At 68.7% G+C, this 41,706-nt stretch carries 31 protein-coding genes and 8 pseudogenes; 17 read left to right on the top strand and 22 right to left on the bottom strand.

Features of this window, described 5'->3' with window-relative positions; genetic code table 11:
• The first annotated feature begins 211 nt into the window (after positions 1–211).
• On the top strand, positions 212–748 hold the full coding sequence (locus tag AB0L95_RS38430; protein ID WP_365170721.1) for a hypothetical protein: 537 nt from the start codon (positions 212–214) through the stop codon (positions 746–748).
• On the opposite strand, the gene AB0L95_RS38425 is transcribed toward AB0L95_RS38430, so the two are convergent.
• The 5 genes from AB0L95_RS38425 to AB0L95_RS38405 form a co-directional block, all read right to left on the bottom strand.
• Positions 705–1,496: an IS5 family transposase gene (locus tag AB0L95_RS38425; RefSeq protein ID WP_365170719.1), complete on the bottom strand. Its 792-nt coding sequence runs from the start codon at positions 1,494–1,496 to the stop codon at positions 705–707. The two genes, AB0L95_RS38430 and AB0L95_RS38425, sit on opposite strands and share 44 nt — an antisense overlap.
• A gap of 435 nt (positions 1,497–1,931) precedes the next feature.
• Positions 1,932–2,081: a hypothetical protein gene (locus tag AB0L95_RS38420; protein WP_365170735.1), complete on the bottom strand. Its 150-nt coding sequence runs from the start codon at positions 2,079–2,081 to the stop codon at positions 1,932–1,934.
• Between the two features lie 49 nt (positions 2,082–2,130).
• Positions 2,131–2,337 (bottom strand): hypothetical protein, encoded by a 207-nt coding sequence (locus tag AB0L95_RS38415; protein WP_365170733.1) that lies wholly within the window; start codon positions 2,335–2,337, stop codon positions 2,131–2,133.
• An 82-nt stretch (positions 2,338–2,419) separates the two neighbouring features.
• A complete protein-coding gene (locus AB0L95_RS38410) occupies positions 2,420–2,638 on the bottom strand; it encodes a hypothetical protein (protein ID WP_365170717.1) in 219 nt (72 codons plus the stop codon).
• Between the two features lie 344 nt (positions 2,639–2,982).
• Entirely contained in the window at positions 2,983–3,132 is a 150-nt protein-coding gene (locus tag AB0L95_RS38405; protein WP_365170715.1) for a hypothetical protein, read from the bottom strand.
• 241 nt (positions 3,133–3,373) lie between these two features.
• On the opposite strand from AB0L95_RS38405, the gene AB0L95_RS38400 reads away from it, so the two are divergent.
• The 3 genes and pseudogenes from AB0L95_RS38400 to AB0L95_RS38390 all read left to right on the top strand — a co-directional run bounded on the left by AB0L95_RS38400 (position 3,374) and on the right by AB0L95_RS38390 (position 9,642).
• Entirely contained in the window at positions 3,374–6,880 is a 3,507-nt protein-coding gene (locus AB0L95_RS38400) for a hypothetical protein (RefSeq protein WP_365170713.1), read from the top strand.
• A gap of 245 nt (positions 6,881–7,125) precedes the next feature.
• A pseudogene (locus AB0L95_RS38395) lies at positions 7,126–8,129 on the top strand (IS5 family transposase).
• A 589-nt stretch (positions 8,130–8,718) separates the two neighbouring features.
• Positions 8,719–9,642, top strand: coding sequence for a replication-relaxation family protein (locus AB0L95_RS38390; protein WP_365170711.1), 924 nt, complete (start codon positions 8,719–8,721; stop codon positions 9,640–9,642).
• A 757-nt stretch (positions 9,643–10,399) separates the two neighbouring features.
• Here AB0L95_RS38390 and AB0L95_RS38385 read toward each other — a convergent pair.
• From AB0L95_RS38385 to AB0L95_RS38375, 3 genes and pseudogenes are all read right to left on the bottom strand, one after another.
• Positions 10,400–10,843 (bottom strand): DUF4429 domain-containing protein, encoded by a 444-nt coding sequence (locus AB0L95_RS38385; protein ID WP_365170731.1) that lies wholly within the window; start codon positions 10,841–10,843, stop codon positions 10,400–10,402.
• A 673-nt stretch (positions 10,844–11,516) separates the two neighbouring features.
• Entirely contained in the window at positions 11,517–12,101 is a 585-nt protein-coding gene (locus tag AB0L95_RS38380) for a hypothetical protein (RefSeq protein WP_365170709.1), read from the bottom strand.
• 254 nt (positions 12,102–12,355) lie between these two features.
• Positions 12,356–12,685, bottom strand: a pseudogene (locus AB0L95_RS38375) (hypothetical protein); the annotation flags it as partial.
• 449 nt (positions 12,686–13,134) lie between these two features.
• On the opposite strand from AB0L95_RS38375, the gene AB0L95_RS38370 reads away from it, so the two are divergent.
• Positions 13,135–14,724: a protein kinase gene (locus tag AB0L95_RS38370; RefSeq protein ID WP_365170707.1), complete on the top strand. Its 1,590-nt coding sequence runs from the start codon at positions 13,135–13,137 to the stop codon at positions 14,722–14,724.
• On the opposite strand, the gene AB0L95_RS38365 is transcribed toward AB0L95_RS38370, so the two are convergent.
• Entirely contained in the window at positions 14,683–15,309 is a 627-nt protein-coding gene (locus tag AB0L95_RS38365; RefSeq protein ID WP_365170705.1) for a transposase, read from the bottom strand. The two genes, AB0L95_RS38370 and AB0L95_RS38365, sit on opposite strands and share 42 nt — an antisense overlap.
• A gap of 241 nt (positions 15,310–15,550) precedes the next feature.
• Here AB0L95_RS38365 and AB0L95_RS38360 point away from each other — a divergent pair.
• Positions 15,551–16,189 (top strand): annotated as a pseudogene (locus tag AB0L95_RS38360) (Tn3 family transposase); the annotation flags it as partial.
• A 124-nt stretch (positions 16,190–16,313) separates the two neighbouring features.
• Here the strand turns inward: AB0L95_RS38360 and AB0L95_RS38355 are convergent.
• The 7 genes and pseudogenes from AB0L95_RS38355 to AB0L95_RS38325 all read right to left on the bottom strand — a co-directional run.
• Positions 16,314–17,513: a PP2C family protein-serine/threonine phosphatase gene (locus tag AB0L95_RS38355; protein ID WP_365170703.1), complete on the bottom strand. Its 1,200-nt coding sequence runs from the start codon at positions 17,511–17,513 to the stop codon at positions 16,314–16,316.
• A gap of 361 nt (positions 17,514–17,874) precedes the next feature.
• Complete coding sequence (locus AB0L95_RS38350; RefSeq protein WP_365170701.1) at positions 17,875–19,371, bottom strand: DEAD/DEAH box helicase; 1,497 nt, start codon at positions 19,369–19,371, stop codon at positions 17,875–17,877.
• Between the two features lie 308 nt (positions 19,372–19,679).
• On the bottom strand, positions 19,680–19,883 hold the full coding sequence (locus tag AB0L95_RS38345; protein WP_365170699.1) for a cold-shock protein: 204 nt from the start codon (positions 19,881–19,883) through the stop codon (positions 19,680–19,682).
• A gap of 408 nt (positions 19,884–20,291) precedes the next feature.
• On the bottom strand, positions 20,292–21,092 hold the full coding sequence (locus tag AB0L95_RS38340) for a hemolysin III family protein (protein WP_365170729.1): 801 nt from the start codon (positions 21,090–21,092) through the stop codon (positions 20,292–20,294).
• Positions 21,093–21,152: 60 nt separating this feature from the next.
• A complete protein-coding gene (locus tag AB0L95_RS38335) occupies positions 21,153–21,485 on the bottom strand; it encodes a MerR family transcriptional regulator (RefSeq protein WP_365170697.1) in 333 nt (110 codons plus the stop codon).
• Positions 21,486–22,169: 684 nt separating this feature from the next.
• A pseudogene (locus AB0L95_RS38330) lies at positions 22,170–23,401 on the bottom strand (IS701 family transposase).
• A gap of 478 nt (positions 23,402–23,879) precedes the next feature.
• Positions 23,880–24,059, bottom strand: a pseudogene (locus AB0L95_RS38325) (transposase); the annotation flags it as partial.
• A 73-nt stretch (positions 24,060–24,132) separates the two neighbouring features.
• On the opposite strand from AB0L95_RS38325, the pseudogene AB0L95_RS38320 reads away from it, so the two are divergent.
• Both AB0L95_RS38320 and AB0L95_RS38315 read left to right on the top strand, forming a co-directional pair.
• Positions 24,133–24,357: pseudogene (locus AB0L95_RS38320) on the top strand (transposase); the annotation flags it as partial.
• Between the two features lie 53 nt (positions 24,358–24,410).
• Positions 24,411–24,602, top strand: a pseudogene (locus AB0L95_RS38315) (transposase); the annotation flags it as partial.
• 51 nt (positions 24,603–24,653) lie between these two features.
• Here the strand turns inward: AB0L95_RS38315 and AB0L95_RS38310 are convergent.
• Positions 24,654–25,472, bottom strand: coding sequence for a helix-turn-helix domain-containing protein (locus AB0L95_RS38310; RefSeq protein ID WP_365170695.1), 819 nt, complete (start codon positions 25,470–25,472; stop codon positions 24,654–24,656).
• A 331-nt stretch (positions 25,473–25,803) separates the two neighbouring features.
• On the opposite strand from AB0L95_RS38310, the gene AB0L95_RS38305 reads away from it, so the two are divergent.
• The 4 genes from AB0L95_RS38305 to AB0L95_RS38290 all read left to right on the top strand — a co-directional run bounded on the left by AB0L95_RS38305 (position 25,804) and on the right by AB0L95_RS38290 (position 29,124).
• On the top strand, positions 25,804–27,735 hold the full coding sequence (locus tag AB0L95_RS38305) for a putative Ig domain-containing protein (RefSeq protein ID WP_365170693.1): 1,932 nt from the start codon (positions 25,804–25,806) through the stop codon (positions 27,733–27,735).
• A gap of 108 nt (positions 27,736–27,843) precedes the next feature.
• Positions 27,844–28,284, top strand: a complete 441-nt coding sequence (locus AB0L95_RS38300; protein ID WP_365170691.1) for a hypothetical protein — start codon at positions 27,844–27,846, stop codon at positions 28,282–28,284.
• A 252-nt stretch (positions 28,285–28,536) separates the two neighbouring features.
• The gene (locus tag AB0L95_RS38295; protein WP_365170727.1) at positions 28,537–28,896 is read left to right on the top strand and encodes a transposase; all 360 of its coding nucleotides are present in this window, start codon (positions 28,537–28,539) and stop codon (positions 28,894–28,896) included.
• A gap of 72 nt (positions 28,897–28,968) precedes the next feature.
• Positions 28,969–29,124 (top strand): hypothetical protein, encoded by a 156-nt coding sequence (locus AB0L95_RS38290; RefSeq protein WP_365170689.1) that lies wholly within the window; start codon positions 28,969–28,971, stop codon positions 29,122–29,124.
• 35 nt (positions 29,125–29,159) lie between these two features.
• Here the strand turns inward: AB0L95_RS38290 and AB0L95_RS38285 are convergent, their stop codons facing one another.
• Genes AB0L95_RS38285 through AB0L95_RS38275 form a run of 3 tightly spaced genes read right to left on the bottom strand, consistent with a single transcriptional unit; the run spans position 29,160 to position 31,431 of the window.
• On the bottom strand, positions 29,160–29,732 hold the full coding sequence (locus AB0L95_RS38285; protein WP_365170687.1) for a hypothetical protein: 573 nt from the start codon (positions 29,730–29,732) through the stop codon (positions 29,160–29,162).
• Positions 29,729–31,309, bottom strand: a complete 1,581-nt coding sequence (locus AB0L95_RS38280; RefSeq protein ID WP_365170685.1) for a recombinase family protein — start codon at positions 31,307–31,309, stop codon at positions 29,729–29,731. Before AB0L95_RS38280 ends, AB0L95_RS38285 begins: the two co-directional genes overlap by 4 nt.
• Positions 31,306–31,431, bottom strand: a complete 126-nt coding sequence (locus AB0L95_RS38275; protein WP_365170683.1) for a hypothetical protein — start codon at positions 31,429–31,431, stop codon at positions 31,306–31,308. Before AB0L95_RS38275 ends, AB0L95_RS38280 begins: the two co-directional genes overlap by 4 nt.
• Positions 31,432–31,617: 186 nt before the next feature.
• Here AB0L95_RS38275 and AB0L95_RS38270 point away from each other — a divergent pair, with 186 nt between their 5' ends.
• Positions 31,618–31,872: a hypothetical protein gene (locus AB0L95_RS38270; RefSeq protein WP_365170681.1), complete on the top strand. Its 255-nt coding sequence runs from the start codon at positions 31,618–31,620 to the stop codon at positions 31,870–31,872.
• Positions 31,873–32,055: 183 nt separating this feature from the next.
• Here AB0L95_RS38270 and AB0L95_RS38265 read toward each other — a convergent pair whose 3' ends face one another.
• Positions 32,056–32,442 (bottom strand): hypothetical protein, encoded by a 387-nt coding sequence (locus tag AB0L95_RS38265; protein WP_365170679.1) that lies wholly within the window; start codon positions 32,440–32,442, stop codon positions 32,056–32,058.
• A gap of 148 nt (positions 32,443–32,590) precedes the next feature.
• A pseudogene (locus AB0L95_RS38260) lies at positions 32,591–33,980 on the bottom strand (IS1380 family transposase).
• Between the two features lie 117 nt (positions 33,981–34,097).
• Between AB0L95_RS38260 and AB0L95_RS38255 the strand changes: the two are divergent.
• The 4 genes from AB0L95_RS38255 (at position 34,098) to AB0L95_RS38240 (ending at position 41,488) form a co-directional block, all read left to right on the top strand.
• On the top strand, positions 34,098–34,742 hold the full coding sequence (locus AB0L95_RS38255; RefSeq protein ID WP_365170725.1) for a nucleotidyl transferase AbiEii/AbiGii toxin family protein: 645 nt from the start codon (positions 34,098–34,100) through the stop codon (positions 34,740–34,742).
• Between the two features lie 326 nt (positions 34,743–35,068).
• A complete protein-coding gene (locus AB0L95_RS38250; RefSeq protein ID WP_365170677.1) occupies positions 35,069–37,309 on the top strand; it encodes a plasmid pRiA4b ORF-3 family protein in 2,241 nt (746 codons plus the stop codon).
• Between the two features lie 118 nt (positions 37,310–37,427).
• The gene (locus tag AB0L95_RS38245) at positions 37,428–40,247 is read left to right on the top strand and encodes a DEAD/DEAH box helicase (RefSeq protein WP_365170723.1); all 2,820 of its coding nucleotides are present in this window, start codon (positions 37,428–37,430) and stop codon (positions 40,245–40,247) included.
• Positions 40,244–41,488, top strand: a complete 1,245-nt coding sequence (locus AB0L95_RS38240; protein ID WP_365170675.1) for an SWIM zinc finger family protein — start codon at positions 40,244–40,246, stop codon at positions 41,486–41,488. Before AB0L95_RS38245 ends, AB0L95_RS38240 begins: the two co-directional genes overlap by 4 nt.
• The last annotated feature ends 218 nt before the right edge of the window (positions 41,489–41,706 follow it).

Here is a 41,706-nt window from a genome sequence, read left to right as displayed (position 1 = left end):
AACCATACGAGAGCACCCCGCCACACACCGGGAAAGACCGTCAAACGCGCCGAGACACTCGACCAGCACTATGGCCGCACAGGTTAAAGATCAAGTTTAGAAGCTGTTGTCTTTCCGGGCTTGAGGGATGCGTTTCCGCTGGTCGGGCGTAGGGCCGGGGGTCCCGTGGGAGTAGTGGCCTGTCGTGCTGTCGCTTCCCGGGAGGTCGTGGATGCCGTCGGTGGTTGGGCTGTTGGGACAGCGTGAGCTGGGTGCTCGCCGTCGCGTGGACGAGCTGCGTGAGGAGGCTGATCGCATGCAGGCCGAGTTGGCCGCGGCCGAGCTGGAATGGCAGGAGTGGGTGATCGCTCGCAGGCGGGTCGATACGGCGCTGGCTCCGGACGGCGGCGACACCGCCGGCACGGAGATCACTCCGGATGTGCGGGATGCGGACGCGCCATCGGCGCCCCGAGATGCGGTGAAGCCGAAGTCGCAGGTGCCGGTGTGGCGTGAGGGGCTGTCCTGGGCGGTGCTGTCGGTGGACTACCAGCGCATTCTCAAGGCGCTTGCGGACCGGGCCCGGCTCGGCCAAGGGCCGCTGACCTGCCAGGAGATGGCCGCAGCGTTCGGCATGGACGTGGTGCCGGCGCGGGTGGAAGCACTGCGGTCGAAGGCAAAACGCCTGGTCGCGCGCGGCAGGCTGGCCGAGCCCGCGCCGGGCCGGTTCACGCCGGCTTCGGGCGTGAGCGGGCCAGGCGGCGCGTCATGAGCAGCGTCATCGACCAGTAGATCATCGCTTCGGCGCTGGTGGTGCGGCGTTCGAAGTCGCGCGCCAGGCGGCGGGTGCGCATCAGCCACGCGAAGAGGCGCTCGACGATCCACCGTTTGGGCAGCACCACGAACCCCTTGTTGTCATCGCTGCGTTTGACGATCGTCAGGATCAGCGCGAGCGTGGCCAGGCAGTACTCGACGAGGCTGCCGGTGTAGCCGCCGTCGGCCCAGATGAGGGCGAGCCGGTGATGCGCGTCGGCCACCCGCTCAAGCAGGACCTGGGCGGCGGCGCGGTCGCCGGTGTCCGCGGCGGTGACCATCACCCCCAGCAGCAGACCGAGCGTGTCGACCACGACGTGCCGCTTGCGCCCGTTGACCAGCTTGCCGCCGTCAAAGCCGCGGCTGTCCGCACCGACGACGGCGTCCGCCTTGACCGACTGCGAGTCGATCACCCCGGCCGTCGGGTCCGCATCCCGCCCCAGACTCATCCGGACCCGACCGCGCAGCCGGTCGTGGAACTCCTTGACCAGGCCGTGATCGCGCCAGCGGCGGAAGAAGGCGTAAACGCGGTCCCACGGCGGGAAGTCGGCGGGCATCGCCCGCCACTTGATGCCATTGTCGACCAGGTAGCGGATCGCATCGAGTAGCGCCCGGTGGCAGTACGCCTCCGGCTGCCCTCCCCGGCCGCGCATCCAGCCCGGCACCGGCAGCAGCGGCCGGACGGCTGCCCACTCCTCGTCCGTCATGTCCGTCGGATAACGCGGTTGCCGGGACCAGTTGTCGGCGGCGTTTCCGAACCGGTGAGCCAGACAGTCACACTCCCGCGTGACGGAACTGGACTGCCCGGCCATCGACACGGAACACTGCGGCACCAGGGCCTCCTGATGTTGCTCGGTGATTCGACACCAACGAGCTGTTCAGGAGGCCCTGCTCGTATGCGCCGAGCACCCCGTGACCACCCAATCGGGACTTCCGTTCGATCGACAAACCCCAAGATCGGTACGACAACAGCTACTGACCCGCTGCCGCGTCATCCGCCCCCAGTCCTTGGTATGGCTCGAGGGCTACCAGGCCCTCATCCGGTGGCGCACCGAGAACGAGATCACCGGCCTGCACGCCGTCCCCTATGACGTCGAGACCGAGGTCGGGACGACGAAGGCGTTTGCCGCGGCTTGCCCGGGTCAGGTGCGGAAGCGGGAGAGCCATCCGCCAGCCTTCTGCGCGGCGGCCTGTTCCTCCGCCTCCTGGCGTAGGCACTCCTGCTCCTGACGCTCGCGTTCGTCGGCTTCGGCCTGCTGCTGGGCTGGGCCCGGCCTTGGCAGTCCTCGCACGGGTTCGGGTGCGACTGGCGCTTGCTCCAGTCCCGGGTTCCAAGCGGGATCACCGCAGTAGGGCGGCCACCGCCGCCAGGGCCCCGGTCACCGTCGCCACCACGATCAGCGTCGCCCCGAACGCCGCCCCCGCCCGCAGCGCCGCTGCCGGATACGACCCACCAGACCGACGAACCAGGTACCCCGCGCCGACACCCACCACAGCCGCCGCCAGCACCACCAGCACACAGCCCAGCACCATCATGAACGCAATCATCGCCACAGCCACCAGCCTCTCGGTACACACAGCGGGAGTCACTGCATGTATCGAAGGTGCTGGACTCGGCGTTGACTGACGTTCACAGTGAAAAGGAACGAACGAAATTCAACGGCAGCACCATCACGTCGGGGGACGATTCTTGAAGGCGCAGCACAACCCGAGCGAGCAGCGGATCACGGACCCGCAGGCCGCGCGCCGCGAGCTCAGCCGCCTGCTGGAGATCGCGCTCGGAAAGAAGGGGTTGACCAAGGCGACGCTGGCGGAGCGGTGCGCCCTGTCGCTGACCACTGTCAGTCACGCCTTCAATGTGAAGCGGCCAGCGCCCAGCGTCCGGACCCTCGCCGCCCTCGATGACGTCCTGAGGATCGGGCTCGACCGGCTGACCAAATTACGCGACACCGCAGTACAGCAGCTCCTCGCACCTGAGGCCGAGCGCGACGGCGGTAGCCCGGCTAAGTCAGACGCGCCCGGACGGCAGAGCGAAGCACAGGCCCATACACCAGCAGGAGCCGGTCTCGTTCCCGCGATTCTTGACACCCAAGTCGTCGACGCTCTGGCAGTCACGGACGACGGCAACAAGCTCTCGATCAACGGGGACCTGATTGGGAGGGCTCGCGCCCGACGCCAGAGGCCCTCCTATCACTACGAGATCTTCGAGTTCGAGGCCGAGGAGTTCGAGGGACGCCAGGCCGAACTCGCCGCGATGACGGCCTTCTGCAACGGCACGGACGGCTCGCCCTCACCGTACTGGCGGTGGATCGGGCCCGCGTGGTGCGGCAAGACCGCCCTCATGGCGCACTTCGCGCTTCACCACCCGGAAAGCATCGACGTCCTGCCCTTCTTCGTCACGGCCCGTATGCACGGACGGTCCGACCGGCACGCTTTCCTCCATGTTCTCCAAACGCGGTTGAGCGGATACCTGGACGACACCGACCTCGACTGTTCCGACCAGGGCACCCTCCACGAAGCCCTGGAACGTGCGGCACGGCAGGCCAAGGCGGCCGGACGGCATCTCATCCTGCTCGTCGACGGCATGGACGAGGACACCGGAGTTCCGCGGTCGAGTGCAGGGCACAGCATCGCCGCGCTGCTGCCGAGCAAACCGCCGGATGGGCTGCGGATCGTCGTCGCGGGGCGCCCGCACCCGCCTGTTCCGGGTGATGTCACGCAGAAGCACCCGCTGCGCGACCCCAGGATCGATCACCCGCTGCGCGAGATCCCGGCCGCGCGCGCCATCCGCGAGGACGCCGAACGCAACCTCGACGTGCTCCTCGAATCGGAAGGGCTCGCGCACGACCTGGTTGCCCTCACCGCGGCGGCCGGCGGCGGCCTCAACGCCGAGGACTACGCGCGGCTGACGGATTACAGCCCGCTGCGCGTCGAGCAGGTACTGGGAGGATCGGCGGGTCGGGTCTTCCAGAGGAGCACCGCGCACCTCGTCCCTGCGGGAAACAAGCTCTACTACTTCGCGCACCAGGAACTGCTCGTCACGGCCCGGGGCCTGCTGCGGCCCGCCGAGCTGCGGGCGGCCCGCGACCGCCTGGACCGGTTCGTCGCGGAGTTCAAGGCGGCCAACTGGCCAGAGGAAACGCCTGAGTTCGCACTGCTCGGCTACCCGGCGATGCTGAGGGAGAGCGACGATCTCAAGCGGCTGACCGAGCTGGCAACAGACCGGGAACGCCAGGAGCGGTTCTGGGAGAGCACCGCGTCAGACACCGAGGCACTCGCGGAGACGCTGGACGCGTTGGAGCGTCACGTCACCGCTTCGGACCCCGACGTGGGGGCCTGCGTGCGGCTGGCCGTCCAGCGGGACGAGATCCAGGCGCGAGCCCGTTCCGTTCCCTCGGGCGTCGTGCGCATGTGGGCGCGGCTGGGATATGTGAGGAGAGCCGTTCAGCAGGCATCGCTCAGTCACCTGAGCGAACCCGGAGATCTCTACGGCCAAGTTCTCACGGAATGCCGTTCTCCGGACGACGCGCAAACAGTCCTCGCCGCCGTCTTCGCCATCACTTCGGCCTCCCACCGGCACAATGCGTTGCGCTGGTGCGCCCTGGCTCTGGCATCCCGAAAACTCCCCAAACAGGCCGAGGAGTTGTGTCTGGCCATCGAGGACCCCGAGAAACAGTCCCGGGCTCTGGCATGGTGTTGCCTGCGGCTCTCGGAGCAAGGCTGCGATGCCTGGGAAATCTCCGGACTGGCGGAGAGGGCCGCAGAGGTCGTGCCCGCGTGTTCCTGGGAGGAGAGCGGCACCCAGCGTCGTGACCTGATCCGCGATCTCACTAAGGCTCTCGGCAGGGCCGGTCTGGTCGAAGTGGCGCGCGCCTTGCTCGAGACGGCCGTCGCCGCCGACACACGGCCCGACGCGTGGTCCGTGTTTTGTGAGGAGCTCGCCGGCAGCGGCGAGGTGCGACGAGCCGTCTCCGTCGTACGCTCCATGCTGGATCCGCACCTGCACGACGACGCACTGCGGTACGTCGTCGCGGCAGGGGCCCGCACGGAAGCGTGGCGGGATGCGCTCTCCACCGTCGCTGCCATCCGTGAGCCGTCGCTGCGCGCTGCGGCGAGGGCGAGCGCGGCGGAGACGCTGGCGCAGGCTGGGCACTGGGAGGAGGCCGAGGGAGCGGCCAGCGCGGCTATGGACGAGGCCCGCGAGTTGCGGACTGCTGACGAGGTTGGCCCCGTCCTGCGGGGTCTCGTCGGCTTTCTGGTGGAAGCCGGCGCGCTCGACCAGGCAGACCGACTGGCTCACCAAGTTCCCGAGCTCCAGGCACGGCTCGCGGCGCTGACCCGGGTCGTCCTCGGGTGGGCAAGCGCAGGAAGAACGGAGGACGCCGGTCGGATCGCGCGGGAAACCGCGGAACTCGCGTGCTCATACGACGGCGTCTCCATAACCCCTCCCCGGGCGCCGAAAGCCGCACTCACTTTGGCGCAAGTGGGTCTGCTGGACGAAGCCCTGGCAATAGTCGCCGGCACTCAGGACACTCCTCAGGCCTTGAACGCTGTCATCGACATCGTGACGCATCTTGCTGAGCGGGGCGACTACGAACGCGCGATCGCCGTGGCTCGGTCAATCGGCAAGACGAGGTGGCCGGGCATCGCCCTGGGAGCGCTGGCGTACCACCTGGCGAGCGCGGGCAGCAGTGCGGGCCCAACACCCGTCGCACTGGCCCGCGAGGCCACCGCGCAGGCGCGCTCCAACTCTCACTCCGGCCTGCTGCAGCGGCTGCTCGGCACCGTGCGGGACATGGCCTCGTCCGGAAACCTGAAGGCCGCCCTCGACCTGGCTTCGGTCATCCCGAGCCCGGCGGGGAAGGAACACGCGCTGGGCGCGGTGGTATCGGGTACTGTGGAACACGGCAATGTGGATGAGGCGACGGCCCTGGCACGCTCCCTCACCGAGCCCGACGTCAGAGATCAAGCTCTGATGCGCACCGCAGAGGCGTGGGCCACACAGGGTCGCGCACAGGAGTCATTCGACCTGGCGCAGTCGGTCGGTGACACAGTGCTGCAGGCCGAGACTCTGGCTCAGATCTCCATCCGCCTGTCGGGCTGTGGCCGCATCGACGAGGCTGTGCAGGCCGCCGAGGACGCCAGCGAGCTGATCACCTCGGTCACGAAGACCCCTCAATGGCTCGACTGCTCCCTGGAGGAGGCGGCCACGAACTTGATGAAGGACCAGTTCACCTCAGCTCTACGCATCGCACGCCGCGTCCCTTCTCCCTTCTTCCGGGGCAGAGCGCTCTGGCGAGGAGTCCGGCACCTCCTCGAGGAGGGGCAGTTGGAGGACGCCGCCGCCCTGGCACAGGACATCGACCATACCGACTGGTATGTCCCGTCCCTTGAGGAAACTGCGGAGGCGTTCGTCAGACACGGCGACCCCGGCGGCGCCGAGCCGCTGATCTCCGCCATCCTGGCCCTGGGCAAGGCGGACGACCTGCCCAAGACTGCACGCCGGAGCCTTTCCAGCAAGGCGGAGGAGGCACTATCCACCATCGTCCGCGCTCTGCTCGACACCGGGCAGTTGGAGCGCGCGCTCCAACTGGCAGAAGGGGCGCAGAGCGACAAGCTGAAACGGCTGACGGACCTCCCGCCCGACATTCCCGCAGCCGCGGAGCCCGAGTCGACCGAGACCCGGCCGGACAGCACGGACAGCCCGCCTGGGGCCGCAACCTCCCGGGTGAAGACATCGCCCCCGAGGAACGGTCAAGAACGCACTGCGGAAAGCGGCGACACCGCGCTCTCGCGGTTGAGTGAAGTCAAGCGGCTCGTCTGTGAAGGCAGGCTCGACCAGGCTGGGGACCTCGCCCGCGCCATTCCCCTCGACGCATCGAACTTCTTCAACGCTCGAGGCGAGGCCCTTCTACGGGTGGCGGCCGGCCATGCCCCCTCCGACGTGCGGCGGCAGGTCCTCGTGGCGGAGGCCCTGGCCGCGGGATCCGTCACCATGCTCGTAGGGACGATCGCCGAGGCTGTACCCGAGGTCCTCACCGACGTCGCCCGCTGTGCTCACTCGTTGAGCCTCTACCAACACCACGGCTGAGAACCTGACCGGACAAACGCCCAAGGAGCTTAGACCTCGAGACCGGGAGGTCGCAGCAATGGCTGTAGGGGCGCCGAGGGGGCCGGACCGCTGTCACCGGCTAGATAGCACGCGCGGGCCTCGTCAGCAGCGGTAACTGCCATGGCGGGCGTCCCCGCCTCCGTAGCGCTAGGGCGCGTATCGGGTCGTGATCAATCTGCGGGAATCACCCTCGCGGCGGGGCCTGGACCGGTAGATCTTCTTGCGTGACACGAGTGCAACTGACTGACGACGAATGGGAGTTCATCGAGCCGTACCTTCCGATCGGCGAGTACGGCCCCTACCCCGAGCGGCTGCGGCAGCAGTTCGAGGGCGTGATCTGGCGGTTCAAGACCGGCGGGCAATGGCGGGAGATGCCGCAGGAGTTCGGCGCCTGGTCGACGGTCTCCAACCGCTTCCGGCAGTGGCGTGACGCTGGCGTCTTCGAGGCCCTGCTCGAGGGCCTGATCGCGGAAGCCGCGAAGCGGGGAGAGGTGGACCTGTCCCTGGTCAGCATCGACTCCACCACCGCGCGGGCACACCACGATGCCGCCGGGATGCACCTGGGCGAGGACGTCATCAGCGCGCTGGAGAAGGCTGCCACCGAGGAGGAGAAGGCCAGGTCAAAGGGGGCAACCTCGAAGAACAAAACGGGCAGGACGCCGAAGTAGATCCTGAGCGGGAAGAGCGACGACGCATCCGGCGTCGGCGAAAGCTCCGCCTGAAGGCCGCCCTCCTTGGACGCTCCAGGGGCGGGCAGACCAGCAAGGTCCATCTGGCCGCCGACCGCAAGTGCCGCCCGCTGGCGTTCGTCCTGACGGACGGGCATGCCGCGGACAGCCCGCAGTTCATCCCGGTGCTCAAGAAGTTACGGGTCCGCGGGCCCGCCGGCCGACCGCGCACCCGTCCGGACGCGGTCGCCGGGGGCAAGGCCTACTCGTCCCGCGGCAACCGGGCCCACCTGCGGAAACGCCACATCAAGGCAGTCATCCCGGAGAAGAGAGACCAGGCCGCCAACCGGAGGAAGAAGGGCTCCGCAGGCGGCCGGCCCGTCCGCCACGACGCCGATCTGTACAAGGAGAGGAACACCGTCGAGCGCCTGATCAACAAGCTCAAGGCCTGGCGAGGCATCGCCACTCGGTACGACAAGACCCCGGACAGCTACCTCGCCGGCCTCCACCTGCGCGCCTCAATGATTTGGCTCAAGGACCTCACGAAAACCGCCCCTTGATCACAATTCGATACGCACCCTAGCCGCCGTCGCGGCGGGGGCGGCCCCAGGGCTCGTCGTCGACGAAGCAGCCCCGGTGGTCGTGCAGGGCCGCGGTGTCGTGGTCGTTGTGCTACACGTAGTTGTGCCGGCAAGGAGCAGGAGGCAAGGACCGCTGAGGCTGCGCCCTGACCCCGCGCACCCCCGCCGGTCTGTCTCGTCCTGGTGCGCCGACTCGTCCGGCGCGGAGCGCGGGGCCCGCCGACGCGCAACAACAGCGATCCCGCCCAGATCCCCCGGCCGCACGCCGCCCGCCCCGCCCGTTCCCGTTCCTCTTCTTCTGGCCATAGGGCGGCCGCAGAGGTGTGCACAGGGGGATGTCGGGCTGACGACCACGACCGAGAAGGGATGGTGGCCTGCGAATACGCCGTCAGGTGCCCGGTGGGCGCGGACAGTTCTCGGCCGGGTTATCGGCGGTGTTGTCGCATCGTGACCGTGGTCGGGACTTCATGGCCGGTGGTCTGGTCGGGGCCCGCTGCTGATCTGCCTGTGCGCGCGGCGCCGCAAAAGGGGCGGTGCCGCACTGTACGGAAGGCGGGAGCAGCCGACGATGACGGGCGTGGGCGCAGGCAGCAACGACCGGTTGGCGCTGGCCGTGCTGACGCAGTACCGGATGGCCACCACCGAGCAGATGCACCGGGTGATCGCCCCCGAGGTGCGTATCGAGCAGACCCGGCGGCGGCTGGCCCGGCTACGGGAGGAGGGGCTGGTCGACCGCATCACCCTGCCGCAGGCCGGACGGACCCGGGTGTGGTTCCCCACCCCGTACGGCGTGCAGCTCGCCGGCGAGTGGCCCGAGCTGCGCGGGCGCCGGCCTTCCAGGACCGTGTCCGATCCGACCGCCGTTCGGCTGAAGGCCGGCCACACGCTGACGGTGACCGAGACCGCGCTCGTCTTCCTCGAGGACGCCCGCCGCCGCAGCGATGTATGCCAGCCGCTGGACTGGATCCCTGAAGTCCACCACCCCGTCGGAAGCGGCGAGGCCGTCATCCCCGACGCCCTGCTGTACTACCAGCGCGGCCCCGCCGACGGCGACAACGGATCGATGCTGCGGGCGTTCGTGGAAGTCGACCGGGCCACCATGGGCCCCGAACGCCTCGCCGCCAAACTGCCCGCGTACGAACGCCTTCACCACTACGTGCCCGTAGTCCCAGGGCGCCGACCAACCTTCCAGGAACCGGCAGTGGAGGAGTGGCGGCGGCGCTACCCGCTCTTCCCCCGCGTCCTGTTCGTCCTGGACGGCACCGGACCCGCCGGTGCCGAGAACCGGATCAACGCCCTGCGCGCCGCCGCCAGGCCGCTGGCACCCTTCATGCTGAACGTCCCCGTCCTCGCGGCACCGCTGGCCGACCTGCTCCACCACGGCCCCTCCGCACCCGTATGGCGCCCCGTCCACAACCCCAGCAAGCGAGTTGGCTGGACCGAGCCCGGGCACCGGCAGGCGAAACGCGCTGGCCAGCCGTGGTCGGGGTGAGCAGTGCGCGGTCAGGCCCCGTGGTCGGGCTCATGGTCGAGGCCGCAGGCCAGCCGCGCCCATCACCGGTCAGCGGGTGCGGCGATGGGTGGGCTGATCACTTCCCCTTCCGGTCGGCCTTCGTGGGTGCCCACGATCGAGTGAGCACGACGCTGCCCGCCGAAGACGTCCTGGTCGACAGCTCCTGGCTAGCGACGCTTACCCAGGGTTGGAAGTCCCCCGCTCACGACCTGTCGCACCAATGATCCGTCCGTGTCGACTCTTTCCTTCTGCAAGGGCCTACGGTGTGACTCAAGGGCAAGAGCATCAGGGTCCTTGGGCGCCTGTTCCCGAAGTAGTGCGGCTGCCCGCTCACGCTCGATCGCGAGATCTGCTTCGCGTCTGAGCCTCTGGAGGGAGGCCCTCGCGGCGTTCCGTCTCCGGGCCGCGTCCGCCTCCCTTCTCTGCCGGTTCTCCACATTGATGGCCTTGTGGAGTTGCCCAATCTGACGTGAGGCGGCCTTCGCGCTCGCTGCGTCGCCGTTGGCCTCGTGCAGCTCTTTCGCAGCGCGCAGATTCACGATCGCAGCGTTCCACTTGGCAATGTCGTCTTCACTCACTGATCCCCCCGAACCGGTACGTGATCGACGAACGTAGCTGGGACGGGAGTCCAAGCCCATGCCCGGCCCCGCACCCAACCGTGAGGCCCCTATCGCGGCATTAGCACCCAGGCTTCGTAACGAGCCTGGGGGCTCGTCAGCTTCTGCGTTCTGGCGTGCTAATGGTGGCCGAGGAGGCGGGCCTTCTGCTGCTCGAACTCGGCTTGAGTGAGTATGCCCTGTTGTACCAACTGTCCGAGTTTGGTCAACTCGTCGGCAACGAAGGAGGACTGTGCCGCGGTGGACTGCTGCGGTGCGTGGTGCTCGGCTATAGCGGCGTCGAGAGCCTTGCGGACCGCCTCGAACGCGGGCATCTGCTTCCTCGTGAACAGCACAGAGTTCTCGTCGCCCCTGGCGCTCTGGGTCTGGGCTCCGGCCTTGGACCGTCGTTCGACGCCGCCGGGAAGTCCGAACTGGATGAAGCCCTCGACGATGGCTCCGGCCGGCTTCCACTGGATGCTGGCGATCTGGCTGATGTGAAGGCGCTTCTCACCCTTGCCGACGATAGATCGGGCCAGGAACCCCTTGCGGGTGATAGTCACGTACTGGCCGTCGAACTGAATCTGTCCGCACCTTGCCCTGGACCTCGATCACGTGGCGTTCTCTTCTCACGATGCTGCTGATGGAGGCGCCATCGTCGCAGGTCAAGCCCTCATTATGGAGATCATGGGGCCAACATGTGGCAAAAATGTGCCCATGCCATGCATTGATGGCCTCCGGCACTCCCCGTACCACCACGATGGCCCCGGCACACGGGGTGATCACCGCCATGGGGGGAGTCGACTCCGCCCGCACCACCAGCACCCTCACCGAACTCCGCCAGAACTCGGCAGGCACCCGCGCATCAGCGCCGAACGCGACTTCCTTGACTACGCTTCCAGAACCAGCGGGACACCGCGAGACCCAGGGCCGCCATGGCGGCCCTGGGTCTCGTTATCAACTCGTTCCTGTAGGCCGTACCCCGGCGCCGCCCATGGGCGAGGGCCCACACAGAACACTTCTGTGCGGGCCCTCGCCCGCGAGTGACATGCGGATGCTGCGCGAACACGACGGACAGACGACCGCAGCAGCGAGGCAGAAGCGCGGGGCACGGGCGTTCTCGACAAGATCGGCCCGCTCCTGCAAGATCAGCATCACCTCGCGCGGGCGGCATCCCCCGTCCGCCCGCGCGAGCTCACTGCCACGCAGCGAGCTGCCCCGCCCGGTCTCCATACCGGGCGAGGCCCAGGCACGCGACTATGCGCAGCGCCACGTTCCGGTGACGTGCACCTTGGGGTCACTGCTAGGGGCGTCCGTGGCGTCGAGGCGCAGGGTCCCAGAGTGCATGTCGGAATTGATCTTGATACTGCTCGGATAAATCGGGTAGTAAAACTGGACGCCGTTCTGAACGTCGATGAACGGCTGAACGTTGCCCGGGAAGGCCGATCCTCCCCTGCTGTCCAAATCGTGCTTTCCGACAATGTTGTCATCCTCGTAGCTGAGCCGGAGGGTTACGGCCTGGCCGTTGATCTCTCCGTAGATGTTGGCTTCCCACTCATGGGTACGCGAGGGGTCGTCTTGGCTGCCGAGGTGGTAGTCGGCGCAGCTCGTCTGCAGGAACATGCCTCCACCGCTGTTGGGCATCGGGGCTGACTGCGTATGCAGGACCCCCTGGGCATTCAGGCCAACCGTGAGATGACCCTTAATCGCACCCGTGAACGTGAGCTGCTCCGGAAGGGTGCGGCCGTTGTCCGCAGCGGCCTTCGCAGTGGGGGTGCTGCTGGTACAACCAGCGAGGGCGATCGCGACGGCCGCGGCCGTGGCAATGGTGACGAGACGCATCCCCGCAGCCTCCCGCTACAACACGCTCGAAGGTGGCAGGTTTGCTGGGATGTGATGAAGAGGAACGACACCGACGCCACCTGGTCGGCCAGCTCGGCGCCCTCGGCTGCAACGTCACCCTCGAACGCCGTGAGGTCGCCTGAGCGGGATTTTCAAGAGAGGCCGTCTTCGGGGCTGTTGTGGCTGGCCCGGACGGTGCCTGGCGCGATACCGCTGGCACGGACCTCACCTCCAGACAGCAGCGGCTGATCGCGTCACGAGGCGCGCCGGAAGACGGCAGCAGGGCCAATGATGCCAGGGCCAAACTTGTCCCGGATGCGGTCGACGGCCGCTTCGGCCACCAACCGGGCCTCGCGGGCGTCATCGAGGCTGATCTGCTGGGCGACCTGGTCGGAGTCGATGAGGTCGTCCCCCTTGAGTACGAGCCCGGTCAGGCGGCCGCGCTGCAGGCCGGCGGCATCCATCAGCTGGTAGGCCAGGGTGCGCAGGTCTTCGTCGTGCGCGGACGGCTCCGGCAGGCGGCGGGTCTTCTCCCAGCTGCTGTTGCCGGCGAATCGAAGGGTGAGCGTCAGCGCCCGGGCCGCCTATCTCCTCAACGGCGCCATCCCGAAGGACGACAAGGTCTGCTCATGACGCTGGCCGGGCGACGTCGGCCCAGGAATCACGCAGACCCTGCCGGCGACACCCAGACAGAGGAAGACCGCAGCACTGCCGAAACACCGCCGAGACGCCGCGCTGAGATGGACCCACCGACATGCACGTACCAACGACAGGACACGATCGAGCGGCGAAGCCGGACGCCTCGAGCATCTCGGAGCACACCACCAGCACGTCCACGCCGGCGGCCTTCAAGACCCCCATCACCGTCTGCAGCATGGTCTCGGAGCCCGCACACACCAGTACGGCACGCGTAGTGCACCCAGGCCACGTCATCCGGGCTCGCGGGCAACGGTGGGGCCGCAGCGGAATCACTCGATAACATGCAGCAGCCACCCGGCCGGTACGCGCCGCCGATCATGTTTGAGGAGCCTTTGTGTCCAGCCGTATCCAGCCGGTGCAGCCGGGCGATCCACGCCGCATAGGCCCCTACCGCGTCATCGGGCGGCTCCGGACGGGCGGCATGGGCACGGTGTATGCCGCGCTCGATTCCACGGCGCTACAGATAGCAGTCAAGGTCGTCCACAGTGCGCAGGCGTCAGACGAGGAGTTCCGGGCCCGCTTCCGCCGGGAGGTGCGGCTCTCCCAGCAGGTGACGGGCCCTTGCCTGGTGCCCGTGCACGATGCCGACACCGACGGCCCCGTCCCATGGCTGGCCACTCCGTTTGTGCCCGGCCCCACCCTTGACCAGCATCTCGCCGCGAGCGGCGCCCTGGACGGGGCCCGCCTGCATGCGCTGGCAGCCGGAACTGCAGCCGCGCTGGCCGCGGTGCACGCGGCGGGCATCATCCACCGGGATGTCAAACCCCAGAACGTCATCCTGGGCCCGGCCGGCCCCCGACTATTGGACTTCGGCATCGCCCACCTACTGGACGGTACCTCAGTAACGCGCACCGGGGTGATGACCGGCACCCCCGGCTGGATCAGTCCAGAGCACTACCGCACAGGTGAGGTGGGGCCCGCAGGGGACATATTCGCTTGGGGCGCCTTGATCGCCTACGCCGCGACCGGTCGCCTCCCCTTCGGCGCCGGCGCCCCCGACGCAGTGGCCTTCCGCGTCCTCTCCGCCGAGCCAGATCTTCAGGGCACGCCCGACTCCCTGCTGCCGCTGGTTGCGCAGGCACTCACCAAGGAACCCGACGCGCGGCCCGCCGCCGCCGAACTTCGCGACGCCTGTACGGCGCTGCTCGCCGCGCAGACCACGACCGCAATCCCGCGCGAGCAAGAGCAGCCGACACTGGTTTCCGATCTGGTGAGCGCCCACTGGGACCTGCCGGCCGAGGACGATACCGTCTGGCCCGCCGCTTCCCGGGGCCGCCGCCGTATCAAGTTCTTGGCCGCAGTCGTTGCAGCCGCGGCTGCTGTAGGTGGCGTCGGCGGAGCAATCGCCGCGTCAGCCTCCAAAGAGGAGCAGAGCCCGGCGACAGCGCTGCCCAGCAGCCAGACGAAAGCCGTCAGCGCCCCGCACGCAACAAAGCCAGCCCGCAGCGGGGAGTCCAGCGAAACCGCATCGCCAGCCCCCTCCCCCGCCACCCCCTCAGTCGTTTCCGCAGAAACCCGCACGCCGTCATCAGCATCCCCCTTGCAGCCCCCGCCGTTCACGTACCTCCCGGACCAAGTCGACTGCACTCCACGGAAAGAAGCAGAAATCGACGGGTCCTGGCAGTACGTCGCCCCCGGTGACATACGGGCCGGAGACGCAGTGGAACTCAGCCTGCGGAACAAGTACGGCAACTTCGACCCCGTACAGACCGAGATGCCCGTCCTCGCCCGTATCTACATGCCCGACGGCACCTCACGCCTGGCACGAACAACCGTTCAATCCGACACTGCGGCCACCGTGGTCTGGCCCGGAGACTTCCCAGGAACCGTCGCTCACTACCCACCGGGCACATACACCGTGGTCTGGTCCGTCGGCGACGGCTCACGGCGTTTCATCGCCTGCACCGGGTTCACCGCACAATGACAACCCACTCCCCCAACGGCCACGTCCTGGCCACCACCGAGGCGACCCGACCGACAGGTAGGAGTCCTTGTTGCGGATCGCGGCCATGGCCGCGATCCCGAGCAGGCGCTTGAGATTGTTGTTGCCCGCGCGGGTGCGCCCGGACTTGTTCACCCCGGCGGACTCGTTGGTACCCGGGCAGACGCCGATCCAAGAGGCAAGGTGCTGAGCTGAGGCGAACTGGGCCATGTCGCCGCCGGCCTCGGCGACGACGATCTCAGCGGCCGTCCGGCCGATTCCGGGGATGGTGTCGAGGTTGTCCAGGTCTGCCTCCTCGGAGGCGAGCATCGACGCGATGCGGGCGTCGAGCATCTCGACAATGCGGTTGAGGTGCGCGATCTCGTCCAGGTAGTGACGGACCATGAAGGTGTGGTGGTCGGTGAACTCCCCCTCCAGCGCCTCGATCAGGGCAGGAATCTTGCTGCGGGCCTTGCCGACCGCGAGGTCCGCGAGACGGGCTGGGTCCCGCTCCCCGGCCACGAGCGCTTCGAGGATGGTGCGGCCGGTGAGACCGACCAGGTCGGTCAGGACGGAGCTGAGCTTCATCCCGGTGTCCTCGAGTTCCTTCTCCAGCCGCTGGGCCTGCGTCCCCGCGGCCCGGACGGTCTCAGTCCGGCTACGGGTCAGATCCCGCAGCTCCCGAACCCGCCGTTTGGGGCACGAAAGAGCCCATCACCATCCCGGAGGCGCCAGCCCGGGCAAGGAACGCCGCGTCACTCGGATCGCTCTTGCGCCCTCGGATCCCTTTCAGGTGGAGCGGTTCTGGCGGGCCGACCTGTCCGACGGTGGCGGGGAGCCGGCCGCCGGGTACGGGCCGCTGGAGGCCGTAGCCTGCAACAAGGTCAACCTCAAGCGCATCGAGACGCAGTGGCCGGACATGCTCCGGGTCGCCGGGTCGCTCATCACCAACCAGGTCCGGGCCTACGACCTGCTGCGGATGTTCGGCCGCGAGGGCCACCCCACCCCGCTGGGGGCGGCGTTCGCCGAGTACTGGCGGATCGACAAGACCATGCACCTGCTCGCCCTGGTCGACCCGATGGACGACACCTACCGGCGCCTGATGAACCGGCAGCTCACCGTGCAGGAGTCCCGCCACCGGCTCGCCCGCGCGATCTGCCACGGCGGCCGGGGCCAGATCCGCCAGGCGTACCGCGAGGGCCAGGAAGACCAGCTCGCCGCCCTCGGTCTGGTCCTCAATGCCGTGGTGCTGTGGAACACCCGCTATCTGGACGCCGCCGTGGCCCGGCTCCGCGCGGCGGGCCACGACATCAAGGACGAGGACGTGGCCCGCCTCTCCCCGCTCAAGGACCGGCACATCAACTTCCTGGGCCGCTACCTGTTCAACATCAAGGCCAGCGGACCCGGCCAGGGCCTGCGGCCCTTCCGCGACCCCGATGCCATCGAGGACGAAGGGGAAGATGGCTGAGGGCCGGCGCATCCGAGACGGCCTGCGCCCGCTGCGCGGCCCGGTGGCCGACGATGGCGACGCGGACGGTGGAGAGGAACGACCTCTTCCCGGCGGCGGTCTCCGGATGGGCACGGGGAAGTGCTTATCGGCCGGCTCCGGCGTGGGCGTGGCGGCCGTCGTGGTGGGGGCCGTGCCAGTCGAGGCACAGCACCGTGGCGTCGTCGGGCAGGTGGCCGCCGCAGGCGTCGGTAACCGCTGCTGTCAGGACGCGCACGACCTCGCGGGGATGTTCGGAGGCGGTCTCGCGCATGAGGCCGGGCAGGTCGACGGACTCGGCTTGTCGTTCCTGCATGCCGTCGCTGTGGAGCAGGAGCCGGTCGCCGGGGCGCAGGTCGAGGAACTGTACGTGGTACGGGGTGGGTCCGGGGGCGCCGAAGAGCAGGTCGACGTCCAGGCGCACCTCGTTCACCGTGCCGTCGCGCAGGAGCAGCGGCCAGGGGTGCCCGGCGTTGACGACCTGTGCGCCGGTCCCGTCCAGGGCGATGCGCAGGAGCTGGCCGGTGGCCATGGTGTGGTGGCCGTGGTCGAGGAGAGCCTGGTGGATCCGGCGGGCTTGCTCGGTCAGGCTGGCGCCGTCGCGACGAGCGCCGCGCGACGCATTGACCAGGAGGGTGGCCATGAGCGCGGCGTCGACGTCGTGGCCCATGGCATCGGTGACGGAAAGATGCAGGGTGTCGTGGTCGAGGGCGTAGTCATAGGTGTCCCCGGCGGCGTCGTCGGCCGGGACCAGGCACGCGGCGAGCACGAACTGTGCGGCTTCGCAGGAGGGCGCGTCGGGCAGGAGCTGGCGCTGGATCTCGGCGGCCAGGCTGAGAGGGGTAGCGCGCTGGCCCCACCGGTAGAGGTCGGTGAAGCGGCGGTCGGTGACGATGATGTATGCCAGCGCGTGCGCGGCCTCGCCAACCTCGTCCAGGATCTCCTGGCTGACGTGCGGCAGGGACAACTCCAGGACGCCGATGGTGTCACCGCGGTTGGTCACCGGGGCGAACACCCGCTTTCCGTGCCCGGCGTCGGGGGCCTGCACCAGCTCCTGGGTGCGCAGCACCTGGTCGTAGACGCTGCCGGCCAGCTGGATCTGATCGGCGTCGAGGCCGGCCCGCGAGGCGATCCCCTCGTCGACCCGCACCATCTGCCGGCCAGCGACGCTGACGAACAGGAACGACACCGCCCGCGCGTCGAACCGGTCGCGTAGATTGCGCGCCACCACAGCGAGGGACGCCCCCGGCGCCGCGTCCTCCGCAGCGGCGAGCACCTCGGCCAGCCCGAACGGGTCGCCCGGCATCCTTGCCTCCTCTCATGCGAGTGTCCCAGCCTGACCGCGGGCACTGCCCGCATGCGATCTCACACCGGTTCCACCTCGGCGGCGGGCAGGCACGCCCAGTCCCTCGCATAAATGACCAGTTGCGAGAGTTCTGCGAACACCCCGGAGCCGATCGTGAATCCGCAGGTCGTCGTTCGCAGAAGTGACTCTGAGGTGAAAACCTTCCGCAGTTGATCGTCAGGCTGCGGGAGGTTTTCACCTCAAAGTCCCCCACCGCTGTTTTGGTGGCGGCTCGTGCCTGTCCGTCCCGAGTGGGGCTGCATCTGGACCAGCGTCAAAACGTGCCTCCTGCGGATGTGGGTCAGCTTCCTGATCACGGTACTCAGGCCGCCGCGTCAAAGGCGGACTGCCGCACGCTCACGCGCCGGGCAGCCGAGGCGGGACTGCGTCGACCGCGGGAGGCCCCGCTGCGCTGACGCCGCTCGGCCGCCGGCGCGGTGATGGTGACGGGGACGCCGGAGGGGGTCTGGGCGCCGGTGATCCGGTTGAGGGCTTCCTCGCCGGAGCGGACCTGGGTGGTCTGGGGGACGATGCCGGCGGCGGCCATGAGGCGGGTCATCTCGCGTCGCTGGTTGGGGGTGACCAGGGTGACGACGCTGCCGGACTCGCCCGCGCGGGCAGTACGCCCGCTGCGGTGGAGGTAGTCCTTGGGGTCGGTCGGCGGATCCGCGTTGACGACGAGATCGAGGTTGTCGATGTGGATGCCGCGGACCGCGACGTTCGTGGCGACCAGGACGGTGACGTGCCCGGTCTTGAACTGGGCGAGGGTGCGGGTGCGCTGCGGCTGTGACTTCCCCCCGTGCAGGGCGGCGGCTCGGACTCCGCTGTTGAGGAGGTCCCGGGCGAGGCGATCCACGGCGTGCTTGGTGTCCAGGAACATGATCACCCGGCCTTCGCGCGCCGCGATCTCCGTCGTCATCCGATGCTTGTCGGCGTCGTGCACGTGCAGGACGTGGTGTTCCATCGTGGTGACCGTGCCCTGGGAGGGATCGACGGAGTGGACCACGGGGTCGGTGAGGTAGCGGCGCACCAGGCGGTCGACATTACGGTCCAAGGTCGCGGAGAACAGCATTCGCTGGCCCTCGGGGCGTACCTGGTCCAGGAGCGCGGTGACCTGCGGCATGAAGCCCATGTCGGCCATCTGGTCGGCCTCGTCGAGGACGGTGATCGCGACCTGGTTCAGCCGGCAGTCGTCGCGGTCGATGAGGTCCTTGAGGCGTCCGGCGGTGGCCACGACGACTTCGGCGCCACCACGCAGCGCAGCCGCCTGCCTGCCGATCGGCATCCCCCCGACGACAGTGGCCAGACGCAGCTTCACCGAGCGGGCGTAAGGGGTGAGGGCATCGGTGACCTGCTGCGCGAGTTCCCTGGTGGGGACCAGAATCAGGGCCAGCGGCTGACGGGCCTCGGCGCGCTGCCCGGCGGTCCGGGCCAGCAGCGCCAGACCGAAGGCCAGCGTCTTGCCGGAGCCGGTGCGGCCGCGGCCCAGGACGTCACGGCCCGCCAGAGAGTTCGGCAGCGTCGCGGCCTGGATCGGGAACGGCACCGACAGTCCCTGCGCGGTGAGCGCGGCCAGGAGCTCCCTGGGCATGTCGAGGTTCGCGAACGCCTCGACGGCGGGCAGCGCGGGAGTGATCGTCTTCGGCAGGGCGAACTCGCCCTGCACCGCGCTGGGCCGGCGGCCGTAGCCGCCCGAGCGGCTCGGGGCGGACGAACCGAAGCGGCTGCCTCGAACCGAACCAGCGGCGGAGCCGAAAGTGGGGCCGCCGGTGCGGCGGCGGATGCGGGAGGAGCGGTCGTTCGTACGTGTGGGGTTCATTCAGAACCTTCCTTGATACGGCACGTATCAGGGAATTCCCGCAGCGGAAGAACAGTTCGGGGAACCACAAGAACGGGCCGAATAGAATACCAAAGCGAATCTGACCTGCGGAAACTCCGGCTTCGGGCGCAGGCAATAAAATCGGTGACGTCGCGGGGCGGGAAAATGAGGACGACTGGGTAGCTCTGAAGGGGCGCGCAGCGGCGGGCGGGGCTTGTGCCACATGTGAAAGCACCGCAGGAAATGCCCGCAGTTGGTGCCCGCATCCCGGAGGATGCGGGCACCAGCTGCAAAATGCGCGTCCAGCGTCAGGCGGGAACGATGTTCTCGGCCGTCGGGCCCTTCTGGCCCTGCACGATGTCGAAGGTGACCTTCTGGCCTTCGAGCAGCTCACGGAAGCCCTGGGCGGCGATGTTCGAGAAGTGGGCGAACACGTCAGCGCCGCCACCGTCCTGCTCGATGAAGCCGAAACCCTTTGCCGCGTTGAACCACTTCACGGTGCCAGACGCCATGTCACTTCTCCTTTGGGGCAGTACATCAGCATCCGCACTGCACGGACACCGTGTCGCCGCGATGATGCCCCGCCCGGAAATTACCGGGAAAAAACGCTTCCGGTGACCGAAAATACCGACGGAGGCGCTTGAAGTTTTGGGAACCGCCTGCAACTGAGGTCGACAGTAGCACGCCGTATCGGCCTGCGTACGCTTAGATAACCTCACTCTGTTCATTGCGGAAAAACTCTCCTCACGCCGGGCGTAAAACCCTCACCTCGCGGTCATAGATACTGGCCTACCGGGACCGCAGAGTTAAGGAAGATGGTTTTTGTTCACCACTCGAAGCTGCCACTCGAAGGATCATGCCTGCCCCCAACCTCGGGTGGCTGAGCACGTGAGGAGGGGGCTGGGCCTGCGTCGAAGCAGTCATGTGACTGCCAGGACGATGGCCGTGTAGTGCGCGGTGAAGGCGGCGATGGTGAGGGCGTGGAAGACCTCGTGAAAGCCGAACCAGGCCGGTGAAGGGTCAGGGCGCTTGAGTCCGTACACGACCGCGCCCGCGGTGCAGAGCAGACCACCGGCAATGACGAGTACGACCACTGCGGTGCCGCCGGTGCGCGCGAAGTCGGGCACGTAGAAGACGGCCAGCCAGCCCAGGACGATGTAGCACGGGGTGTACAGCCACCGGGGAGCCCCGATCCACAGCATGCGGAAGGCGATGCCGGCCAAGGCGCCTGCCCACACCACGGCCAGCAGCACCAGCTGCTGACCCGCGGGCAGCAGCATTACAGCCAACGGGGTGTACGTGCCGGCGATGGTCAGGAAGATGTTCGCGTGGTCCAGCCGCCGCAAGACCACCTCCCGGTACGGACCCCACGTTCCGCGGTGGTAGACCGCGCTGGTACCGAACAGCAGGCAGGCCGACAGCGCGTACACCGAGCAGGCCGCCACTGCCGCAGCCGAGCGCGAAGCAGCGATCAGGACGATGCCGCCGACCAGCGCGAGGGGGAACACGCCGACGTGCAGCCAGCCGCGCATCCTCGGCTTCAGCGCAGCCGCCGCGCGCTCCACCCCGCCTTCCAGGGCGGCGCTCTGCCCGGCAGTCAGCCGGCCGGATGTGCCAACAGGCGCATCAACCGCGGGAGGCCGTGGGGCGTCGGGCGTGGTGCCGGAGCGGGGCTGGGGCTTCCGCCCGTGTGCCAGCGGCTGAGCATCTTCGGCGATCAGGCGTCCATATTCTGAAATCAGCGGAAGAATACGGCCCAGCGCGCCGCCCCGGACTGCGGGTCAGATGTTGGTCGCGTTCCGGGATGCCGCGCGGCGGTGTTCGGCGTTGATGCGCTGGGCTTCTTCGAGTTGGTCTTCGAGGATGACGATGCGGCAGGCGGCCTCGATGGGGGTGCCCTGGTCGACGATTTCCCGGGCGCGGGCGGCGATCCGGAGCTGGTAGCGGGAGTAGCGGCGGTGGCCGCCCTCGGAGCGCAGGGGGGTGATCAGGCGGTGTTCGCCCAGGGCGCGGAGGAAGCCGGGGGTGGTGCCGAGCAACTCGGCGGCCCGGCCCATGGTGTAGGCGGGGTAGTCGTCGTCATTGAGACGGCCGAACGAATCGTCTGCTGTCATTGCACCTCTCTGTGGAACGCGCTGAGGGGCCCTGGTGCCGTATGGCACCAGGGCCCCGAAGGAACTGTTACACCATCTGCCGGCCCTAGTACTGCGCCGGCTTTCTGTTTCCGCCGACCCGACCTGGGAGCTGTCGGGTGTACGGGGATCGCGGTTGCTTGACCGGAGACCACCTCACTATCGATGTCCTGCGGTACCCGGGCTCGAGAATTCCGCCCGGGCGATCCTGATGGCGCTCGGCTCCTCCGTTCTTCCCTCTTGATGAACTACTTACCAACGGGGACTGCGTACTGCTGGTACTACTGGTGATGCGAACTGCTGGTGACCTGAGTAAGCGCCACTCTTCGGCAGCCAGCCCCGTCGCCCGTCCTGCGTCTGCTCTGGCTTAGAACCCCACTGCCGAACTTCCCGGTACGCGCGTCCGCAGCCGACGCCTTCACCGAGGTACCGCTCACTGACTTCACTGCTGGTACTGCGAACTGCACTACTGAACTGCCACTGCGTTACTGCTCATGGCGGCCCCTGATCACTGCGGGCCACCCGGTCCGGCCGTCAGTCCCGTCGCCGTCCTGCGACATCCCTGGCTTCGGAACTCGACCACCGCACCGTCCTGCGCACTGCACCTGCGTGTACTGCGGTACTGCTGCCCGGCAGTTCGTCTCTGCCAGGCCCCGTTGATCTCGGCTACGAGAGAAACCATAACCACATCACCGCCCCATGTCTACTTCGGCCGACATAGATTTCCGCGCGTTCGACGATGAGGTAATCGACCTCGAACAGCGACAGGGGGCAGGCGCAAAGCGGTGATCTGCGGGTTAACCGCCGCAGGCCGGGGCACAAGCGTCGGGGGCGGGGCAGGACTGTGATCCGCAGGAGTCGGATGAGTTCGCGGCCGCTGGGCGGGACGAGCTCGCTGCTCGTGGTGGCCGTGGTGGTGCGGGCGCGGGCGACGGCCAGGACGGCGGCGGCGAGCATGCTGATCAAGGTCCAGCGCATCCAGGAGTTCCAGCAGGTGGTCTGGCCCTGGTCGAGGCCGCAGACGCCCTTGGCCATCTGGAAGTCCTCCTCGACGCGCCACCTGCGGCACACCACATCCACAAGATTGGCCAGAGTGACCGGGGCGGCGGAATGGCAGCGGTAGAAGGAGAGTTCACGGGTGTAGCGGTGATGGCGCACCAGGACGGCGGCGTGCCCGGGCCGGTGTCCGTCGGGGGTGTCGTCGGGGCGGATGGCCCCGTCGTAGTGGCGGTCGCCCTTCAGGCCGTGGCCGGTGCGCAGGCGCATCCAGCTCTTCTTCGGGACCCGGGCCGCGAGGTCGGTGACGGTCAGGCGGCCGACGGCGGTGTCCACACGGTGATCGGTGCGGACGGCCAGGGCGTAGTCGAAGGTGAGTGCGCGGGCGGCCTGCCGCAGCTCACGGCCGCCGTAGACCTCGTCGCCGGCCAGCCACCGTGCCTGTATGCCCAGGTCGCGGGCACGCTGCAGCATTACGGCGGCCTGCTGGGGCTTGGTGGCGAACTCGATGTCCTCCGGGACGTGGGTGAGCAGGCGCCGTTCCTCGTCGGCGGCCCACTCCCTGCCGAGGTAGAGGGCCCGGTCGATCGGGGCGTGCCCGTGCGGCTCGCGTAGGTGAGGTGGACCGCGACCTGGCACAGGCCGAGGCCGCCGAGCGCACCGGAGTACTGGTGAGCCGCACCGACGCAGTCCGTGGAGGACTTCTCGTCACCGGTCTCATCCACGATCAACACCGCGTCCGGGTCGGCGAGTTCACCCGCCCTCCAGGCCGCGATCCGGTCCCGGGCCAGATCGTGATCGACCGAAGCGCGGGACAGGAAGTGCTGCAGCCGATGCGGACCGCCGTGCCCGAGGGCCTCGGCAAGGGTCCAGCAGTTGCGAGTGTCCAGCTCCATCAGCATCGCCTCGCACATCTCCCGTGCCAGGGCTCGGGGTTCACGGCGCCCGAAACAGTCCGCGATCGCTTCGGTCACCGCCCCCAGCGCCGTCATCCATACCTGCTCGGCTATCGTGGCCTCCACGGCCACCTGCTCCTGATACGTCGTCACAAACGTTCATGATCACGGTGGCCGTACCCATGCTCGCAGGCACCCCACCACCGCACTGACCAGCATCGACGACCTACCGATCAAGAACTACAGCTGCCGTGTCAGTGGTGTTCCGCAGGGCGGCATTGCCTCCCCGGTCCTGTCCAACATCTACCTGCACAAGCTGGACAGCTTCATCGAGAACGTACTCGTCCCGGAATACACCCGAGGTGCCCGACGGGCATCGAACCCGAAGTTGGGCAAAAAACACACTGGCCGCCTTGAGGATTTCGTTGGCGCGCCTCAACTCGGCATTTTCTTTGCGGAGTTGTTTCAGCTCCTCCAGTTCGGAGCTGGTCAGGCGGTCGTCACGCTCGCCGGCGTCGGCCCCGGCCTGGCGGACCCAGGACCGCAGGGCCTCCTTGTGGATGCCGAGGTCGCGGGCTACGTGCGCGATCGGGCGGCCGCTCGAGCGGACCTCGCGGACGGCACGCTCACGGAGCTCATCGGGGTACTTACGGGGTGCTGGCACTGCTGGTGGTTCTCCTTACGCCTGGATCGTAACCCAGGCTTCAGGGACTCCACGAAAGCAGGAGCAGCTCAATCTGGACGACCGGAAGGTCCTGTCAGGGATCCTGTTCGTGCGGTACACCGGCCTTCCGTGGGAGTTCCTGCACCAGGAGCTGGGCTTCGGCTCGGGCATGACGTGCCGGCGGCGTCTGAGGGACTGGAACGACGCGGGTGTGTGGCAGCGCCTGCATGAACAGCTGCTGGCCGAGCTGCATGCTGCCGACGCGCTGGACTGGTCCAGGGCGGTGATCGACGGCTCCACGTGGGGGCCATGAAGGGCGGACCAAAACTTCAACGCGACCCGGCCGTCAAAGGGTTCAAGGTGATCCCCCGACGCTGGGTTGTCGAGCGGACCTTCGGCCGGCTGATGCACCACCACCGCCGGCTCGCCCGCGACTACGAAACCCACCCCCACCGCTCCGAAGCCGTGATCCACGTTGCGATGATCGACCTCATAAGCCGCCGCCTCACCCGCGAATCCACCCTCAAGTGGCGCGACACGTAAACCCGGAACCAAACACGACCAGCAGGACAAAACGCTCTTCAACAAAGGACACTAGACTCCTCGGGCGGTGTTCGTCGGAACGGCGCGGTCCCAGACGCTCTGGAAAGCCAGTTGCAAGCAGTTGGCGAGCGCTGGGTGTTCGATGTAGAGCGCGGTGGTGGCGCCGGTGCCGGCAACCGGGTCCGGCATGTCACAGAGCACGAGCGAAGCGTCGGCAATGATCAGCTTAAGCGGCAGCTCGGCGATGAACCGCGCCTCCTCCCCGGCTTCGCTGAAACGCCGTACGTGCTCCAGTACTTCGGCGTCGTGGAGCGCGTCATGGGTGTAGATGGCCCGGGCCCGGCCACCTGCCCTGCGCAGTCGGCGCACCGTCGCGATCCCCTCGGTGTTGGCGACCGGGGCAAGGAAGGGCCGTTGGGAGAAACTCAGCAGTTCATATCCGGCCTGTTCCTGGATGTCGGCGAATCGTTCGGCGATGGCCTTGGGATCCCGCAGCACCTCGATGTAGTCGAGCGGGTCGGTCTTGGTGCGCCCGTCGGACCAGACGGGCAGCAGAGCAGTGACTAGTGCCGAAGACACTTGCTCGAGCCGTTCGAGGGATTCGCGTTGCAGCGCCATGAGCCGGGCGGTGGCAAGCTCGGGTGCGACCGCGGAGAACGTGGCCACCCGGCCCGGGCGGGCGGTGGCGAGCCGACGCCGCACCAGGGCGTCCAATACGTCGTAGACGCGCTGACGGGGCACGTCCGCCTCACGCGCCACCTCGGCGGCGGTGTACGACTCGCGCCTGACCAGCGCGAGGTAGACCCGTGCCTCGTAGCGTGCCAGGCCCAGTGCTGTGAGGTCACTGACTGATCCGTCGTCCACGTCCATGGCATCACACGCTATAGCCGATCCGCTCCGTCCTCCCGGCCGGAGAACGGTCGACAGCAACTCTGTCTGGATTTACTGCGGTTGGGGCTCTGCCGTATTGCTTAACGAGGCAAAGGCTTTGCCATTGACTGATAGTCAGTCGCGGTGGGCGCTCAGTAGCATCGCGGGGGCCACCACTGCCCGGGGTGGCAGCCCACACCGAAGAACGTGCGCCACTTGAAGCCCCCGGCAGCAGTTGACCCGTGTCCTGTCAAAGCAGGCCGCTTTGTCATGGTCTTGACACAAGGGGCTCCTCGCCGTAGGGCACCAACTCCCCAGGAAAGGCAGTCTCTTGCGATCACAGAACACGGGCCACACGAGACCCAACCCGCTCCGGCGGTTCACCCGCCGCGGAGCCGCCGCGCTGGCGTCGGCCGCAGCCCTGATAGCTGGCGGCATGCTGGCCGTCGCCCCCCAGGCGGTGGCCGCGCCGGCCGCGTCACAGACTTCGAGCGGCTCCGTCGCCAACCCCTACAGCCCCGCGTACCAGCACCCGTACCGGCACGGCGCACTGCCGACGCTCCAGCAGCATGCCAAGATGAAGGCCTGGGCGGCCTCCCAGAAGTCTGCGAGCGTCGCGACCGGGCCGGAGACGCTGTCCTATGGCGGCGGCGTCGACGGTATCGGTGTCCAGAGCGGCCACTCGAAGGTCTACCTGGTCTTCTACGGCACCCAGTGGGGTACGCAGAGCACCAACGGCAGCGGGGACCTGACCTTCTCCGGCGACTCGGCGGGCGCCGCGCCCGTTGCTCAGGAGATGTTCAAGGACATCGGCACCGGTAACGAACGCTGGTCGGCTGACCTGACCCAGTGGTGCGACGGTCCGAACGTGACGACCGGCGCGACCAGTTGCCCGGCGAACGCCAACTTCGTCCCCTACCAGAGCGGTGGCGTGCTGGCTGGCACCTGGTACGACAACTCGGGAGCGTCACCCAGCGCCGCCACCGGGCACCAGCTCGGCGCCGAGGCTGTGAAGGCGGCCAGTCACTTCGGCAACACCACGGCTGCGTCGAACCGCGACGCGTACTACGTGATCCTGTCGCCCCACGGCACCAACCCGGATAACTACCAGGGTCAGTACTGCGCGTGGCACGACTGGAACGGTGACACCACGCTGACGGGCGGTGCGGTCACATCGACCGTCGGCGATGTCGCCTTCAGCAACCAGCCGTACAACATGGACTCGGGCTCGGGCTGCGGTGTCGGGTTCGTCAACTCCCCCGGCACCCTCGACGGTTGGACCATGACGCTCGGCCACGAGTGGCACGAGATGATGTCGGACCAGAACCCGGCCGGCGGCTGGACCAACCACACCGGCAGCTCGTTCAACGGCCAGGAGAACTCCGACGAATGCGCCTGGATCGCTCCGGGCCAGACGGGCGGAGCGGCCAACGTCACGATGGGCACCGGCACCTTCGCCGAGCAGGCCAGCTGGTCCAACGACACCAACGCGTGCGCCATTTCGCACGCGATCGTCGGCGGCACCACGGGCAACACGGTCACCGTGAACAACCCCGGCAACCAGAGCGGCACCGTGGGCACCGCCGTGTCCCTGCAGATGACGGGCTCCGACTCCGACTCGACCCAGACCCTCACTTACACGGCGACCGGGCTGCCGGCGGGGCTCAGCATCTCCTCCAGCGGAAAGATCACCGGCACCCCGACCACGGCCGGCACCTCCTCCGTCACGGTCACCGCCAAGGACAGCACGAACGCCTCCGGCAGCACCTCGTTCACCTGGACCATCAGCACCACCGGCGGCGGCTGCTCCAGCCCGGGCCAGAAGCTCGGCAACCCCGGCTTCGAGACCGGCACCGCCGCGCCCTGGACGGCCAGCACCGGCGTGATCGACAACTCCGCCGGTGAGCCCGCCCACTCGGGCAGCTGGAAGGCCTGGATGGACGGTTACGGCAGCGCCCACACCGACACCCTGTCCCAGTCGGTGACCATCCCGTCCGGATGCAGCGCCACCTTCTCCTTCTACCTGCACGTCGACACCGCCGAGACCACCACGACCACCGCCTACGACACGCTGACCGTCCAGGCCGGCTCCACCACCCTGGCCACCTACTCCAATCTGAACGCGGCGAGTGGCTATGTACTCAAGTCCTTCAACCTGTCCAGCTACGCCGGTCAGACGGTGACCCTGAAGTTCACCGGCACCGAGGACTCCAGCCTCCAGACCAGCTTCGTGGTCGACGACACCGCCCTCAACGCCTCCTGACCCCACCAGGGCTCCCTGGGCACAGCACGACACGTTCCGCCCCGGCAGGGAACCACTGCCGGGGCGGAACCGTCTCATCGGCACAAACTGCCTGGAAAGGTCCCGTTCATGGCGCTCCCGCGCACCCACTCTGCACTCCGCTTCGCCGCCTGCCTGGCTCTCGCCGCTACCTCGGCCTGCGGCGCCAACGCGGCGCAGCCTGTCACGCCGACCACGCCAACGCCCACACACCTCCGGCTGGACGAGCGCGCGAACCACACCACCGTCTCCGCCACGGTGGGCACCTCTGTGGTGATCACACTGCACAGCACATACTGGTCCGACCTCACCAGCAGAACACCGGATGTCCTGGCCGCCACCGACACCTCGCGGGTCACACCAGCCCACACCTGTGCCCCGGGCGCCGGCTGCGGCACTGTCGAACTCGCCCTGCGCGCCGTCAGGCCCGGCTCAGCAGACGTCACAGCCCGCCGCACCAGTTGCGGCGAAGCTCGGCGGTGCGTCGGCGATGAGGGCCGATACAGCGTGACCGTGAAGATCCGTGGATAAACAATGTGGTTCAGGAGCATCTAGTACTCCAGCCGGACTTCTGTATTTCTGCTGGTCAACGGCCTGACGCTGGGGAGTGTCGCGGGGGTTCGGCATGGGCGGGACGGTCTTGGGCCGGCCGTCCCACCAACGTGTGTCAGCGCCGCATGCAAGGACAGCGCGACGAGCAGTCGCGACACCGGCTTCGTGAAGAAGGGCACCACCTCCGCGGGGGTGCAGCGCCAGTACTCTGGCACGGCCGGATGACAGAAAATTGCCAGATCGGAGTCTTCGCCGCCTACGCCACCGCCCGCGGCCACGCCCTGGTCAACCGCGAGCTCTACCTGCCCAAGTCGTGGACGACAACCGGGAACGCTGCCAAGCGGCCCGTATCCCCGACGAGCACACCTCGCCACCAAAGGCGACCTCGCCCGCGACATGATCCTTCGCGTCCTTGCCTCCCCGCTTCCCATCGCCTGGGTCACCGCGGATTCCGCCTACGGACAGGACTCGCATTTGCGACGCTTTCTGGAAGACGCCGAGCTCTCCCACGACGTTGCCGTTCCCAGGTCGCAGCAGGTCCACGGCCCGCGCATCGGCCATCTCATCACCCAGGCCCGGCCCGAGGCGTGACAGCGTCAGTCGGCGGGGCCAGGGGCCAAGGGTGAACGGTTTTACGACTGGGCCGCAGCCCGTCTGCCCTCCGTGGCCGAGTTCGACGGCGCCGAGCCGACCCGGCAGCAGTGGATGCTGGCCCGCCGCAGCATCGGCAAGCCCGACGAGATCGCCTACTACCTCGCCTGCGGCCCGCTGGAGGCCACCGTCGCCGACCTGGTCCGAATCGCCGGATGCCGCTGGTAGATCGAGGTGCGTCAACCCCAATGCACGCATGAGCGTCAATCGGTGGCTTGAGACTGCTCTGGGGGCTGTTGCCAGTACCGGCGGGTGTACCAGCCGGCCGGACGGGCACGGCGTTCGCGTAGTTCGGCCAGCTCGTCGTGGTCGGCGTGGAGGATCCAGCGGTGGGGCGGGGTGGATTGGCGTCGGCCCTGGACCCAGCCCTTGGCGGCCCAGTCGCGCAGCGTGATGGGGGGCATGTCGAGTTCGGTGGCGAGCTGATCGAGCGACCACTCGTCGGGGCCGGGAGCCTCGCCGGGTGGGAAGGCGGGGCGGCGTCGCCGCTGGGGCGGGTAGCCCAGCTGGTCGAGGAGCTGGTCGACACAGCGGGTGCTGATCTTGTCGCGGCCCTTGGCCGGGCGGAACCCCTCGGCGGCCAGACGCTCGACGATGGCCTTGGCGCGGTGTCCCTGCTCGGCCAATTCACGGATTCGGTCCAGGAGCTGCGGGTAGTAGCTAAGTTGCTCCAAGCGGGCCACGGCGCGGATCGCGGTGCCCGTGGTGGTATGGCCTCCGGCCCAGGTGATGGTGCAGGTCACCTGTTCGCTGTCGCCGACGATGGCGATCGTCACCGTCTCCACGACCGCGCGCGGATGATCTCCTTGCGGTCGGTGTTTGTGGTGGTCTCCGCGTGCCACAGCGCCCGGATATCGGCGGCGCGGGCGGTGACCGCGGCGCGTTCGGCGGGGGTGAGGATGGGCGGCCGGGCAGCGGTGAAGCGCGCGTAGTCCTTACGCAGTTGCTGCTGGGCGGCGAGTGCCTGTTCCCAATCGTGCTCGAGTTGGCGCACGACCAGGCGGTTCTCAGGTTCGGCCAGGCAGTAGCAGCGGCGGGCGCGGTCGACGTCGATGCCTGCGCGCTCGATTCGCTGGCGCCAGATGCGGTCCACGCGGGCGCGGTCGGCTTCGATCTGTTCGGCCGCGTGCAAGGAGACTTCGACGGCGGCCGGCTCCAGTGCGGCCAGAACCTGCTCGGTGACGTAGGCGTCGATGCCACTGCCGGCCATCGCCTGGCACAGCCTGCCGCTGTAGTCGACCAGCTCGCGAGCGCAGGCGTAGTCGGCTTGGCGGTGCCCCTCGCGGACGTGGTAGCGCACGGTCATCCGCTTGCCGCAGCGGCCGCAGTGAACCAGCCCCGACAGCAGCGCGCTGCCACGCCGGGCGGCACCGGTTGTGTCGGCCCTGCTCGCGTTGGCGGCGAGGCGGGCCAGGTTGTCCCGCCAGGTCTGCTCGCTGATATAGGCCGGCAGCGCGCCGGGAATCATCACGGTCCACTGGTCCGGGTCGACGACGACCTTGCCGGTGGCCGGGCGGCCCGCGACCTTGCGCCTCGGGTCGACCCGGCGCCGACCGTAGGCGTAGATGCCCGCGTAGATCGGACTGTGCAGCATCCACTGCAAGGTAGCCCGATTCGGGCGCCGCCAGACCAATTCGCCCTTGTCCGGCCCGGAACGGGCCCGCAATGGCAGATCGATCCCGTTCACTACCAGGTAGCGCAGGACCCCGTTGAGCGTGCCCAGCTCGGCGAACTTGGCGAACACCAGCCGCACCGCGGCCCGGACCTGCTCGTCCGGGTCCAGCACCGGCTCGCCGGAGGGGCGGCGCACCATCGGCAGGGCGAAGCCCAGCTCGCCACGGCGGGCCTTGTTGACCTTCCCGGCGTGCATGCGCTGTTTGATCAGGTGGAGTTCGACCGCTGACATCGTCCCCTTCAGCCCCAGCAGCATCCGGTCGTTCACGTCACCCGGGTCGTACACGCCATCGGTGTCGGCCAGCAGGGCACCCGCGAGCGCGCATAGCTCCAGCAGTTGGTAGAAGTCCTTCTCCGAGCGTGCCAGACGAGACATCTCGATGCCCAGCACCAGCCCGACATGTCCCAAGGAGACCTCGGACACCAGGCGCTGGAAGCCGGGACGGGCCAGCGCACTGGTCCCGGAGCGGCCCAAGTCGTCGTCGATGACCAGCACCCGGCACGCCTGCCAGCCCAAAGCCACGGCCCGGTCCACCAGCGCGTACTGCAATCTGGTCGACTCCCCGTGATCGCGAACCTGCTGGCGGGTGGACTGCCTCACGTAAACGATCGCGAGCGCGTCGCGATGCCGCTCGGTCACCTTCCCATCCACCCGCTCCCACGGCATCAGGGCCGTCATTCCGCCGCCCCCTCACCGCTCGAGCCGGGCGCGTCCCCGGCCACCAGGTCGACGGGGCCGGTCCGGCCGGCCAGCTCCGCCAGCCAGCGGACCGCCACCTGCCGGTTCACCTCCGGCAGCACCGCCCACACCTGCTCGCCCGCCCCCGACAGGGCCCGGCTCTGGGGCAGGCGCCCCCTCCGTTGTCCACGACGACGCCTCCGAACGATCGCCCTCGCGGGCCCGCAGCCGGTCGACCACCGTGACCAGCCGCAACAGCCCCTCACGTGCGATTATTGGCACATCTCCAGACTGATACACCTTCATGTGTGCATTCTGGCCAGCACATTGAAGTCCTGTTCAAGCTGGTCAAGGTCGACCTGCGCACCAGCGGCGGTGTCCTGCGCTCGGGCAGGCCCGAGGGCGTACGCCAGGAGTTGTGGGCCCTGCTCTGCGTCTATCAGGCCCTGCGCACCCTGATCACAAGAGCCGCCGTGATCGCCGGAGTCGACCCGGCCCGCATCAGCTTCCCGCCCGTCCTGGACGCCGTCAAAAGCTCTGTGCGGACGGCCCTTTCCCCCTGAGCTCCTCGCGAAGGCCCTGCGCTTCTTCATGGCCGACCTCCCCGACATGCTCATCCGTGACCGCCCCGCACCCCGAACCACGAAACGCCCCCACTTGAGCTACCGAACCCGCAGCTCAACCGACCCCGGCACCCGCCGAGTCACCCGCACCATCGTGCTCCACCAACTGACACCCGATACGGCTTAACTCATGGCCATTGGGGCGGGGTGTAGTACGTGCCGGAGCGTACGCAGCTCGCGGTCGTATTCCTGGAGGAAATCCTCGTAGAGACGAACGTGGGCGTCGGGCGTCCGTGCTCGGATCGCCTCCCAGTCGACAGCATCGATGACCTGCACGAGCGTGTCGATTCGGCGGGCGAACTCGGCGTCCACCGTCTCCGTCAGCAACTGCAGGGATTGACCCATGACCGTGTTCTCGGCCTTCAACTCACGTGCAACGTCAACGAAGTTGCGGTCGGCGAGCGGTACGTTCTCGATACGGGCCAGCAGCAGGGCGAAGGCGATCGTCTGGGTGTAACGGTCGGCGAAGAGGTGGTCGGGGTCTTGCCCATCGGTTGAGCCCGAATCCACCGGCTTGATTCGGTGTGATCGTTTCGGGGTCGTGCAGGCCGGGTCGGGGCTGAGTTGAGGATTCGGGCGTGGGGTGGCCGCTGGTCTGCCCAGCCTTTCCACTTTTTCGCAGGTCTCGGGCCCTTTCGGGCAGGTCGGTCAGGGAGTGTCAGAGGGCTGGTGGCGCGTGCGCGATGCCGAAGAGCTGGTTGAAGTTGGTGCTCCAGGGCCAGCGTTCGGGCAGGTGCAGGGTGAGGCGGCGGGCCGAGCGGGCCAGGCGGGCTGGCACGTTGATCAGGTGGTCCCGGATGGTGGCGGTGGTTGCTCTGGCATGGAACGCGCCGGCCAGTGTGCCGGCGGCGCGAGTCAGGTTGTGCGCCAGGGCTGCCAGGGCGAGCCACGCGGCATTGGCCTGGAAATGCCCGGAGGGCGCGTGGGCGAAGGCGCTGTTCTTGACATCCGCGATCACCTGCTCGACGACAGCGTGCCGTCGGTGATCACGCTCGGCATCGTTCAAGGAGAGTGGGGAGTCGGTGAACGCGGCGTGGTAGCGCCAGGTGTCAAACAGCGTGCCCTGTCCGGCGGGGACGGCGTCAGCGCTCAGGCGTTTGACGCGGCGCACGATCAGACGGGCGGTGACCTGCTGCTTCTTCGGCTTGGAAGTGAAGGCGGTGTAGCCGGTCTCGGCTATCTCGGCGTCGGAGATCCAGCACCGGCTCTCCTCCTCCCAGACCGCCTCGGGGTACTTGATCGGCGTCCAGGCGTCCTCATCGATGCGGGCGACGGCCGCCTTGACGGAAGCGTTCATCCGCACGGTGATGGGAGAACCGCGCGCCCAGGGCCCGGCAGGAGTTGACGACATCGGCGCTGTAGAACGCCGAGTCCGCGCGCATCACCAGCAGGCCACTCGCGCCGCAGGCGCGAGCGGTACGGATGGTCTCGGCGACGAACGCCGCCGCCCCGCGCGCGGAGTTCGATGGTCCCTTGCGCAGCCTCGTGGCGGCGATCACCGGGGCGGCCAGGGGTGTGGAGACGATGCCGAGCAGCGCGTTCAGGCCCTTGACCTTGCTGTATCCGTAACCGGCACCCTGCTTGGCATAGCCGTAGGTGCGGCGGATGGTGTCATCGATGTCCACGTAGGCGACCTGGTCCGCGCCGGGCAGCAGCGAGGCATGACGGGCCAGTTCGGGAAGGAACCGGCGGGCCACAGCGTGCAGTTGCTTCACATGCCCGTGCGTGAAGGAACGCAGAAACGACCCCAGCGTGGACGGGGCACGTACTCCGGAGAACAGGCGGCCCATCGCGCCGTGACCTAGCCGGTGCACGTCATCGATGCTGTCGGCGCCCGCGAGCATGCCGCCCACCAGCGACATCACCTTCGCCGCGGGGAACGCACCGGTACCGTCCTTCGAGGCCGGCAGACGGACGTACTCCCCGACCAGCGCGGGCAGACCCCACCGCTCCGCCAATCGCACCACCGGCTCGAGGCCGCCGCACGCGATCAGGTTCGGGTCGTCGAACGCGGACGAGACAGCCGCCGCGGCATGGGAAGATTGCATCTCGGAAGTGCCTTGCTGATCGTGTGCCTGATGTGGTCCTAGAGAAACCCCATCATCGCAGGTCACAAGGCACTTCTTCGTTCCCCGAGAAACCGTCCACAGGCATCAAGCCGGTGGATCCGGGCTGAGGGGAAGAGCAGTTCCCCGTATCCACTGGTTCTCACCGGCGGATACGCCGTGCGGGCACACCACCTCGTAGACCGCCCCAGCCAGGACCTCGATGTCGCCACCGAGAACCCGGCGCCCATGGCCGACATCGCGGCCACGCTCCGTGCCGGCCTGGAAGCCCGCGGCTGGAAAGTGCACACGCTGGAGACCGCCCCGCTGTCCGCTCGCTTCACCGTGACTGACCCAGTCACCGGGCAGGACTGCGAAGTCGACATCCTCAAGGAGATCTTCTGGCGGCCGGTCGCCCAGAGCCCCTACGGGCCCGTCCTCGCGGAGGAGGACGTGATCGGGACCAAGGTCCGTGCCCTCGCCGACCGCGGAGCGCCCCGTGATCTGATCGACGTGTTCGCAGCCTCCCGCCGCTGGACCAACGCCGAGTTCGCGGAATTCGGCCGCCGTCACGCCCGCGGCCGCTTCGAGCGCGAGGACCTGCAGTCGAGCCTCACGGGCGCCGAGTGGACCGACGACGAAGCCTTCGCCGCCTACGGCCTGGACGATGCCACCATCACCGCTCTCCGTGCTTGGGCCGTGGAGTGGGCCAACGACCTCGCGGCCCGCATCCTCGAAGAAGCTGATGATCCGGACATCGACTGATCGAATCCGGAGGAGTCCGCATCTACAAGCTGCCGACGAGACCAACCAGCCCCAAGAGCACCACTCACGCGGCTCAAGCACCCAGACGGGCTATGAAACCCGGCAACGCGCTGCGTCTGCACATGTCGCGCACCGTGACAACTGTGGCTGGTAGGGCGCTTGCGCTGCCCGCAGAAGATTGTGAGGACACAGGATACCGACTGCGGGCGGCATCGAGACCGTGTATGTCCAGAAGGACGGTGGCCGCCACAACCGGGTTTGAACTGGGCACACCGACAGCGCCATGATGGGGCCGTTCGAGTAGCCCCGGTGCGGTGGAGCAAACGATGCGGCCAGGCGGGAAGACGGCCCCGTCCGATCTCCAGCTGAAGATTGTGCTGGACGGCACGAGACCGCCCCTGTGGCGGCGTCTTGTGGTGCCGTCCGACACCTCGCTCGGCACGCTGCACGAGGCCATCCAGGTCGCTTTCGGCTGGGATAGCGATCATCTGCACCTTTTCAGCGACGAGTTCGGTCGGGGGTACGGCGATGCGGCCCGACTCACCGACATCGATCTCGGCTTCGGCCGCGGGGTCGGCGACGAGGACGCCACCGCGCTCGGCGACGTACTGGCCGAGGATGGGGCACGGCTGCGCTATGTCTACGACTTCGGCGATGGCTGGGAGCACCGGATCACGCTGGAGAAGACGCTGCCGCGCCCGGTCGGCGCGCAGCGGACGGTGCGCTGCGTCGGCGGGCGTCGCGCCGGTGTTCCGGCCGAGGACATCGGCGGCGTGTGGGCGCTGGCCGAGGTGCTGGAGCTCCTCGACGCCCCGGACGGGGCCGCGGACGGCCCCTACCATGAACTTGTCGACGAGCTGCGGGCCGCCGGTTATGATCCGGCGGCCTTCGACCGGGACGGGATCACCGCGCGGCTGGCCCAGTTGACGCCGGACACGGTGTCCGGAAAAGCGAAGCCGTCGCCCGGTGATCGGGCCGGGCACGGCGGTGCCCGTCGTCTGACCGCCGAAGATCTGACGTTGTGTACCTGGGGGCAGTGCCGGGTCGGCGATCCGGTCGATGCCGGAGTCGACGGACCAGCCGAGGATGTGCCTGTGCTGCGCCCTGTGACCCTGGCTCCGCAGGAAGACCTTGTCGCTGCCGTGCACGGTGTTCCGCTCTTCGACGCGGCGCTGCGGCTCGCCGCCTGGTGCCACGAGGGACGGCAGGTCACCGCCGACCGGGTGCTGCGGCCCGCGCTCGCCCGTGAGGCCGTCGAGGAGCTCCAGCTGTGGAAGCTGGCCGACGATGACTCTCCGTATGTCGATGCCGTCGCGCGGGCTCGTACGTTGAAATCGCTGCGCAGCGCCAAGGACGTGGCCTTTCTCGACGATTCGTGGTGGCTCGCCGTGGACGGCGGGATGATCACGATCACCGGGGGCCGCGCGTGGGGTGGCGCCGCAACCGACTTCACCGGTGAGGAACTTCTGGAGTTCTGGGCAGCCACGATCGGCGATCTGCTGGAGGAGATCGGTGAGACGGGAGTGCTGGACGGGTGGCACGGTGAGCTGGGCGAGCTGACGGCTGAGATCGCCGACGGACTGGTCGGCCTGCTGTACGACGCCCCGGACGACGCCTGGGTGGATGTCGACGACCTGCGTGCCAAGACCCGTGAGGTGGGCGAGAACGGGCCGGAGTTCGATCTCTTCCAGGCGCTGTTCGCGGTGTCCTTCCGGGAACTGGGGGAAGGGCTTGCCCTGTTGGGTGCGGTGGAGTACGAGCCTGGTGACGGCGACGATTCGGCTGAGGAGGCTCTGCGCATGCTCCTGAACGCCATGGGCGGGCAGGAGCATGGTCGTTCAGGAACCTCGTCGGCGGCGTCGAACCGGTCGCGGGACGACAGGCGCGGGGGCCGCATGCGGCTCACCCCGCTCGGCCGCTACGGGCTGCGCGCCTACCTGATGGAGTGCGGTGTACCTGCGCCGCTGCTAGGTGAGTTGGCCGAAGCGGACGCCGACGCTCTGCTCCAAGGGCTCCTGGGCTACTCCTCCGAGGAAATGCGCCGGGAGGTCGAAGGGTGGCTGGAACACCGCTCGGCAGCGGATGCCGCGGTAGGGCTGCTCGACGCATGCGCGGGAGACGGCCCCGAGTCAGCAGCGAAACGCGCCGTCGCCCAACTGGTGCTGGCCGACTTCGACGATCCCCGAGCACTGCGCGTACTGCGCAAGGCAGCAGCCTCCGACGTCGAGGGGTGCCGCCAGGTGGCCACCACGACCCTGGGTGCACGCCTTGGGGCAGAAGCACGTGTGGACCCGGCGCGGGCGGATGAGGCCGGGCTGTGGCTGCTCATCGACGGACTGTCGATCCTCGCCGGCGCTCAGGAGAGCGAGGAGCTGACCCGGGGCTTCCTGGAGAACTGGAACACGGCGCCGGAGGCGCTCGAACAGCAGGTGGACGAGCTGTGGCGAGTGGAACACCCAGCCACCGCCCAAGTGCTCGCCGAACTGGGTGAGGGCCTGCGCGGCGTCGACAAGCGGCTGGCCAAACGCATGCGTACCGCGGCGAACAAGGCCCACTCCCGCTGGTGACAGCAGGGTCGGAACCAGCTGGTGAACGAAAGCGCGGCGAAGACCGCCTGGACGACAGTGAGGCGAAAGAGTGGCACGAGTCCTCGTACGGGAGCAGGGCGCGAAAAGCGTGTCGCCATTGGCCGTACCGGAGTCGGCTGCCTGGGCACGGAGTCTGCTCAACGACGGCTGGGCGGCGGTGTTCCTGCCCGGCGAGCCTGCCCGCCTCGGCCGGCTACTGCTGTGGCAGCCCGACGGGGCAGCCGCCGCCGACGGCATCGCGCCTGCGGGCGTCGAGACCGAGGCGGTGGAGCTGGTGCTGCCGCGCGGCCGCTCGGTCAGACGGCGCAAGGCTGAGGGTTACGCGCTGCCCGTCGCCCTCGCCGTTGCCGCCCTGGCCGGGGCACAGCCGCCGCACCCGTCCGCCGCCGCCTGGCAGGCCGCCGCCCGCTTCGCGCTGCGGCTGCTCGCCGACGGCCGCCTCCACCCGGCCCTCACCCCAGCCGGCTACGACACCTGGCAGGCGGGCCCCTTCACCGCCGCCCAGCGGCAGACGCTGGGTGTCCTCGCCGACGCCTTTCCGCCCCACGCCCACTGCCTGCCGGAACCGGGTCCGGCCCCGCTGCGGATCGCGGAACCAGCCGCGCTGGTACACCGGTTCTGCGACGCGGTGGCCGACGAACTGGTCCGCACCCCCGCCGCTCCGCTCGCCATGGGAACCCTGCCGTACGCCTGGCGCGAGACGCGTGGCGTGCCCGACCTGCGCGAGTGGGCCGAGGAGACCGCCGCCGCGTTCACCGCCGACGTCAGGGTCTCGCTGCGGGTTGACGTACCTGAGGGGCGGCGTCGGCAGTTCCGGGCCGTCCTGCAGTTGCACACCGCGGCGGATCCGGCGTTCGTCGTGGAGGCCGCACGGCTGTGGAGCGAGCCAGCCGAGACCGAGCGCCTCCTCGGCCCCCGCGCAGAGACCGAGACGCTGCTCGCACTGCGCCGCGGCGCCCACGTGTGGCCACCGCTGGACCGGCTGCTGAAGGATGCGGCTCCGGACCAGCTGAGGCTGACCGACGACGAGGCGTTCGACCTGCTGGGCGACGCCACCGACGCTCTGCGCGCTGCCGGTATCGACGTGCACTGGCCGCGCGAGCTCGTCAAGGCTCTCACCGCGACCGCGGAGATCGGGCAACGCACCGCGCCTGGCTCCAGCGCGGGCGGCATGCTCGACGCCGACACCCTCCTCGACTTCCGCTGGCAGCTCTCGGTCGGCGGCGACCCGCTCACCGAGGCCGAGATGGACGCCCTCGCCGAGGCGCGCCGCCCCCTCGTCCGGCTGCGTGACCAGTGGGTGGTCGCCGACCCTAAGCTGGTGGCCCGCGCCAGGCGCCGCCGGATGGAACCGCTCACTCCCATGGAGGCACTGGGCGCCGCGCTCACCGGCGAGGTGGAGCGGGACGGGGAGACTTTTCACTGTGCGGCGGTGGGGGCGCTCGGCGACCTCGTCGCCCGTATCCGCGACCCCGAATCCCGCACCCCTGCCGCCCAGCCTGCCGCACTGAAGGCCACGCTGCGCGACTACCAGAAGCGGGGCCTGGCCTGGCTGGCCGAGATGTGCGAGCTTGGTCTCGGCGGTTGTCTCGCCGACGACATGGGCCTGGGCAAGACCATCACCCTGCTCGCTCTGCACCTGCAGCGCCAGACCGACCCCGCCACCGCGGGCCCCACGCTTGTCGTCTGCCCCGCGTCACTGCTCGGCAACTGGCAACGCGAGGCGACCCGGTTCGCGCCGTCCACCCCCGTGCGCCGTTACCACGGCGGCGACCGCCACCTCGATGACCTGGCCAGGGACGAGATTGTCCTGGTCACCTACGGAGTGCTGCGCCGTGACCGGGACGCCCTCGCCGAGAACGCTTGGTCGCTGATCGCCGCCGACGAGGCCCAGCACGTCAAGAACCCCTACGCCGTCACCGCCCGCGAGCTGCGCGCCCTGCCCGCCCGTGCCCGCGTCGCCCTCACCGGCACCCCCGTGGAGAACAACCTCTCCGAACTGTGGGCGCTCCTCGACTGGACCACCCCCGGACTCCTCGGCCCGCTCACCGCCTTCCGCGACCGCCACGCCCGCGCGATCGAGTCGGGCGAAGACCCACAGGTCGCCGAACGGCTGTCCCGACTCGTCCGCCCGTTCCTACTGCGCCGCAGGAAGTCCGACCCGGGCATCGCGCCCGAACTGCCCGCCAAGACCGAAACCGACCGTGTCGTACCACTGACCGCCGAGCAGGCAAGTCTGTACGAGGCGGTGGTCCGCGAGACCATGGCGAAGATCGCCGAAGCCGAGGGCATCGCCCGCCGCGGCCTGATCCTGAAGCTCCTCACCGCACTGAAGCAGATCTGCAACCACCCAGCCCAGTACCTGCGCCAATCCACACCGCTGCACGGCCGATCCGGCAAACTGGCGCTGCTCGACGAACTGATCGACACCATCACCGCCGAAGGCGAGTCGGCGCTGGTCTTCACCCAGTACAAGCAGATGGCGACCCTCTTGGAGAAGCACCTCGCGGAACGAGGCGTCCCCACCCTCTTCCTGCACGGCGGCACCCCCGTCACCGTGCGCGAGGAGATGGTGGATCGCTTCCAGCGCGGCGAGGTGCCGGTGTTCCTGCTCTCCCTCAAGGCCGCGGGCACCGGCCTCAACCTCACCCGCGCCACCCACGTCGTGCACTACGACCGCTGGTGGAACCCGGCCGTCGAGGACCAGGCCACCGACCGCGCCTACCGCATCGGCCAGGACAAGCCCGTCCAGGTCCACAAACTTCTCGCGGAGGGGACCGTGGAGGACAAGGTGGTGAAGCTCCTCGAATCCAAGCGCGCGCTCGCCGACGCCGTGGTCGGCTCCGGTGAGGCCGCTCTGACCGAACTGTCCGATGCCGATCTCGCCGAACTCGTCGCCCTGGGGAGGCAGTCATGAGCCCCTCACTCCCCGGCCCGCGCCGCGCGCCCACCCGCGGCAGGCGTGCCTTCGCCGCGACCTGGTGGGGCCAGGCATGGCTGACGGCCCTGGAGGACTCCACCCTGGATTCGGGGCGCCTGTCCCGCGGACGCACCTACGCCCGCCAGGGCATGGTCGGCCCGGTCACCATCGCCCCCGGCCTGGTCAAAGCCGCCGTCCAGGGCAGCAGGCCCCGCCCCTACCGCTCCGCCGTCCACCTGCCCGTCCTCACCCACGCCCAATGGGACACCCTCCTCGACACCATCGCGGCCCGGGCCGGCCATCTCGCCGCCCTCCTCTGCGGCGAGATGCCCGCCGAACTCGTGGACGACGCCCGCCACGCCGGTGTCCCCCTGCTCCCGCAGCCCACCGAACTGGACCCCGAATGCTCCTGCCCCGACTGGGGCTACCCCTGCAAACACGCCGCCGCGCTCTGCTACGCCGTCGCCTCCACCATCGACACCGACCCCTTCGTAGTGTTCGCCCTGCGCGGCCGCGGCCGGGAGGAGGTCCTCGCCCAGCTACGCACACGCCGTACGGCCGCCCAGGCGACCTCTGCCCCACCGGCCCCAGCCGGCCTCCCGGCCGCCGGCGCCTACGCCGCCTGGGCCGCCCTGGCCGAACGCACTCCGCCCCTTCCCGAAATCCCCGACCCGGCCCCCCACACCGCCGCACTGCCCGCCGCCCCGCCACTCGGCACCGGTCTGTCGGCAACGGACCTCGAACGTCTCATGGCGGACACCGCCGCACGCGCCGCACGGCTGCTCACGGGCGACACCACCAGCCTGCACCTGTCCCAGTACGAGGACGCGGCACGGATCGCCGCGAGCAACTGCGGCCCCGAGTGGTTCCACCACCTCATCCAGAACACCGGTGCCAAACCGACCGCGTTCGCCCGCCTCACCCGCGCCTGGCGGTATGGCGGCCCAACCGGCATCACCGTCGCCGAACACGCCCACACGCCCGCCCCGACGGCGATGACAGCCGCCAGCACCGCCCTGACCGAGGCCCTCACCGAAATGACCACCACCCCGGTCGCCTTCAGGGCCTGGCGCAACCGCCTCACCCTCACCGACCACCGCATCCAGCTGCGCCTGGGCCCCGACACCCGCTGGTACCCCTACCTCCAGCATGACGACGGCGACTGGTGGCCAGCAGCGCCGGCCGACCCCGACCCCGTCACGGCGCTCACCTCCGTCTGGCAACAGACCCAGAGGTGAAACGTACGACAGACCCGTGAACCGCCTCTTCAGCCCACAAGTTCACATCTCCCAACTTCAGTCGCCGGTAGGGGCGTGTACGGAACTTTGTGTAAGTCCTCGGCTTTCACTTGGTGTTGAGCCGGTCCTCGAAGAAGAGTGAGAACTGGTTCAGCGCCTTCTTCCAGTGTGCCGCGACGTGGTTGACATCGCGTGCCCTGGGGGTGATCTGCTCGCGG

Origin of the sequence: Streptomyces sp. NPDC052036 (genome assembly GCF_040680495.1) — a bacterium.
Classification (GTDB): Bacteria; Actinomycetota; Actinomycetes; order Streptomycetales; family Streptomycetaceae; genus Streptomyces.
The sequence above is the reverse complement of the archived record's forward strand: the minus strand, read 5'-3'. Positions and strand labels throughout refer to the sequence as shown.

Excerpts from the sequence above, each read along its gene's own strand:
- AB0L95_RS38430 (WP_365170721.1), top strand. The coding sequence starts at position 212 with ATGCCGTCGGTGGTTGGGCTGTTGGGACAGCGTGAGCTGGGTGCTCGC.
- AB0L95_RS38425 (WP_365170719.1), bottom strand. The coding sequence starts at position 1,496 with ATGACGGACGAGGAGTGGGCAGCCGTCCGGCCGCTGCTGCCGGTGCCG.
- AB0L95_RS38415 (WP_365170733.1), bottom strand. The coding sequence starts at position 2,337 with ATGATTGCGTTCATGATGGTGCTGGGCTGTGTGCTGGTGGTGCTGGCG.
- AB0L95_RS38405 (WP_365170715.1), bottom strand. The coding sequence starts at position 3,132 with ATGAGGGCGGTCTTGCCGCACCACGCGGGCCCGATCCACCGCCAGTAC.
- AB0L95_RS38400 (WP_365170713.1), top strand. The coding sequence starts at position 3,374 with ATGGACGAGGACACCGGAGTTCCGCGGTCGAGTGCAGGGCACAGCATC.
- AB0L95_RS38390 (WP_365170711.1), top strand. The coding sequence starts at position 8,719 with ATGACGGGCGTGGGCGCAGGCAGCAACGACCGGTTGGCGCTGGCCGTG.
- AB0L95_RS38380 (WP_365170709.1), bottom strand. The coding sequence starts at position 12,101 with ATGCGTCTCGTCACCATTGCCACGGCCGCGGCCGTCGCGATCGCCCTC.
- AB0L95_RS38365 (WP_365170705.1), bottom strand. The coding sequence starts at position 15,309 with ATGAAGCTCAGCTCCGTCCTGACCGACCTGGTCGGTCTCACCGGCCGC.
- AB0L95_RS38355 (WP_365170703.1), bottom strand. The coding sequence starts at position 17,513 with ATGCCGGGCGACCCGTTCGGGCTGGCCGAGGTGCTCGCCGCTGCGGAG.
- AB0L95_RS38350 (WP_365170701.1), bottom strand. The coding sequence starts at position 19,371 with ATGAACCCCACACGTACGAACGACCGCTCCTCCCGCATCCGCCGCCGC.
- AB0L95_RS38345 (WP_365170699.1), bottom strand. The coding sequence starts at position 19,883 with ATGGCGTCTGGCACCGTGAAGTGGTTCAACGCGGCAAAGGGTTTCGGC.
- AB0L95_RS38335 (WP_365170697.1), bottom strand. The coding sequence starts at position 21,485 with ATGACAGCAGACGATTCGTTCGGCCGTCTCAATGACGACGACTACCCC.
- AB0L95_RS38310 (WP_365170695.1), bottom strand. The coding sequence starts at position 25,472 with ATGGACGTGGACGACGGATCAGTCAGTGACCTCACAGCACTGGGCCTG.
- AB0L95_RS38300 (WP_365170691.1), top strand. The coding sequence starts at position 27,844 with ATGGCGCTCCCGCGCACCCACTCTGCACTCCGCTTCGCCGCCTGCCTG.
- AB0L95_RS38280 (WP_365170685.1), bottom strand. The coding sequence starts at position 31,309 with ATGACGGCCCTGATGCCGTGGGAGCGGGTGGATGGGAAGGTGACCGAG.
- AB0L95_RS38250 (WP_365170677.1), top strand. The coding sequence starts at position 35,069 with ATGCGGCCAGGCGGGAAGACGGCCCCGTCCGATCTCCAGCTGAAGATT.
- AB0L95_RS38240 (WP_365170675.1), top strand. The coding sequence starts at position 40,244 with ATGAGCCCCTCACTCCCCGGCCCGCGCCGCGCGCCCACCCGCGGCAGG.